This window comes from Acidimicrobiales bacterium (genome assembly GCA_036378675.1).
Taxonomy (GTDB): Bacteria; Actinomycetota; Acidimicrobiia; order Acidimicrobiales; family Palsa-688; genus DASUWA01.
Genome location: DASUWA010000043.1, coordinates 55,599 through 111,296 on the forward strand (window position 1 = coordinate 55,599; position 55,698 = coordinate 111,296).

At 65.1% G+C, this 55,698-nt stretch carries 61 protein-coding genes (2 of these 61 running past the window's edge); 32 read left to right on the forward strand and 29 right to left on the reverse strand.

Features of this window, described 5'->3' with window-relative positions; translation table 11 throughout:
* The 3 genes in view from VFZ97_14055 to VFZ97_14065 are tightly spaced (at most 51 nt apart) and all read left to right on the forward strand, a layout consistent with a single transcriptional unit that may run on beyond the window.
* Positions 1-502 carry the end of a HipA domain-containing protein gene (locus tag VFZ97_14055; GenBank protein HEX6394556.1) on the forward strand. It extends 737 nt beyond the left edge of the window, so the window shows 502 of its 1,239 coding nt (coding positions 738-1,239); the start codon falls outside the window, past its left edge; it ends in the stop codon at positions 500-502.
* Between the two features lie 51 nt (positions 503-553).
* Positions 554-1,702 (forward strand): CapA family protein, encoded by a 1,149-nt coding sequence (locus tag VFZ97_14060; GenBank protein HEX6394557.1) that lies wholly within the window; start codon positions 554-556, stop codon positions 1,700-1,702.
* A 10-nt stretch (positions 1,703-1,712) separates the two neighbouring features.
* Positions 1,713-2,123, forward strand: coding sequence for a nuclear transport factor 2 family protein (locus tag VFZ97_14065; protein ID HEX6394558.1), 411 nt, complete (start codon positions 1,713-1,715; stop codon positions 2,121-2,123).
* A gap of 27 nt (positions 2,124-2,150) precedes the next feature.
* Here the strand turns inward: VFZ97_14065 and VFZ97_14070 are convergent, their stop codons facing one another.
* The 3 genes from VFZ97_14070 to VFZ97_14080 form a co-directional block, all read right to left on the reverse strand.
* Positions 2,151-3,128: a hypothetical protein gene (locus VFZ97_14070; protein HEX6394559.1), complete on the reverse strand. Its 978-nt coding sequence runs from the start codon at positions 3,126-3,128 to the stop codon at positions 2,151-2,153.
* A gap of 71 nt (positions 3,129-3,199) precedes the next feature.
* Complete coding sequence (locus VFZ97_14075) at positions 3,200-4,327, reverse strand: uroporphyrinogen-III synthase (GenBank protein ID HEX6394560.1); 1,128 nt, start codon at positions 4,325-4,327, stop codon at positions 3,200-3,202.
* Positions 4,328-4,442: 115 nt separating this feature from the next.
* Complete coding sequence (locus tag VFZ97_14080) at positions 4,443-4,685, reverse strand: hypothetical protein (protein HEX6394561.1); 243 nt, start codon at positions 4,683-4,685, stop codon at positions 4,443-4,445.
* Between the two features lie 433 nt (positions 4,686-5,118).
* Here VFZ97_14080 and VFZ97_14085 point away from each other — a divergent pair, with 433 nt between their 5' ends.
* The 8 genes from VFZ97_14085 (at position 5,119) to VFZ97_14120 (ending at position 12,888) form a co-directional block, all read left to right on the forward strand.
* Positions 5,119-6,174 carry an NlpC/P60 family protein gene (locus tag VFZ97_14085; protein ID HEX6394562.1) on the forward strand — a complete coding sequence of 352 codons (1,056 nt, stop codon included), beginning with the start codon at positions 5,119-5,121 and terminating at the stop codon, positions 6,172-6,174.
* A 75-nt stretch (positions 6,175-6,249) separates the two neighbouring features.
* Positions 6,250-6,546 (forward strand): DUF6112 family protein, encoded by a 297-nt coding sequence (locus VFZ97_14090; GenBank protein ID HEX6394563.1) that lies wholly within the window; start codon positions 6,250-6,252, stop codon positions 6,544-6,546.
* A 113-nt stretch (positions 6,547-6,659) separates the two neighbouring features.
* Positions 6,660-7,469, forward strand: a complete 810-nt coding sequence (locus VFZ97_14095; protein ID HEX6394564.1) for a hypothetical protein — start codon at positions 6,660-6,662, stop codon at positions 7,467-7,469.
* A 4-nt stretch (positions 7,470-7,473) separates the two neighbouring features.
* Entirely contained in the window at positions 7,474-8,670 is a 1,197-nt protein-coding gene (locus tag VFZ97_14100; protein HEX6394565.1) for a hypothetical protein, read from the forward strand.
* The gene (locus tag VFZ97_14105) at positions 8,667-10,112 is read left to right on the forward strand and encodes an SCO6880 family protein (GenBank protein HEX6394566.1); all 1,446 of its coding nucleotides are present in this window, start codon (positions 8,667-8,669) and stop codon (positions 10,110-10,112) included. Before VFZ97_14100 ends, VFZ97_14105 begins: the two co-directional genes overlap by 4 nt.
* Complete coding sequence (locus VFZ97_14110) at positions 10,112-11,668, forward strand: hypothetical protein (GenBank protein HEX6394567.1); 1,557 nt, start codon at positions 10,112-10,114, stop codon at positions 11,666-11,668. The genes VFZ97_14105 and VFZ97_14110 overlap by 1 nt, the downstream gene beginning before the upstream one ends.
* A gap of 46 nt (positions 11,669-11,714) precedes the next feature.
* Positions 11,715-12,305: a hypothetical protein gene (locus tag VFZ97_14115; GenBank protein ID HEX6394568.1), complete on the forward strand. Its 591-nt coding sequence runs from the start codon at positions 11,715-11,717 to the stop codon at positions 12,303-12,305.
* 49 nt (positions 12,306-12,354) lie between these two features.
* The gene (locus VFZ97_14120) at positions 12,355-12,888 is read left to right on the forward strand and encodes a VOC family protein (GenBank protein ID HEX6394569.1); all 534 of its coding nucleotides are present in this window, start codon (positions 12,355-12,357) and stop codon (positions 12,886-12,888) included.
* Between the two features lie 11 nt (positions 12,889-12,899).
* On the opposite strand, the gene VFZ97_14125 is transcribed toward VFZ97_14120, so the two are convergent.
* Both VFZ97_14125 and VFZ97_14130 read right to left on the reverse strand, forming a co-directional pair.
* Positions 12,900-15,080 carry a hypothetical protein gene (locus VFZ97_14125; protein ID HEX6394570.1) on the reverse strand — a complete coding sequence of 727 codons (2,181 nt, stop codon included), beginning with the start codon at positions 15,078-15,080 and terminating at the stop codon, positions 12,900-12,902.
* Between the two features lie 48 nt (positions 15,081-15,128).
* Positions 15,129-15,773, reverse strand: coding sequence for a helix-turn-helix domain-containing protein (locus VFZ97_14130; GenBank protein ID HEX6394571.1), 645 nt, complete (start codon positions 15,771-15,773; stop codon positions 15,129-15,131).
* Positions 15,774-15,891: 118 nt separating this feature from the next.
* Between VFZ97_14130 and VFZ97_14135 the strand changes: the two genes are divergently transcribed.
* On the forward strand, positions 15,892-16,299 hold the full coding sequence (locus VFZ97_14135; GenBank protein HEX6394572.1) for a DUF1801 domain-containing protein: 408 nt from the start codon (positions 15,892-15,894) through the stop codon (positions 16,297-16,299).
* Between the two features lie 19 nt (positions 16,300-16,318).
* On the opposite strand, the gene VFZ97_14140 is transcribed toward VFZ97_14135, so the two are convergent.
* From VFZ97_14140 to VFZ97_14155, 4 genes are all read right to left on the reverse strand, one after another.
* The gene (locus VFZ97_14140; GenBank protein HEX6394573.1) at positions 16,319-16,801 is read right to left on the reverse strand and encodes a universal stress protein; all 483 of its coding nucleotides are present in this window, start codon (positions 16,799-16,801) and stop codon (positions 16,319-16,321) included.
* Positions 16,798-17,511, reverse strand: a complete 714-nt coding sequence (locus VFZ97_14145; protein HEX6394574.1) for a rhomboid family intramembrane serine protease — start codon at positions 17,509-17,511, stop codon at positions 16,798-16,800. Before VFZ97_14145 ends, VFZ97_14140 begins: the two co-directional genes overlap by 4 nt.
* A gap of 1 nt (position 17,512) precedes the next feature.
* Positions 17,513-18,886, reverse strand: coding sequence for a DUF2252 domain-containing protein (locus VFZ97_14150; GenBank protein HEX6394575.1), 1,374 nt, complete (start codon positions 18,884-18,886; stop codon positions 17,513-17,515).
* Between the two features lie 70 nt (positions 18,887-18,956).
* Complete coding sequence (locus VFZ97_14155) at positions 18,957-21,089, reverse strand: MMPL family transporter (protein HEX6394576.1); 2,133 nt, start codon at positions 21,087-21,089, stop codon at positions 18,957-18,959.
* 71 nt (positions 21,090-21,160) lie between these two features.
* Between VFZ97_14155 and VFZ97_14160 the strand changes: the two genes are divergently transcribed.
* A complete protein-coding gene (locus VFZ97_14160; protein ID HEX6394577.1) occupies positions 21,161-21,904 on the forward strand; it encodes a TetR/AcrR family transcriptional regulator in 744 nt (247 codons plus the stop codon).
* 4 nt (positions 21,905-21,908) lie between these two features.
* Here the strand turns inward: VFZ97_14160 and VFZ97_14165 are convergent, their stop codons facing one another.
* From VFZ97_14165 to VFZ97_14190, 6 genes are read right to left on the reverse strand one after another with little or no spacing between them, the layout of a single operon-like run.
* A complete protein-coding gene (locus VFZ97_14165; protein HEX6394578.1) occupies positions 21,909-22,781 on the reverse strand; it encodes a glycoside hydrolase family 43 protein in 873 nt (290 codons plus the stop codon).
* A 44-nt stretch (positions 22,782-22,825) separates the two neighbouring features.
* Positions 22,826-23,017, reverse strand: a complete 192-nt coding sequence (locus VFZ97_14170; GenBank protein HEX6394579.1) for a hypothetical protein — start codon at positions 23,015-23,017, stop codon at positions 22,826-22,828.
* Entirely contained in the window at positions 23,014-23,277 is a 264-nt protein-coding gene (locus tag VFZ97_14175) for a hypothetical protein (protein ID HEX6394580.1), read from the reverse strand. The genes VFZ97_14170 and VFZ97_14175 overlap by 4 nt, the downstream gene beginning before the upstream one ends.
* A gap of 11 nt (positions 23,278-23,288) precedes the next feature.
* A complete protein-coding gene (locus VFZ97_14180; GenBank protein HEX6394581.1) occupies positions 23,289-24,137 on the reverse strand; it encodes an SDR family oxidoreductase in 849 nt (282 codons plus the stop codon).
* A 28-nt stretch (positions 24,138-24,165) separates the two neighbouring features.
* Positions 24,166-24,801 carry a helix-turn-helix domain-containing protein gene (locus VFZ97_14185; protein HEX6394582.1) on the reverse strand — a complete coding sequence of 212 codons (636 nt, stop codon included), beginning with the start codon at positions 24,799-24,801 and terminating at the stop codon, positions 24,166-24,168.
* The gene (locus VFZ97_14190) at positions 24,798-26,030 is read right to left on the reverse strand and encodes a cytochrome P450 (GenBank protein HEX6394583.1); all 1,233 of its coding nucleotides are present in this window, start codon (positions 26,028-26,030) and stop codon (positions 24,798-24,800) included. Before VFZ97_14190 ends, VFZ97_14185 begins: the two co-directional genes overlap by 4 nt.
* A gap of 106 nt (positions 26,031-26,136) precedes the next feature.
* On the opposite strand from VFZ97_14190, the gene VFZ97_14195 reads away from it, so the two are divergent.
* The 9 genes from VFZ97_14195 to VFZ97_14235 all read left to right on the forward strand — a co-directional run bounded on the left by VFZ97_14195 (position 26,137) and on the right by VFZ97_14235 (position 33,210).
* Positions 26,137-27,204, forward strand: a complete 1,068-nt coding sequence (locus tag VFZ97_14195) for a TIGR03617 family F420-dependent LLM class oxidoreductase (protein ID HEX6394584.1) — start codon at positions 26,137-26,139, stop codon at positions 27,202-27,204.
* Positions 27,201-28,214, forward strand: a complete 1,014-nt coding sequence (locus VFZ97_14200) for a 2-dehydropantoate 2-reductase N-terminal domain-containing protein (GenBank protein HEX6394585.1) — start codon at positions 27,201-27,203, stop codon at positions 28,212-28,214. Before VFZ97_14195 ends, VFZ97_14200 begins: the two co-directional genes overlap by 4 nt.
* Positions 28,196-29,095, forward strand: a complete 900-nt coding sequence (locus VFZ97_14205; GenBank protein HEX6394586.1) for a hypothetical protein — start codon at positions 28,196-28,198, stop codon at positions 29,093-29,095. The genes VFZ97_14200 and VFZ97_14205 overlap by 19 nt, the downstream gene beginning before the upstream one ends.
* A gap of 84 nt (positions 29,096-29,179) precedes the next feature.
* A complete protein-coding gene (locus VFZ97_14210; GenBank protein ID HEX6394587.1) occupies positions 29,180-30,163 on the forward strand; it encodes a zinc ABC transporter substrate-binding protein in 984 nt (327 codons plus the stop codon).
* A 51-nt stretch (positions 30,164-30,214) separates the two neighbouring features.
* Positions 30,215-31,054 (forward strand): ATP-binding cassette domain-containing protein, encoded by an 840-nt coding sequence (locus VFZ97_14215; protein ID HEX6394588.1) that lies wholly within the window; start codon positions 30,215-30,217, stop codon positions 31,052-31,054.
* Entirely contained in the window at positions 31,048-32,010 is a 963-nt protein-coding gene (locus VFZ97_14220; protein ID HEX6394589.1) for a metal ABC transporter permease, read from the forward strand. Before VFZ97_14215 ends, VFZ97_14220 begins: the two co-directional genes overlap by 7 nt.
* 75 nt (positions 32,011-32,085) lie before the next feature.
* Positions 32,086-32,454 (forward strand): metalloregulator ArsR/SmtB family transcription factor, encoded by a 369-nt coding sequence (locus tag VFZ97_14225; protein HEX6394590.1) that lies wholly within the window; start codon positions 32,086-32,088, stop codon positions 32,452-32,454.
* Positions 32,451-32,750, forward strand: coding sequence for a hypothetical protein (locus tag VFZ97_14230; protein ID HEX6394591.1), 300 nt, complete (start codon positions 32,451-32,453; stop codon positions 32,748-32,750). Before VFZ97_14225 ends, VFZ97_14230 begins: the two co-directional genes overlap by 4 nt.
* Positions 32,751-32,763: 13 nt before the next feature.
* Complete coding sequence (locus VFZ97_14235) at positions 32,764-33,210, forward strand: Fur family transcriptional regulator (protein ID HEX6394592.1); 447 nt, start codon at positions 32,764-32,766, stop codon at positions 33,208-33,210.
* 10 nt (positions 33,211-33,220) lie between these two features.
* Here the strand turns inward: VFZ97_14235 and VFZ97_14240 are convergent, their stop codons facing one another.
* Positions 33,221-34,612, reverse strand: coding sequence for an aldehyde dehydrogenase family protein (locus VFZ97_14240; protein HEX6394593.1), 1,392 nt, complete (start codon positions 34,610-34,612; stop codon positions 33,221-33,223).
* A gap of 69 nt (positions 34,613-34,681) precedes the next feature.
* On the opposite strand from VFZ97_14240, the gene VFZ97_14245 reads away from it, so the two are divergent.
* On the forward strand, positions 34,682-35,041 hold the full coding sequence (locus tag VFZ97_14245) for a VOC family protein (GenBank protein ID HEX6394594.1): 360 nt from the start codon (positions 34,682-34,684) through the stop codon (positions 35,039-35,041).
* Positions 35,042-35,047: 6 nt separating this feature from the next.
* On the opposite strand, the gene VFZ97_14250 is transcribed toward VFZ97_14245, so the two are convergent.
* Genes VFZ97_14250 through fabI form a run of 6 tightly spaced genes read right to left on the reverse strand, consistent with a single transcriptional unit; the run spans position 35,048 to position 40,205 of the window.
* Positions 35,048-35,338, reverse strand: a complete 291-nt coding sequence (locus VFZ97_14250; GenBank protein HEX6394595.1) for an antibiotic biosynthesis monooxygenase — start codon at positions 35,336-35,338, stop codon at positions 35,048-35,050.
* Positions 35,335-35,913, reverse strand: a complete 579-nt coding sequence (locus VFZ97_14255) for a pyridoxamine 5'-phosphate oxidase family protein (protein HEX6394596.1) — start codon at positions 35,911-35,913, stop codon at positions 35,335-35,337. The genes VFZ97_14250 and VFZ97_14255 overlap by 4 nt, the downstream gene beginning before the upstream one ends.
* Positions 35,885-38,284 carry an amino acid permease gene (locus VFZ97_14260; GenBank protein ID HEX6394597.1) on the reverse strand — a complete coding sequence of 800 codons (2,400 nt, stop codon included), beginning with the start codon at positions 38,282-38,284 and terminating at the stop codon, positions 35,885-35,887. Before VFZ97_14260 ends, VFZ97_14255 begins: the two co-directional genes overlap by 29 nt.
* Positions 38,281-38,721, reverse strand: coding sequence for a 3-hydroxyacyl-ACP dehydratase FabZ (gene fabZ / locus VFZ97_14265; GenBank protein ID HEX6394598.1), 441 nt, complete (start codon positions 38,719-38,721; stop codon positions 38,281-38,283). The genes VFZ97_14260 and fabZ overlap by 4 nt, the downstream gene beginning before the upstream one ends.
* A complete protein-coding gene (fabG, locus tag VFZ97_14270) occupies positions 38,721-39,425 on the reverse strand; it encodes a 3-oxoacyl-[acyl-carrier-protein] reductase (GenBank protein HEX6394599.1) in 705 nt (234 codons plus the stop codon). The genes fabZ and fabG overlap by 1 nt, the downstream gene beginning before the upstream one ends.
* Positions 39,426-39,428: 3 nt before the next feature.
* Positions 39,429-40,205, reverse strand: a complete 777-nt coding sequence (gene fabI, locus VFZ97_14275) for an enoyl-ACP reductase FabI (protein ID HEX6394600.1) — start codon at positions 40,203-40,205, stop codon at positions 39,429-39,431.
* A gap of 77 nt (positions 40,206-40,282) precedes the next feature.
* On the opposite strand from fabI, the gene VFZ97_14280 reads away from it, so the two are divergent.
* Positions 40,283-41,683: a wax ester/triacylglycerol synthase domain-containing protein gene (locus tag VFZ97_14280; GenBank protein ID HEX6394601.1), complete on the forward strand. Its 1,401-nt coding sequence runs from the start codon at positions 40,283-40,285 to the stop codon at positions 41,681-41,683.
* A gap of 3 nt (positions 41,684-41,686) precedes the next feature.
* Here VFZ97_14280 and VFZ97_14285 read toward each other — a convergent pair whose 3' ends face one another.
* Positions 41,687-42,181, reverse strand: coding sequence for an inorganic diphosphatase (locus VFZ97_14285; GenBank protein HEX6394602.1), 495 nt, complete (start codon positions 42,179-42,181; stop codon positions 41,687-41,689).
* Between the two features lie 183 nt (positions 42,182-42,364).
* Here VFZ97_14285 and VFZ97_14290 point away from each other — a divergent pair, with 183 nt between their 5' ends.
* The 3 genes from VFZ97_14290 (at position 42,365) to VFZ97_14300 (ending at position 44,217) form a co-directional block, all read left to right on the forward strand.
* The gene (locus tag VFZ97_14290) at positions 42,365-42,964 is read left to right on the forward strand and encodes a LuxR C-terminal-related transcriptional regulator (GenBank protein ID HEX6394603.1); all 600 of its coding nucleotides are present in this window, start codon (positions 42,365-42,367) and stop codon (positions 42,962-42,964) included.
* Between the two features lie 127 nt (positions 42,965-43,091).
* Positions 43,092-43,772: a phosphoribosyltransferase family protein gene (locus tag VFZ97_14295; GenBank protein ID HEX6394604.1), complete on the forward strand. Its 681-nt coding sequence runs from the start codon at positions 43,092-43,094 to the stop codon at positions 43,770-43,772.
* A 10-nt stretch (positions 43,773-43,782) separates the two neighbouring features.
* Entirely contained in the window at positions 43,783-44,217 is a 435-nt protein-coding gene (locus VFZ97_14300) for a bifunctional nuclease family protein (GenBank protein HEX6394605.1), read from the forward strand.
* Between the two features lie 193 nt (positions 44,218-44,410).
* Here VFZ97_14300 and VFZ97_14305 read toward each other — a convergent pair whose 3' ends face one another.
* Positions 44,411-45,262 (reverse strand): MaoC/PaaZ C-terminal domain-containing protein, encoded by an 852-nt coding sequence (locus VFZ97_14305; protein ID HEX6394606.1) that lies wholly within the window; start codon positions 45,260-45,262, stop codon positions 44,411-44,413.
* 34 nt (positions 45,263-45,296) lie between these two features.
* Positions 45,297-47,849 carry a valine--tRNA ligase gene (gene valS / locus VFZ97_14310; GenBank protein ID HEX6394607.1) on the reverse strand — a complete coding sequence of 851 codons (2,553 nt, stop codon included), beginning with the start codon at positions 47,847-47,849 and terminating at the stop codon, positions 45,297-45,299.
* Between the two features lie 20 nt (positions 47,850-47,869).
* On the opposite strand from valS, the gene cysS reads away from it, so the two are divergent.
* The 4 genes from cysS to VFZ97_14330 all read left to right on the forward strand — a co-directional run bounded on the left by cysS (position 47,870) and on the right by VFZ97_14330 (position 52,784).
* Positions 47,870-49,219, forward strand: a complete 1,350-nt coding sequence (cysS, locus tag VFZ97_14315) for a cysteine--tRNA ligase (protein HEX6394608.1) — start codon at positions 47,870-47,872, stop codon at positions 49,217-49,219.
* A complete protein-coding gene (locus VFZ97_14320; protein ID HEX6394609.1) occupies positions 49,216-50,022 on the forward strand; it encodes a thioesterase family protein in 807 nt (268 codons plus the stop codon). Before cysS ends, VFZ97_14320 begins: the two co-directional genes overlap by 4 nt.
* Before the next feature lie 159 nt (positions 50,023-50,181).
* Positions 50,182-51,378 (forward strand): MFS transporter, encoded by a 1,197-nt coding sequence (locus VFZ97_14325; protein ID HEX6394610.1) that lies wholly within the window; start codon positions 50,182-50,184, stop codon positions 51,376-51,378.
* A 188-nt stretch (positions 51,379-51,566) separates the two neighbouring features.
* The gene (locus VFZ97_14330) at positions 51,567-52,784 is read left to right on the forward strand and encodes an acyl-CoA dehydrogenase family protein (protein ID HEX6394611.1); all 1,218 of its coding nucleotides are present in this window, start codon (positions 51,567-51,569) and stop codon (positions 52,782-52,784) included.
* Between the two features lie 185 nt (positions 52,785-52,969).
* On the opposite strand, the gene rpiA is transcribed toward VFZ97_14330, so the two are convergent.
* Entirely contained in the window at positions 52,970-53,650 is a 681-nt protein-coding gene (rpiA, locus tag VFZ97_14335; GenBank protein HEX6394612.1) for a ribose-5-phosphate isomerase RpiA, read from the reverse strand.
* A 47-nt stretch (positions 53,651-53,697) separates the two neighbouring features.
* Entirely contained in the window at positions 53,698-54,276 is a 579-nt protein-coding gene (locus VFZ97_14340; protein HEX6394613.1) for a VOC family protein, read from the reverse strand.
* A 101-nt stretch (positions 54,277-54,377) separates the two neighbouring features.
* On the opposite strand from VFZ97_14340, the gene VFZ97_14345 reads away from it, so the two are divergent.
* Positions 54,378-54,860, forward strand: coding sequence for a peroxiredoxin (locus tag VFZ97_14345; protein HEX6394614.1), 483 nt, complete (start codon positions 54,378-54,380; stop codon positions 54,858-54,860).
* A 5-nt stretch (positions 54,861-54,865) separates the two neighbouring features.
* On the opposite strand, the gene VFZ97_14350 is transcribed toward VFZ97_14345, so the two are convergent.
* Positions 54,866-55,285, reverse strand: a complete 420-nt coding sequence (locus VFZ97_14350) for a PaaI family thioesterase (GenBank protein ID HEX6394615.1) — start codon at positions 55,283-55,285, stop codon at positions 54,866-54,868.
* Positions 55,282-55,698, reverse strand: the 3' portion of a protein-coding gene (locus VFZ97_14355; GenBank protein HEX6394616.1) for a TetR/AcrR family transcriptional regulator. Its footprint extends 258 nt past the window's final position; 417 of the gene's 675 nt are visible here — the last part of the coding sequence; its start codon lies off the right edge, out of view; its stop codon occupies positions 55,282-55,284. Before VFZ97_14355 ends, VFZ97_14350 begins: the two co-directional genes overlap by 4 nt.

Consider the following 55,698-nt stretch of genomic DNA (forward strand, 5'->3'; position numbering starts at 1 on the left):
TCCAGAAGCGGCCGGGGGCCGTGGCAAGTACGAGAGATACGGCGGACCCAGTCTCGCCCAGGTCGCCGAACTGCTTGAGACCTGGGGTGCTGACCCCCTCGCCGAGTTGCGGCAGCTGTTGAGGGCCACATCCTTCAATGTCGTCATCGGCAATGCAGATGCCCACGGCAAGAACCTTGCGCTCCTACGTCCGGATTACCGATCCGTGACGCTTTCACCCCTCTACGACACGATCCCGACCGTCTTGTGGCCAAAGCTGCGCCCCACTACCGCCATGACGATTGGTGCGAAAGACAAGATCAACACGATTAAGGCCAAGGATCTTCTGGCTGAGGCGCGGCGTTGGCGTGTCCCGGACGATCAAGCCGAACAAGTCGTTCGCGAGACCTTCGACCAAATCAGGGCAGTCGTGTCCGACATCGAAGTACTGCCCGAGGTTCAGAGGTTGGTGGTCCAACGAATCGACCAGATCCGCGACACATCGCATTCTGGCTCTCTTTGAGCGAGGCTCCGATGCTCATTGGTCAGGTCGGGAGCTAAAGTCGGACTTGAGGTGACACCACGCGAGTTCACTCGTCGGGAGATACTGCGGGTGGGGCTGGGCATTCCGGTTGTTGGCTTGTCATTAGAGGCTGGTTGCACGAGTGAGGGCAGGCCGGCCCGCCAGTCTGGTACTTCGTCAACTGCTTCCATCCGAAGGTCGTCGTCCTCGACCACGGCCGAGGGGACACGAGGCCGTTCAGTTACGTTCGCGTTCGCGGGTGACACCCACTTCGTCGACCAGTGGGATACCGAGGGCGGGGCGTCATACATGGGGGTGCCGACCCTGGCCGCGCAGTTGCGTTCCGATCCGCAGCATCTCCTGTCCCCGGTTGCGCCGGTGTTCGCTCGAGCCGATCTCACCATGGTCAACCTGGAGACAGCCATTACCGACCGGGGCGAGGCGGTCAAGGGCAAGGCTTACCACTTCCGCTCGACGGCGTTATCCTTTGGGGCTCTAAAGGCGGCTGGCGTAGATGTGATCGGCATGGCTAACAACCACGCCCTCGATTACGGCCCTGTCGGTATGGCCGATACCTTTGACGCCATAGCGGATTCCGGCATGCCGGTACTGGGCATCGGCCATAACGCGGCCGAGGCCTTCAGGCCGTACGTAACGACGATCAATGACCAGCGGGTTGCGGTCTTTGCCGCCACGGATTGGCTGGAGCCGGCACTGGTGGGTCAGTGGACTGCGACCGACACCCAACCGGGCCTGGCCTTCTGCATAGACCCCACCCGGCTGCTCGCAGCGGTCAGCTCCGTACGACCGGATGTGGACACACTCGTGGTCTTCCTACACTGGGGCATCGAAACGACCCACTGCGCATCGCCCGAGCAACACGGTCTGGCCCAAGCTCTGATCGACGCCGGCGCAGACATCATCGTCGGTAGTCATGCCCACCGGGTCTTCGGCGCCGGCCATGTCGGCAACGCACTGATTGCCTACGGCTTGGGCAACTTCGTCTACTTCAGAGAGGACGGCGAATCCGGGAGCAGTGGGATACTGCTCGTAACCGCCACCGGACGACAAGTGGATACCTACGAATGGATACCCGCCCGGATCGTGCACGGTATCCCCAAGCCTGAAACCGGATCTGCGGAGGCCTCCGACGAGGCGGTGTGGGCCGATCGGCGAGCATGCAGCGGCCTGACCTCGTGAGTTAGACACCGTGGACCGGCTCGTCACACTCCAAGGAATCGACGCCCAAGAGAAGCGATTTGCTGACGCATTTGCTTCGCTCGACATCCGCCTCGCTAGCGACCTGTATCACCCCGAGGTCGTCTACCTCAGCCCTACGACTCGGCTGTTCGGCGAGCCGCGGGCCATCGAAGGAGTCGAAGCGACACTCGACTTCATCCAGATGATAATTGCCGGCTGCCGAAACATCGAATACCGGCTCGACGAACGTGCCGTTATTCCGGGGGCAACCGCGGCGTACACGAGGATCATGTTCGATTGGGATGCCGACAAGGGCCCCCGGCTGCGGTCCGAGTATGTCGTCGTGTACCGCTACCGGGATGGTCTGATTGCTCGGCAAGAGCTCTATTACGACCCTAGCGCTCCTCCGGGCCGGGTCTGAATCTCCCTGGGAGCGCTGCCTAGAGCTTCAGTCGCGGGCGGTCACGCCCGGTCCCAGTCGACGTCGTAGGTCGGCCTCGAACTCGCGCACCAGCGGGCCGGCGTGCTGCTCCTTGAGGCGGGTCAGGTTCGGGTAGCCCGCGTCGCGCTCGGCGTCCCACTCGTCGGCGAACCGCCCGCTCTCGATGTCTTCGACGAGCTCGCGCATGGGAGTCATGATGTCGATGTGGTCGTACCGACCTCGCCGGGTCAGCTGGCCGTACTGGCTCGTCGGAGAGTGGAACTCCGACTGCACTGCGTATCCGACCTCTCGCAGCAGCCGGTAGGTGCGCTCCACCTCGCCGGACAGGACCAGCTCGGTCATGACCGCCTCAATTGGAATGCCCCGTTCCACCATGGTCTGGACGAACGCCGTGTTGACCGCGGTGAGTGCGGGAGAAAGGGCCTGCTCCACCGCAAGGTCGAGCAGGGCCTCTTGTTCGGCAGTCAGCTCGATGGCTCCCTGTCTTAAGCCGCCGATGGCCAGGGCGATCGCCAACACCCGGTCCCGTGCGCTGCCAGTCACGTCGCGATGCACGCCGACAGCGGTGATGAATCCGACTCCTTCCTCGTAGCAGCTGCGCACCTCCGGTCCGAGCATGCGGGGCGCGACCAGGCCGGCGTCTCCAGGTGGAGCCAGGCGGCCAAACGCCAGGGTGTAGCCGCTCGCCACGATCACGCACGACGACGGGCCCGGCTCGAGGCCCAGCTGAGGGATCACGTCGTCGGGAACCAAAACGCAGATCACGTCGGCGTCGTTGGCCGCTTCGACATCGCGTGCCGCGAAACCGTCCGCCTCGGCCTGGTCGCGGGTTGCGTCACGGCGGACGCAGACGGTCGGGGTGAGCCCGCTATCACGCAGGTTGAGGGCCCAGGACCTCCCTTGGTTGCCGTAGCCGACCACTGCCACTTCTGCCCCGTCGAGGGCGGCAACGTCGGCATCGCGCTCGTAGTAGATCGTTGTCATGGGCCCATGATTGCCGAACAGCTACGTAGGGGGTATCTGGTATGTCATCAGCACCAGCGGATCGCCGATGATCAGATAGTCCTCTTGGTGTGAGAAGCGGTCGACGTTCGCAGTGCGTACCCGCGGCGATGGACTGAGTGGATGGACTCGCCGTGGGCCCCGAGGCGCTTACGAAGTCTTGCGATTCCAACTTCGACGGTATGAGCGTCGGCGGCGGTGCCGGACCAAACGGTTTGCAGTAGGCGTTCCTTGGTAAAGACCGTGTTCGGATGCCTGGCCAGGGTTGATAACAGCCGGGCCTCGGTGTCGGTCAAGGAGATGCATTGGCCGGCGATGATCACCGTATTGCCGCTGAGCACCATCGAGCTCGGAGCAATCTGCAGGGTGACGCGACGCTCGGTGAGCCGGTCGGTCACCGCTCGCACCATGGGCCCGAGGCGGAAGGTGTCCGGTTGGATCAGGTGCGGTGACAGTAGCCCTTCGGCGGCAGCTGCTTCGGCGCAGACGGGACCGACACATCCTACGACTGACCGCCCGTCGGTCAGCCCGCGGCGCAGTTCCGTTTCGATTCCCGCGTCGGCCGCGATGGTTAGCCAGTTACGGATGGCCGGCCCGGCAGTAAATGTCACTGCATGCAATCGACCGTCGATTACCGACTCGGCCAGTCGTATGGCCGGACCGGTGTCATCGGGGAGGGTCCATCGGTAGATCGGTAGCGTGACAACCTTGGCGCCCGCTCGGCGTAGGCGCTCGACCTCGACAGTCTCCGAGCTCCCGTCCAGTTGCAGCACCACTCGCTCCCCGGGTGCCAGGCTCTCTAGGACCAGGTCAACTACTTCGCTGAGCCGTTCCGTTCGAGCGCGGGCTACCACGGCCAGGCCGGCGGAATGGATCGCCCCTGACGCCTTGGGTCCGCGGGCGAAGATGCGTGTCCGCGCGAGGGCGGTTTCAAGAGCCCGCCCGATCCCCCAAGTATCGGCGTTCGCAAACCACGAGCGAACGCCCAGTCCGGTGTTGGCAATGAGCACCGCCGGCGGCCGGGCGATCACACCCTCGGTCGCGCGGCGAAGAGGGGTCTCCGCCCCGAGGGGCTGGGTGCGGATGGTCGGACCGTGCACCACCCTGGCGCCGCTCCTCTCGAACAGGAGGGCTTGTTCGTCCCACCTGCGGTCGGCCGTGATGCCCACGGTGAAACCCACGAGGGATCCCGGAGCCTTCGTCGTACCATCAGCCGCTTTGCCGATCTGCTCATACGAGCAGCGCCACTTTTCGCCCTCGTTTCTTCAATGTTACGGGTGTGCTTCGGCGGGCTTGTTAACCGCGCGTTTCGACCAGGATCCAGTAAGTCACATGCCCGAATTCAAGGTCTGCGCCGTCCGGATCCGACCGAGGCGCCGTTTTCTCCGCTAGACGCGAATGCACCCGCTTCATCGCAGCGTCTACGTGCTTGATCAGCTCCTCGGCGTTCGACCGAAGTTCCACGCTGTACTTCCGTAACTGGGTGGACTGGTCACGGAGATCCCGATCACGAAGATCGTGTGTACTGGCACGATCCATGTCCGAATTCTTCCCCGCCGGTCGTCGCGCTATGCACAAGGCCAGCTGCCGGGACAGCCCGCGGGGGACTGCCCCGGCGCGCGGGCTGTCGTTTTCCGTTTGCCGGTGCCGCCAGCCGCGGCTGTCACAGCGCTTCGATCCAAGCAGAGACCGGCCTCTGATACCAGAGGACAACATGTGGAAAAGCCCGCGCCGAGCAAATAACAACGACGAGAGCGTCCACCCACCGATTCGGCATGCATGATGCAGGTTGCGTTTTGGTAACGGTTGGATGAACTTCAACGTCGCAGTCGGTCGTTTCGGTGACCGTGAGCGGTTCACGTGGGTAACCACTAGTAGTGATCACCCAACCACTTGACGTGGCAGACCATAATCGGCTTGTCTGAAACCAACTACGGCGGAGCAGGAGGCTCCAAATGCAACTGCACGGGCGATGAGTTCGCTGCCCGCGCGCGCACTCGCGGTCCTGGTCCTCTTGGGATTTGCCGCGTTCGCGACGGCCGTGGCGGTGGTGGGAGGAGCTTTGACATCTTCTGCCACAAGCGGGGCGGTGACCGGTTTGGAACAGGCGGCTCAGGCGTGTGCCGTGTTCGGAGGCGTTGGTGTGTTGTCAAGCGAGCAGGCGCAGAACGCGGAGGTGGTCGTTGCCACAGCTCTAGCCAACTCGGCGGAGAACTTGTTGACGGCTCAAATCGCAGTGATGGCGGCTTATACCGAGTCGGGATTGAGGAACTTGGGTCCGGACGCCGGTCGCGCGGACAGCTTGGGTCTTTTTCAACAGCGGATGTCGCAGGGTTGGGGATCGGCCAGTCAGGAGATGGATCCGGCGCAAGCGACGGTGATGTTCGTGCGCCGCCTGGTCGCGGTCCCGGGATTCAGCTCGATTGCTCCCTGGGATGCAGCCGAGCGGGTTCAGCGTTCGGTCTTCCAGGACGCGAGCAACTACGAGGCGAACTGGTCGAAGGCAGTGGCAGTCGTTTCGGTGGTCGAGTCGAATGGGAGTTCGGAGGGCGGTTGCGGCCAGGGTGTGCCTGGTGGTTTGGCCGGGCCGGCGCCGTCCCATGGCTTGCCGCCGGGATATGCCATCCCTGCCGGCACTCCTCCGGCGCACGCCGCCGCGGTGGCTTTCGCGCTCGGGCAGCTCGGCAAGCCCTATGTGTGGGGTTCTGCGGGACCCGGATCGTTCGATTGCTCCGGGTTGACGGCCGCGGCGTGGGCTGCGGCAGGGGTCGGTTTGCTGCATTACACGGTGGATCAGCTTCATGAGGGTCAGATGGTCGTGCCTGGATTGGCCACGCCGGGGGATCTGGTGCTGATCCCGGGGTCCGACCCGCCGGGACCGGGCCTTCCCGGGCACGTGGGTCTGTATTTGGGCGACGGTCTGGTTCTATCGGCGGTCGACGCAGTCACAGGCGTGGCGGTGCAGTCCTGGGCGACGTTTGTTTCAGGGGGTCTGGAGGGGGTCGTCGATCCGGCGCCGGGCCGATGAGCCCAGGCTCCGGATGCAGGTCGCCAGCGTGGCGAAGGCCCTTACGGGCCGACTCAACAGAGGAGGGCATCGTCCATGACAGCAATCGCAATGTTCGCCGGCGGTGTGAACGTGTCGCCCAACAGCTCGGGTCTTCCTGGGATCAGTGAGTTACAGAACATCGTTGGTGCGTTGCTCACGCTTGGCTTGCTCGCGGCTCTGGCCGGGTTGGCGATCGCGTCGGCGGCTTGGGCTGTCGGAAGTCATTCGGCAAATCCGATCCTCGCCGGTCGAGGCAAGACAGGCGTGATCGTCTCGTTTGTATCGGCGGGTCTCACAGGTGGTGCTGTTGCACTGATCGACTTCTTCTCCTCGGCAGGCGCGCATTTGTGATCGGTTCGATCCTTGATCTACCTCGCGCCGGCCGCGTGGGCCGGCACGGAGGGACGCACTGGGATGAAGGCTCTGCTCACCGCAGCAGATGGCGACGGGTTGGAACTGTCGGATTGCTGCTGTTCGCGGGTCTCGTCGTTTTGAGCATCGTTGTGGTTCTGGTCGCGGGCCGGAAGCCTCGGGTTACCCCCACGTCTGCCGCTCGTCTTGCCCCGCCGACTCTAGGCGAGCCGTTGTCGCCCGCGGTTCCGGCGGCAGGAACCGGGCTGGCGTGGCATACCCCCGCGACGGTGGTCCGTTCGGGGACGCCGGTTCAAGAACAGTATGACCAGGCTCTGAGCCAGGGTCTGGGAAGTCTTCCTGGAATCGCGACAGCCGCCACACTCGCGGCGCCTCAGCCTGTGGTGGAGGGCGGATGGCCGACTCTTGCTGTGGCCACCACTCCGGAGCAGTGGGCGTCCGAGTTCACCTCCGCGCTGCTTGATGTCGACTATGCCCGCCAGTCGCGTTCTTCGCTCGGTGAGTGGCTGCAGGCGCAGGAAGCGCCTGAAGTGATCCCCGGCATTCCCGACAGCGTCGCAGACAAAGTCCTCTACATATCCCTTCTCGATCCGGGCCTCTTCGGCGGGCAACCTTCACCGGTTCCGACCGACGCTGGATGGGCGGCCAGCGCCGCAGCCGGCGCCAGACAAACAGTCAGCGGCCTGCTTGTTCAGGCAGACCCCGGCTGGGCACAGATGGTCGCGGCAGGCTGGCAGCCCCCCGATGCCCGGATGACCGAACTGGACGTGTCAGGCGTCCTGAACCTTCGTAGCGGACCGGCCACGTCGACGCAGAAGTTCAGCGTTCAACTGATTGTCGGTAGCAGCAGGTGGCACGACGGGTACGGCACGGTGGCGGTCGGCGGATGGAAGGAGAGCTGAGACGATGAGTTGCGCTCCGTGGGATCCCGCAGGCTGCGCGTCGGACATCGCCAAGTCCGCCGCGGGAGACGCGTTCGGTTCCATCGCCAAAGACTTCGCGAAGGCTGCGGGCTCGGCGGTGGACTGGCTGTGGGGCCAAACCTCTAGCGCGACAGTCGTGCACCTGGGCGGCGCTTCGTTCAGCGTCGACGCCGCGATCGTCGGGGCGATAGCTGTAACCGTCGCCGTGGGACTCTTCGTACTGCAGGTAGCCGCGTCGGCGTTGCGAAGAGACCCGGGAGGGTTGGGCAGAGCGGTCAAGGGCCTCTTCGCGGCGTTCATAGGTGGTGGGCTTGCGATCGCGGCCACCGATGTCCTGCTGTCAGCGGTCGACTCACTCTCGAACGGTGTGGTGCAGGCCGCGACGGGTGACTCGATGGACAAGCTCGGTCACTCGATTGTCTCGAGCGGCGGGATTCAAAGCGCCACGGCTAACCCCGCGGCGTTGATGCTTCTGTCGCTGGCGGTTCTCGCGGCGGTGATCATCGTTTGGGCCGCGCTCATGATCCGAAAACTGTTGATCGTGGTGTCGGCGGTCTTTGCGCCTCTCGCGTTCGCCGGGTCGCTTTCGGACGTCACGTCCTCATGGGTTCGCCGCTGGATTGAAGTGATGGCGGCCCTGATTATCTCGAAGCTCGTCTTGGTTTTGATCTTCGTGATCGGCGCCGGAATGCTCGTGCATGGCGAGGGCCAATCCGGCAACGGCACGGTCCAGACGTCGACCCAAGCCGTGACCGGGGTGCTGGTGCTGGCGATGGCCGGCTTCGCCCCGTGGATCGCGTTGCGATTGGTGCACTGGTCGGGTGATCAGTTCCATCACCTGCACTCGATGGCAGCGGCCTCCTCCGCAGGGGCGCAAAAGGCGGTCATGGTCCCTCAAAAGGCCGCGGCCTGGTCGAGCAGCGGGTTCGGCACCGGCGCAGCCGCCGGCGCGTTCACCGGGCGAGCCGCCGCGAGCGGGGGAGCGGCGCATCTGGCGCGCGCACCAGCCGGCCCAGGTCCGAACGGAGCTGCGACTCCCGCGGCGCAAACGGCGGCGAACCGTCCGACGACAGCAGGTTCGGTTCCGAACCGCCCTCAGCCTCCGCCACCGGTGGCAAATCGGACCCTGGCCGATTCGTGGTCGGGCCAGCCGGCACGGCGACAAGGAGATGACACGTGAGTTCAGCCAATCAGCCCGTAACCGTCAGGTTCGGGCGCCGATCCAGGCGCGGGTTGCTGCTCGGGTTCTCCACGCCTCGGGTAGTCGTCATCGCCGCTGCCGCAGCAATGGCGGTAGCCGGCCTGATGGTCGCGAACGCGCTGGGCCTGCTGATGTCGGCGGTGGTGTGGGCGCCGCTCGGCGCAACGGCGTTCGTGCGACTAGGCGGCCGGCCGCTCGTCGAATGGGCCCCGACGGTAACCCAGTGGTGGGGGCGGCGCGCCACAGGCCAAGACCACTACCGGGCTCCGGTCCACCGGACAAGACCCGCCGGATCGCTGGGGCTCGGCGGCGACGGAGCGTGCCTGCGGTTCCACATCGATCCCGTCACCGGTGCGGCGATGGTTCATGATCCGCACCGACGCACCCTGACGGCTGTTCTTTCTCTGTCGCACCCGGCCTTCGGGCTGCTCGACAGGGACGACCGCGAGCAGCGGATCTCGCGCTGGGGGAGGGTGCTCGCAGGACTCGCTCAGTCGGGGAGCCTCGCAGCCTTGCAGGTTCTGGAAGCCACCGTCCCCGATCCTGGCGACGGGCTCTTCGAATGGTTCCAGTCGAACGGATCGCCGGGTCATCCCTGGGCGGCCGAGCAGTACGCCCAACTTCTCGACCAGGCGAGGCTCGGGTCGTCGACACACCGCACGACAGTGTCGATCGCCCTTGACACGCGCGCCGCGGGTCGGGCGATCAAAGTCGCCGGAGGCGGAATCACCGGCGCCGCGGAAGTCCTGCGGCAAGACATGCACGGCCTCGCCGACGCGCTTCGCCAAGCGGGGCTCACCGTCGGCGACTGGCTGGGCGAAGCCGAGCTGGCGTCGATCGTCCGGTCTGCCTACGAGCCAGACGTTGTGCTGGATCCGAGGCACGACGCCGGGTCAAACCTGAGCCGTTCAGGGCCGCTTGCCATCTCCGAGCATTGGGACTGCCTGCGTCACGATTCCGCCTGGTCGTCGGTGCTCTGGATATCCGAGTGGCCACGCATCGACGTCCCGCCGGACTTCTTGCACGCTCTCGTCTTCGTACCGGGGGTTCGTCGCACTTTGAGCCTGATCGCCCGTCCACTCCCGACCGACGATGCGTTGCGTCAGATACGTAAGGAAAAAACGGAGGCCGTGGCGGATCAGGCCCAGAAGGCCCGCATCGGCCAGATCGCCGACCTGTCCGACGCCGAGGAGTACCAGGACCTCCTCAACCGGGAACGGTCGATCATCTCCGGGCACACCGACGTCGAGTTCACAGGGTTCATAACCGTCACCGCAGACACCAAAGACTCGATGGAAGCGGCGCGGGCTGCGGTCGTACGCGCGGCAGGGCAATCAGCGTGCGAAGCGAGACCTCTCTTCGGCCGTCAAGCCCAAGGTTTCATCCTCGCTTCGCTGCCTCTCGCTCGGGCCGCCTTCTGATGAGGTCGGCCAGGCGCGCGCGACAAGAACCTGCGGACTTCCCGACGGAGTCGAACGAGGGCTCGCGGTGGGCCGGGGACGACGGATCGGTCCACAGCTACGCGGGATACGTTCCGATTAGCACCCCGAAACATCTCAAGGCCCAAAGGCGAGCCGCCCGGCGGATCGAAACCCAGCATCGGCGGCGCCTGCTGGCCGAGCGCCAGGCCCAACTTGACGAGGAGCGCCGAGCGTCGACGTCCGCCGCACTCGTTCCGGCGAGCGGATTCGCGGGCCCGTACGCCGGAAGAGCGTGGTGGCGTCTACGTGTAGCGGGGCACCGTGCCACAACGGAAATGCTCTCCGGCGCGTACCCGTTCCTCGCGGAACAAGGTCTCGGATCCGCCGGCATACTCATCGGCCAGGACGCCTGGTCGGGCACCGCGTTCTGCTACGACCCGTGGGTCCTGTACAGCCAAGGGGTTCTCACCAACCCGAACATTTTCCTCGCCGGGCAGATCGGCCGGGGCAAGTCGACGCTCGCCAAATCCCTCGCCCTGCGCTGCATCGCGTTCGGGCGTCGCGTCTACGTACCGGGCGACCCAAAAGGCGAGTGGAGCGCCGTAACGACGGCACTCGGCGGCCAGGTAATCGAGCTCGGCATCGGAAGGCCCGCACGGCTCAACCCCCTCGATGAAGGGCCGCGGCCAAGCAGGAGTGACAACACCACCTGGCGAGCCCAAGTCGGCCAACGAAGGATGAGCCTCCTCGCCGCGCTCGGAGAGGCGACGCTCGGCAGATCTCTGCGGTCCACCGAGCGCTCAGCCCTCGACGCCGGCCTCGCCCACGCCAGCGCCGCATCGATCACTCCTGTCCTGCCTGCGGTGGTCGAATCGCTCTTCGAACCAGATCAACCTTGGCGTGGCTCGACCATCAACCAGCTCCGAGACGATGGGCGCGAGGTGGCGCACGCGCTCGCTCGCCTCGTCCACGGCGACCTCGCCGGCCTGTTCGACGGACCCTCCACTATCAGGCTGGACCCGTCACTTCCGATCGTCAGCCTCGATCTGTCGCATGTATCGGGGTCGGACACCCTCCTGGGGCTGGTCATGACGTGCGCCTCGACCTGGATGGAGGCAGTTCTGCAGGACCCCGCCGGCGGGCAACGACTGGTCGTATACGACGAGGCGTGGCGGCTCATGGCCCAACCTGCACTGCTCGCCCGAATGCAAGCCCAGTGGAAGCTGTCACGAGCCTGGGGACTCGCCAACCTGATGATCGTCCACCGGCTCTCCGACCTCGATGCCGTCGGCGACATCGGATCCCAGTCCCGAGGCCTCGCCCAAGGCCTGCTTGGCGACACCGCCACCCGAATCCTTTACGCGGAACCCTACGACGAAGCGACCGCGGCCAGGCGAATACTCGGCCTCGCGTCCGTTGAGGCAGAGCAGCTCCCCGAGCTCGCCCAAGGTGAAGGGCTTTGGCGCATCGGCCAGCGCGCATTCGTGGTCCGCCACGTGTGCACACCGGGCGAACTCGAGCTCTTCGACACAAACGCCCGGATGCTTCACCGTTAAGCATCGGAAGCCCGCCGTCGGAGGAGCGCTCGCGTAGGGTTCAGGCGTGTTGCAGCGCTGGGAAGCTGGAGTTGCGACGGCCACCGTTACTGCGGTTGCGGTCGTTCTGGTAATCCTCGACGTCGTGAACCACAGCGTGCGCCGGTTCTGGCAGACGCACGCCCTGACCGCCGACACGGTTGGAGGTCTGATGGTTCTGGCGCTTACGGTCCTTGTCGTCAACCAGGTCCTTAGCCGACGTCAGATCTCTTCACGCTCTCGAGTGATCGCTGCCCAAGCCGGGTTCGTGCTTGGACAAGCAAGGCGCTGCGTCCAGGCGGTGCGTTCCCTGCAAGGCGAAGAGGGTGACCGCGACGTCGCCATCAACGAGGCTCGCTCCTACTCGCTTATGCTCATGGTCGCCGCCCCTGTGCTGATCGACTCGTCGGTAGCTCGCGCCTTCCTCGACCAAGCGCAGCGCCTGGCAGGAGAGATCGCACGGATCCTCACTCAGCCGGAACTCGCCACCTCCAGCTTGAGCGACGATGCAGGTCGGTTGGACGAAGCGGTCGACCACCTCCGAGCAGCCGCCGGCCCCCTGATGAGCGTCCTCACGTCTGGCGAGCGCTCGATCGTGCAAGGCCCGTCCTCTTCCTGATGTCGTCCGAATTGCGCGCCCGCCTCGTGACTGGGATCCTCATCGACTCGTGAACGCCAATCAACGACCCGGCAATGATGAGCCGGCCGTCTTGCGGTCCGTGGGCGCCGTATTCGACCACGCCGCCCACGCGGTCCCGTCCATCCGTTCGGCCCTGTCGCTGTATCGGGATCTGCTCGGGGGGACCGTCGTCGTCGGCGGGATCAATCCCTGGGGCGGGCACCTTGCGATACAGCTGGAGTACCCGCACGGCGGGCGGATCGAGCTGCTCGAGCCGGTTCAACGTGACTCGTCATCCGTCGGACGTTTCCTCGAGCGTTCCCCACGGGGAGGTCTCCATCACCTCACCTTCAAGGTCGATGACCTCGCAGCAGCTCTAGACGTGCTGACGGGCGCAGGTCTTACGCCGTTCGGGACCATGCTGGACCAGCCTCACTGGAAAGAGACCTATCTTCATCCTCGAGAGACCGGAGGGGTGCTTATTCAGTTGGCCCAGGCGCAGTTCGGGTTCCCTGGTATGGAGCAGCCACTCGAAGATTTGCTCGACCAAGCCGAGGCGATGCGCCAGGCGGCCGGGATCTGAGTGATGTCCGCCTATCGACCCCCGTCGATGCAGATGCTGGATAGGTAGAAAAGGGCGCTCTCCCAGACGTGCGGCATGTCGTTGAGCGGCACGACCGGACCTCCTGGTGTGTACCTTTGCCAGAACTCGCCGAACAGACCGGTGCTGGTCGTGAACCCCGTGGCCATGGTATGCAGCACGTTTTGGAGCGCCTGATGCTGCGCCGGAGATGCCGGTGCCCAGGTCTCGCAAACGCCCAGGAGCGCCTTGCCCTCGTAGCCGCCAGACGACGAAGCGAGTGACGACAGCACGGCCTTCCACACTCCCTGTGCTTCGCCCTGGATGCGCGGGTCAGCAGCTTGATGGAGCTGCACAGGCCAGAGGAGCCATCCACCGTCGGTATAGAGGACGGGCTGGGCGGAGGAGTTTCCCGGCTGCTCCCTGTACGCCCGCTGTGTGTGGTCGTAAAGCGCGTCGATCGCGGCCTCGAGGGCCAGCGCACGGCTCTTCCAAACGGCGACTTGGGCCGAGCCGTCACCGAGGTCAGAAGCCGCAGCCACCGCCGATCGCAACCCCAGCAAGACCGGTCCGGCTCCGTGAAGAGTTTGCGATGGGGTGAAGCTATCGTCCTCGTTGGCCTGACATTGCAGTCCGTTGGTCGGATCCGCGCAGGCGGATAACCAGTCCGCCGCCCTCGCGATCGCGGGGTAGACCAACGCGAGGTACGTGTGCACGGAGCCGGCCGGTAAATAATGCGCGTGGTCGACGAGGGTCCAGATTCCGAAGCCCGTCTCATCGATCTCGTAGGGGATCGGACCAGCGGGCTGACCGTCACCATAAACCATCATCGGCCAGTTGCCAGGAGGCCGAAGGAGGTCGGGATTCTGCGCGGCCGTCTGGGCATCCGCTTCGAACAGTTCGTGCCGGGTAACCGTGCTGTGATACCCGGCGACGTCGAGAGCGTGATCGATGAAGGCGCCGTCTCGAATCCAATCCTCTCCGTATGGTGCCTGTGTGTCCGCGGAAGCGACGATGGCGCCGGTCTCGGGATCGATGGCAAGTCGCATGGTGATCAGAGCCCGCAGCGCGTCATCGCGGACGGCCTGGTCATCCGTCACCGGTAGGACGGCGCCCGAGAGCCAGTGGGTCCAGTCGGCGTTGACCGCGGACAGTTCCGAGCTGAACGGCCTGTCTCTCTCCGACTGAAGGACTTGCAACGCCTCCTGCGGCGTCGGTCCCGGCGCGATGATCATCCGCTCGTTCGCCGTCCCCGAAGGACGGAAGTCCAACCGGGTCGCCAAAGCGCCGGTTGCCTGTCCAGCTTCGAAGGTCGCTCCCCCAAGGGAGGGGTGCGACGCGTCGAGTTCGTTGTAAGCGTCAGCGGGTCCGATCGGGGGCGCCAGCGGGTCCAACCCGTCTCGGCCAACTTCGAAACCGTTGGCCGGAGTATCCCACCCGAAGGCGATCCCAACCGATGACGGGCGGCCCGTACTCGCGTCGATTCCGGACCACGAATGGACGATCGCCTGGGTTTGCGAGTCGTAGCGCGCGAGCTGTTGGTCGTTGAGTTGGTTCAGGCAATTGTCCTGACCAGGCGCGTACCGAACCTTCGACGCGATCGGATCGAACTTCTCGTAGTAGACGAGGCTTGCGTCGGTTACCGGTGATCCCGGGTCACGCGTTACAGCGAAGTTGCGTACGAACGCGTTGGCCGGAGCCGCGGTGGCGAGATCGGTATCACTGACCGTTAGACCCAGGACCGGCTGGCGGAAGACCGTAACGACCACGGGCGTGTCGGGAGAGGCGTAACGCTGCGTGTGGGTCCACGTTCTCAGCCAGGCGAATCTCGTCTTCTCGCCGATCACGTAAAGAATGCCGGCAAAGCTTCCTTCATTGGGGAGAGCCCCTACAGGGTTCCCGCCAGCGTCGCGCCCGCTCGCGTAGTACTTGACCTGGTTGAAGTAGCTGGGATTCGGATAGCGGAACACCGTGACCGTAGCCGCCTGATTCAGGCCGGCGGTGATGGTGCCGTTTCCGGCTTGGGCGTTGACGTCGGATACCGGGCCGGTGACGCCCTGCACGGCACACTGGCCCGCGATGAACGGGGGCCGGTTTGACGAGTTAGTCGCGGACGGGCCGGACAACGCACTCGCCGATGCGCACTGAACGGCGAGAACGAGCGCGACGATCATGGCGCGGCGTCGCCTCCCCACTTATCAAGCTTCGGCGCCGAGTGGAGGTAATCCTGCTCGGATGAACACCTACGCGAGAAGCTGGTCGATGAGGATTGCCTTCAGCCAGGTTTCGTACCGCTCGCCGCTCCATCCTCGGTCGAAGACGAGCAACCCGTAAACCTCGGGAGAAGCAAGTGCATGGATCACGTCCGCTGCGTCGCGCTCTCGCATGCCCGGCCGCAAGGCTTTCGAACGAGCGAGCGACCGTGCGATTCGCTCCTGGCCGTCGTGACGTTGCCGCGCGATTTCGGCGAGCAAGTAAGCTGCGGCCTCGTCGGATCTGGCTGCGTCCGCAAGGATGCGATGAACCGGTGCGGCTCGGGCCATCAGATCGCGGAGCATCGCCGCGAACCCTGTCAACTGGATCTTCGGGTCTCTGTCGGAGAGGAGAGCTCGGATGTGGGGGCGGTCCAACATCGGGACCGCTTGGTCGTCGCCGACGATAGAAACGTCGAGCACGGCTTTGAGGATCCCGAGCTTCGAGGAGAACAGCCGGTACACGGTCGCCTGCGGCGTATCCGAGTGGTCGCTGATTGCCTCGATGGTCGTCGCTGCGTATCCGCGCTCGAGGAAAAGGGTCCGGGCGGCGTCGACCACCGCGGCCCGTGTACGGCGGGTGCGCGCCTGAGACGGTCTCTGGTTGGAATTCCGGGTCTTGACATCTCCATCCACAGCTGTGAGAGTAACACTATCGAAACGAGAGTCAAGATCTCGAATCAGGGATCATCGTCTCGGAGCGGTGCCGGGACGTTCAGCGACCCGGACGGGTTCACATGGGAGGCCGATCAGCATGGATAGCGACAAACCGAACGGTTCACAACTGATAGACGAGAGGATCAAGGAGCTCGGCGACTGGCGGGGAAAGGTCCTCAGCACGGTGCGAGGGATCATCAAGGAAGCGGACCCCCAAGTCGTCGAGGAGTGGAAGTGGGTGAAATCCACGAATCCCGGGACACCCGTCTGGTCGCACAACGGGGGCATATGCACTGGTGAGACCTACAAGAACGTGGTCAAGCTCACATTCTTCAAGGGCGCGGCTTTGGACGACCCTTCAGGTCTGTTCAACTCCAGCCTCGAAGGGAATGTCAGGCGTGCCATCGACATAAGAGAAGACGAGAAGATCGATGAAGCGGCGCTGATGGACCTGATCCGTGAAGCCGTGGCAATGAATCTGAAGGGTCAGAAACGCTCCGGCTGACGTCTTCCGGACACATTCGTCATCTTGCCTCAGGGCGGTGTTTCACCAAAACAACCGGACCTAAAGATCGGTGGACACAACCTTCGCTGACCGATCCAAGTCGGCCAGCCGGTCCGCGGCGGTGCCCGCCGACTACGAGCATCGCGGCACCGGCGGAAACTTCGACGAGGGACTCCGCGGGAGGACCGTCGAGCAGCGCCTCCGAGTGAGACACCGCGAGACGGTCACATTTCTCGCCGGCCCGGCTCAGGACCGCCTCCCCGTAGCTGTCTGGGTCGGAAATGCCCATGGGTACCAGCGGTGCGGCCACCATCTCGTTCACCACGGACACCACGTGCACGATGAGCAGTCGTCGGTCGCTGCAGCGAGCTTCGTCGATCGCCCAGTCCAAGGCACGATCGCTGCCGTCAGACCCGTCCACGCCTATGACGATGGTCTTCGAATCGACCTCTGGGCCCACTGTGGATCCAGCCGCCGACTGCTGCTCTCTCGAGATGTTCATGTCGTCCCTCCCGAGTACTGGTAGGTGGCTCCGGCCGGTGAGACTCGTTTAGAACGGACCAGTAGCAGTGTCATCAACGCGCCGAAGATGAATCCACCGACGTGCGCGAAGAAAGCGACGCCTCCGCCGTTGGCTTGGGCGTTGAAGAGGCCGAAGTTCGCCTCAACCAACTGGTAGAGGAACCAGAGCCCCAGGAAGACCCACGCCGGGATCCTGATGAGGAATATGGGGAAGATGAACGTGCGGACCCGTGAGCGTGGGTACAGCACCGCGTATGCGCCCAGCACCGCGGCAATGGCGCCGCTGGCTCCGAGTTCGGGCACCCGGGCGTTCTGCACGGTGCCAAACAGCAGGGTCATCGCCGTCTGGGTGATGAAAGCGACAAACCCGCCTGCGAAGTAGAAGACAAGGTAACGGACCGGACCGAACGCGTCCTCGACGTTCTTCCCGAAGATCGCCAGAAACAACATGTTGCCGAGGATGTGGTCCCAGCTCCCGTGCAAGAACATCGCAGTGATCCAGCTGATCCCCCAAGGCTCCGGTGCGTGACAGGAGCTGTCGACGGAGCACGGGTAGAAAGACGCGTGGTAGACGGACGAGCTGAGGTGCGGCAGTTCGTAAAAGATCCATACCGCGAAGTTGGCCACGATCAACGAGACGTTGACAAAGGGGAACCGCCGGGCAGAGAGGCCGTCGGAGAGCGGGATCATTTCATGAGCCCTCTAGCGTTTCGATGCGACCAGTCCGGACGGCATTCGTGAAGGCTTCGTAGTCTTGTTCGACCTGATCGGCGTAAGCCCGTGCGAAAGCGGCGAGGGCCTCGTCGAAAGCTTGACTGTTCCCTAGATAGCCGGCCAGAAGGGCGGGTTGACCGGCGCGGGCGTGGGCTCGCGCGAGGGTCGCGCCGCACAAGCGCCCGTATGCGACGATGTCGGCGGGTCGAGCGGTTTCCACCGGGAAAGCGCCCTTCATGTCGCGCAACTGGCGGACATAGGTGTCGAAGCCGTCGGCATGTGCCCAGCCCAGGAACGTGTCGCTGGCGGCCTGCATGATTCGCTGGCCCACCGCGACCCGTTGACCCTGATTGCGGAAGCGGGAACGACCCACGTAGGGGGCGAGTATCGATGCTTGTGCTTCTTTGACCTGGAGGAAGAGGGGATCGAGATCGGACTTCGCGGCTAGCAAAACGATGAAGCACCGGGTACCGACGCTTCCGACGCCCACGACCTTGAGAGCGGCGTCGACGAACTCGTACCGGTCGAGGAGCAGACGTCGGTCGGCCTCGAGGGTTGCCAGGTAGGCCTTGACGAACCCGCGTGCCTGTTCGAGCTGTGCGTCGTTGAGACGAACGACCACCGGCGGATCCTCGACTATCACCCGTTGCCCGTCGCGCACCGCGGTGAGTTTGGAAAGAGCCTGGAGACTGGTGGACTGGCGGGCCTTGCTCACTGTTTGCTTTGCGACCGTTCGGCTTTGCCGGTCGGGTATCGCGGCGACGATCGCTTCGACGTCGAGGCTCGAGTGCCACACTTCGAAGGGAGAGAGCTCTGACATCGCGGCCATCTGCGAGCGATATTCCGCCGAGCAGTCGCGCACGGCTGCCTCGCCGTCCGTGTCGGTGAGGCCAGCCGTCCTGGCGGCGACCAGCAGGCTCGCGGCGAGGCGTTTGACGTCCCATTCCCACGGCCCGGGTTGTGTCTCGTCGAAGTCGTTGACATCGAACACCCGATTCCTCTCCGGAGTGGCGTAGGTCCCGAAGTTGAGAAGATGGGCATCCCCGCAGATCTGGAGAGTTATCCCAGTTGATGGCGAACGGCTCAAATCGGCGGCCATGACCGCGGGTGCGCCGCGGTAATAGGTAAACGGCGATCGCATCATGCGGGCGTTGCGGACCGGTACCAGTTCGGGCAAACGGCCCGAGTTCGACGCCGCAAGCACGTCCAATGGGTCGGGTCGGTCCTCGGACGGCCGCCAGGACCCGTGGCTGCGCCGAGGCACTCGGTCACGCAGCGCGCGACCGGCGGCTATCAGCTCCGGACGCGTCCTTGGCGCAGGAACAGAGGGAGTCGCACCGGGGCTGGTCATCGTCTAGGTCATTGTCCAATTCTCTGGCTCGGTGTCCAGATGTATCAGACCGCAGCCCGCAACGAGACCCTCAAGCCAGGTGCGGTGCGGGCGTCTCCGTGGCTCCGATCCGCCTGTGCAGGCGCCGCAGCCGGGGAGGTGCCCACCAGTTGGCGTCTCCGGCAAGGCGCATGAACGACGGCACCACCACCCCGCGGATGAGCGTGGCGTCGACCACGATCGCGATTGCAGTCCCGATGCCGAACATTTGGATGAAGCTGACCTTCGAGAGCCCGAACGCAAAGAATGTGATTGCGAGCAGTGCGGCTGCGGTTGTGACGATGCGACCAGAACGAGCGAGCCCGCCCACAACCGCCTCCTCGTTGGTCGCACCTGCGTCGTGGAATTCCTTGATGCGGGAAAGCACGATGACTTCGTAGTCCATGGAAAGTCCGAACGCGATGCAGAAAAGGAGCAGCGGCATCGTCGTGCTGATCGGTGTGGGCGTGAAGCCGAGCAAACCGGAGAGGTGTCCATCCTGGAAGATCCACACCAACGCGCCGAACACGGCGGTGAGGCTCAGTGCGTTCAGGACCAGTGCCTTGGCGGGAAGTACCACGCTTCCCGTGAACAAGAACAAGACGATGAATGTGGTGAGGACAATAAGCGCTATCGCGATCGGGAGCCGGCTGCCGAGGTCGTGCTTCTGGTCGACGAGCGCTGCTGCAGGTCCACCGACGTAAGCGGTCGCTCCGCCGGGCACCGGCAAAGCACGGACCTCCGAGACCAGATGTTGCGCGGCCGCGGAGCCGGAAGTCGGGGCAATCGTCGCGTGGAGCCACGTAGCCTGAGGTCGTTCGAAGCTTGAGACGCTGACGATCCCGGGTACCGACGAAAGTTCGCGCCCGTACGAAGCTGTAGCCTGCGCCGGTAGAGCTGGAGTGGTCACGATCTCCAGGGTGTCGGTCACGTCGGCGTGAAAATTGCTACGGAGGGCATCTCCTACCTGGCGGGCGGGTGAACTGGTTGGAAGCACTCGCTCGTCGGGAGTTCCGAAGTGGACGTGCAAGAAGGGGATCCCCAGCACGATAAGCAGCGCGACGATTGGTAGACCAGCCGCCACGGGGCGGCGCATCACATTTCTGGTGGTGCGGTTCCAGAACGGCGATTCGGCGCGCCCGAGACGGTCTCTGCTCCGCACGGCCAGGGCGTTCACCCGAGGCCCGAGCACTACGAGCAGCGCGGGCAGCACCAGAAGCGCCGACGAAGTCGCCACGGCGACAACGCTTATTCCGGCGTACGCGAAAGACCGAAGGAAGTAGACCGGGAAGATGAGAAGCGCCGCGAGCGCGGCAGCAACCGTTCCAGCGGAAAAGACGATGGTTCGCCCAGCCGTCGCCACGGCTCGCTGAACTGCCGCACTCGGATCCTTGCCCGAAGCGAGTTCTTCCCGGTAGCGAGTCACGATCAGCAGGGCGTAGTCGATGGCCAGGCCGAGACCCATGCCGGTGGTCAGGTTGAGCGCGTAAATGCTGACGTCGGTGACACTGCCCAGGAGGAAGAGAACCGCGAGAGTTGCGACGATCGCCATCAATCCGAGCGCGACGGGCAGGGCAGCGGCGACGACGCTGCCGAAGGCGATGATCAGCAACACGAACGTCACCGGGATGGCGACGCCCTCGGCGAGCTTGAGATCCTTGCCGATCTGGTTACTGATCGCGTCATCGGTCCCTGCGTACCCGCCCGCCCGCACCGTTACGGGGCCAGGACGTGAGGAACCGACCGACAGTTCCTTCACCAGGACCTTGGCTCGATTGCTCACAGTGGTGTCGCTGCCTGCAATGGTGCCCACCACGAGCCCCGCGGTGCCGTCTCCGCTGCGCAGCTCCGAGCTGCGAGCGGTCCAGTACGAGCTGACCCGGCCGACACCCCGAGAGCTCGCCAGCCGCTCTGTAATTGCTCGCCCTGCAGCGGCGACCGAGGGGTCGTCGACGTTCCCGTTGCGCGCAGTAACCAGAAGGAGAAAGTTGGGCTGGCCTCCGAAATAGGCGTCTAGGCGGTTCTGGGCCACCTGGGATGGCGAGTTCGGCGCGGTGAAGCCGCCTGGCTTCAGGGCGTTGCTTGCGTGTATTCCGAGCGCGGCGGCGAGGATCACGGCCAGCACCGCGCCCGCAAGGATCTGCTTGGGCCGGCGGGTTACCAAGGCTCCGATTTGCGAGAACATGATCCGGAGCGTGCCAGTGATATATGCTCTTTGTCAAGATCATTTCCAACGAGCGAGAGCAGTTGTAACGAATGTCACAGGCGGTGGAGCAAGAAGGCGGTCGGGCGGTGACAACCCGCCGGGAGCGCCTTCGGGCGGCGACCATTTCGGAGATCAAGGGACTTGCCTGGCGGCAGCTGGCCGAAGTTGGAGCGGCTGCGCTGTCGCTGCGAGCGATCGCCGGCGAGATGGGCATGACTTCGTCGGCTCTTTACCGCTATTTCGCGAGCCGCGACGATCTGTTGAACGCCCTGGTTGTCGACGGGTTCTCTTCCCTCGCGGACGCTCTCGAAGCGGCGGAGTCCGAACTGGACGCTGATATGGGCTCCGACGAGAGCTGGCTTCGCCTCGCTGCGGCCCACCGGCGCTGGGCGCTTGAACACCCGACTGAGTACGCCCTGGTTTACGGGACTCCGGTTCCCGGTCTCGAGTCGGGGAGCGATGAACGCCGTGAACAGATGAAGCGCGGGGTCAACGTCCTGTTTCGGTGCATGATGGCCGGGCTTGGTCGCGGCGAGTTCAACGCGGGGGCGATCGAGGCAACGATGAACCCCGCGTTGAAGGCCAAGCTGTCGGCGTGGCGAGCCGAACTCGGGTTCGATCTGCCCGAAGCCGCGCTTGCGGGGTGTCTGTTCGCGTGGACCCACCTGCACGGTGCTGTCTCGCTCGAGCTGTTCGGACACCTCCCCATGCAGCTCCAGCCTGCGGATGAACTCTTCAACCAGCAGATGACTCAGGTCATGGCGATGCTCGGGTCGCCGCCAGACAGAACCTAGGGATTCACAAAAGTGCGGGCGCGCCGGCGATGGACACCCTTGCAATGTGAAGGCTGCGGGCTCCGTTCGGGTAGCCGACACGTCCGGGGGTCCAGGCGTGGTAGGCCATGCACAGCTCTTCAGACCGATCGAGAAACCATTCCTGGCCCCCCGGACCGGCGACGTTGGTATCCGACCCGAACCACGGGCGTCTCTTCGTCACCTTCTTGTACGGGCCCGTCACACTCGTCGCTGTTGCGTAGCCGATCGCGTAGCGGTCGGTGTTCCACCAGTTGGCTGAATAGAAGAGGTAGTAGATGCCGCCGCTGAGAACGAGGGACGGAGCTTCGATGAGCGGGGTTTCCCAGGATGCGTCATGGTCGAGCAGCCGGATGGCGGGTCCCACTAGAGAAGTTCCCTCTACAGTCAGTTTCTGGATCCAGAGGCTGGAGCGCCGGTCTATCGCGTTGGAATCGGCCTTCCACAGGAGATAGGGCGTACCGTCCAGGTCGACGAAGGGACTCGGATCGATCGAGCCTCCGAGTTCCAACTGGTATATGAACGGACCGTCGCTCCGGTCGACGTACGGCCCGACCGGTTCGCGGGAAGTGGCGACCGAAATGGCTTGGCGTTGACCGGTGGGCTCGCGGACCGTATAGAAGAGGATGTAGTTGGACTCGCGGGGCAGAACAGCCGGCGCCCAGGTATTTCCGCCCGCAGCCCACGACGGGAGGCTCGGCAGACCATCGGGTTCGGTGCGCCACTCGACGAGGTCTGGCGATGACATCACCTGGACGTTGACCGAGCCGGAATTGGTTGCCAAGGCGATGTATTCCGACCCGGTGTTGAGCACGAACGGATCGGGGAAGTCACGGGGATCGGCCCGCAGCGCGCTCACGACTCATCATGGCACTGCGGACTACCACCGGCAGCGAGGTGCGCTCAGGTCGCCTTGGCCCTGCGCCTTCGTCGATGTTGAATCTCGAGGGTTAGGACCACTCCGCAGATCAATCCGGCTATAAAGCCGCCGGAGCCCCAAATGAACCGAACCCGGATGCCGTGGCTGAAGATCACGGTCAGGACGATGACGGCCGCGATCACGACAACCAGGACCGCCAGCCGAGGGTGCTTCACGGCGTGATACCTGCGTCGGTCAGCATTCGGCGGACATCCAGCACCTGCTGGTCCGTCAGAACGTCGCCGTGGTGGTGACGGGGTGCTTCAAAAAACTCTGTTCTGTCCCCGAGCGTCACCTTGTACTTTCCGTCGTGCATCTCTTCGACCGCCGCAAGGTTCTCGAACAAGGAGATCACATCGTGCCACTCGATGTTATGGCTGAGGGGATGGGCGAAGATCCTCTCTAGCGTGGTCCGGTGGTGTCCCGACAGACTCATCCAGCGTCACCCTAGTACCGGTCCCCAGAGGTCGCTCCTGAAGATCCGGCGAATCGAAGCGCGGCGACGACACCGCCGTCGACGAGCACATCGGTGCCCGTGATGAAAGTCGATTCTGGGCCCAGCAGGAACGAGGCAACCGAAGCGATATCGTCCGGCGTTCCGAGCCGTCGCGCGGGCGACGAATCGACCATGGAGCGCATCAGGTCGCCAACCGGAGACGACAGTTCTAGGCGCCCCATCGGAGTTGAGACGATTCCCGGACTGATCGAGTTGACACGAGCACCTCGAGCACCCCACCCCAGGCTGGCCGCCTGGACCATGATCTGATTGGCTCGCTTGGCGAGCGCATAAGCGCCTCCGGGATCGTCGCCGCCTCTTTCAAGTAGCAGCGGAAGCTGCAGCAGTTCGCCCGGCGGGGTGTTAGCCAGTGCCTGCTCTTCTTCTGGGCTCAGTGGCGGCGCCAGATGGCCGGCCATGCTCGATATCACCACGCCTGCGCCTCCCGGAGCCACGACCCGGCCGAATTCCTCGAGCACCAGGGCGACGCCGAGCAGGTCGACACTCAGGATCGCGGCCGACGTCGCCTGCGCCGGCGACAGTCCGGCAGTGTGGCCCACCTGGGTCACCCGACCAAGGCTCGCCGCGAGTTGGGCGAGGTCACGAACCGAGTCTGGGGACGAGACGTCAACGCGGTGCGTTGACACCGCATGACCCTGACTCCTGATTGCCTCGGAGGCCCGAGCGAGAACCTCGTCGCTGGAGTCGGCGAGCAAAATCGCTTTACCCGATCCGACTCGGTGGGCGATCGCTTCTCCCATCCCCCCGGCACCTAGCACGACCAGAACCGACTCCCGCATCGTTACCTCCCAAGTAGCGAATCCCCGACTAGGACCGGTGAAGTTTGTTGGCGGGCGTCGGCGGCGTGCCGTTCAAGACGGCTTGCTGCAGAAGACCGATGGTCCAGGTGATGGCGCGAGCAGCCTCGTCGTGATCGAATTGCCAGTCGACCATCAGTCGTTCATAAGAGGCGATGCCCCAGAGGACGTCGAACATGGCGGCAACCAACTTGCGGTCGCTCTCAGGCCACTGTGGGGCTGCCTCACCGACCGCAGCGAGCAGTGCCTGATGCTGGCGCCGGCTCGCGTCCGCGAGGGTTGGGTCAAGGGGTGGTCGCGACTCGGGTGGATACGACGAGACATGACTGAAGATCCGGAGGGCGGCATCAGGGATTCCATCCAGACGAAGGTTGGCCAGATTTACCCCGGCTTGTTCTTCCAGCCGCATCATCACCGCATCGCGGAGCGCTCGTTCGTTCGGGAAGTGCCGGAAAACTGTTCGTTCGTTCACTCCCGCGCGTTCTGCGACACCACGAATCGTGAGCGCCCCCCAATGCCGGATGGAGGACTCGCGAAGCAGTTCGGTTGCTGCGTCGACAATTCGGAAGGCGGTTTGCCCGGCCTTCTCCCGGCGGAGGGTGTTGTCGTAGCGGCGACGAGTTGCCGTCGCCGGGACTCGGGTCACGGCACTGTCACGGGAAGCGTTTCCCAGCCGCGCACGGTCGAGGTCGGTGCTAGTTCGGCACGGCCATAATCCACGTCCCAGACTGGAAATCGGTCGAGAAGCTCGTCCAGAGCTATGCGACCTTCGAGCCTCGCAAGGGCCGCACCGAGGCAGTAGTGAATCCCGTAGCCGAACGTGAGGTGCTGGCCGATGGTGCGATGGATGTCGAATCGATTTGGTTCGACGAAGCGTCGCTCGTCCCGGTTTGCAGCTCCGATCAGAAACAGCATCGCGCTACCTGCGGGAACGGAGCGGCCGTACAGCTCGACATCTTCGGGCATGTAGCGGCCGACTGCGGGACCGGGGGGCTCGTAACGAAGCACTTCCTCGATGACGTTCGGGATGAGCGAGCGGTTCTCGGCGACCTCGCGGCGCTGGTCGGGGTGGTCGCCGAGCAGCTTTGCGGTCCAACCGATCAGACGAGTAGTCGTCTCATTGCCTGCCCCGGCAACGACGGTGGTGTAGAGGAGAGCTTCGTCGCGCGAGAGCCGGCGAGTGGTACCCGTCTCGTCCTCGAACTCTGCCGTGAGCAGTTCAGTCATCAGGTCGTCCGAAGGGTGCTGGATCCGCCAGTCGATGTATTCGGTGAACATCTCGCTTCCGAACGTCGGGTTCCGTGAGATCTGCATCGGTTGACCGGATTCGGTCCGGAGGTTGGCATCGGCCTGTCTCCGGATGGCTTCGTGATCGGTCTCGGGAATGCCGATGAGCATTCCGATTACGCGCATCGGCATCTGCGCTCCGAGATCGGCGATGAGATCGAATCCGCCGGATCCGATTAGTGGGTCCAGGCTGCTAGCGCAGAACTCTCTGATCTTCGGCTCGAGGGCGGCGACCCGGCGCGGGGTGAAGACGCGTGACAGCAGGCTTCTGTGAATCGTGTGAGCTGGAGGATCCTCGAAGATGAGCGTTCCCGATGGCATCTCCACGTCGGCCTTGATGATCTCGAGGATCCCACCGCGACCGGAGATGAATCGCCTCGAATCGACCAGCCCCGCTTGCACGTCGGCGAAGCGGCTGACCGCGTAGAAGTCGTACCTCTCGTTGTAATAGAGAGGGACCTCATCCCGCAGGCGCTTGAAGATCGGGTAGGGATCAGCGTCGACTTCTATGTCGTAGGGGTCGTAATAGACCTCTGACGACGACAGCCAGCCCTCCAACGACCCCATCGCCACACCCCAGTTCCTCACCGCAACAATTTCGTGTCAGGAGTATGGCACCAATATTTGCCTGTCACAAGAGCTTCTAGGACTGTCGTCTCCGGCCTCGTTTCGTGCTTTCAGCTAGACCGGGGCCGTGAAATTCGATCTGATGATGGGGTCGCGGACGTGGGAGCAGACCGCAGCGTGGGCTCGACGACTGGAACCCGCCGGCTTCTCGGGGATGCTGTTCACCGAACAGACCCAGGCCCCTTGGATGGCGATCGCAGCCGCCTCGATAGCAGCGCCTTCGCTGGAATTCTCGACGGGGATCGCCGTCGCGTTCCCTCGCAGCCCGATCGTTGCTGCCGGGCTGGCATGGGAGCTGGCCGAGAACACCAAAGGCCGCTTCAGGCTGGGGCTCGGGAGCCAGGTGCGGGCTCACATCGAGCGGCGCTATGCGGCCGAGTTCGATCCTCCGGGCCCCCGGCTTCGAGACTATGTGCTCGCGGTGAAGGCCTGCTTTAGGGCGTTCCGCGGGGAGGAGCCTCTCTCCTACGACGGGACCTACTACAAGATGTCCCTCCTGCCACCGATGTGGGCTCCTCGCCGGCACCCGTTCGGCGATGTCAAAGTAGACGTGTCGGCGGTGGGGCCGTGGATGTGCCGCATGGCAGGCGAGGTTGCCGACGGCGTTCACGTCCATCCGTTCCATTCGCTTCCATACATCCACAACAGGCTGCTGCCGGCGGTAGCCGAGGGAACAGAACGGTCGGGGCGGTCGCCCGCCGATTTGGATCTCATCGTTCCTGTGTTCGCGATTCCCGGCGATACGCCGGAGGAGCGCTTCGAATTAGTGGAGAAGGCCAGGGCCAGGATCGCGTTCTACGGTTCGACGAAGAATTACGCGTTCCAATTCGACGACCTCGGCTTCGACGGCACGTCAGCGAGGCTGAACGATCTCCTGAAGCGACGTGATGTCGCCGGCATGGCCGCCGCGATCACGGACGAGATGATGGAGCATTTCGCGGTCGTCGAGACGTGGGACGGTATGGCCGACGCGCTGATCAAGCGGTATGACGGCCTGGCCAGCCGTTTGGTGATGTACATGGGTGAGGACTCGATCGACGCCGCTCCCCAGAACCTCGGCAAATGGGCCGAGATCGCACGCGCCGTCACCGCTCATGGCCGCGATCAGCGAGCATCTGCCAGGCTGGACGGATGAGGTTCGTCGTCTTCGGCGCCGGCGCGATCGGGGGAGTGGTCGGCGGGCGGCTCCTGCAGCACGGCCATGAGGTCGCTTTCATAGCAAGGGGTGCTCATGGCGAAGCGATTGCCAACAGCGGTCTGCGGGTTTTGGACCCAGGCGGCACGGTCACCGTGCACCCCTCCCGAGTCGCTGATCATCCCAGAGGCATTGACTGGCGCGCCGACGACGTGGTTCTTCTCAGCGTCAAGAGCCAGGACACGGTGACTGCCGTTGCGGATCTGTTCGGCGAGGCGCCCGGCACCATCTCGGTCGCCTGCTTGCAGAACGGGGTCGACAACGAGCGGACTGTCCTCAGGTGGTTCTCGCGCGTCTATGGCGTCACCGTCATGTGCCCCGCCGCTTACCTCGAACCCGGATACGTCATCGCGTACTCTTCACCGACGACGGCTCTTCTCGACATTGGGCGCTACCCCGAAGGCGATGACGCGAGAGCAACCGCTATCGCTGGATGCTTCAACGACGCGGCGATGGATTCGATCGTCCGCAAGGACATCATGCGCTGGAAATACTCAAAGCTCGTCCTGATGAACCTCGCCAACGCGGTCGACGCGCTCTGCGGGCCCGCGGCGCGTGGCGGGGAGCTTGCCAAGCTGATCGATCGGGAGGGCATTGCCGTCTTGCAGGAGGCCGGAATCGACTTCGCATCGAAAGAGGAAGACCGCGACCGTCGGGGGAACCTTCTCAGACTCCACGAGGTCCCCGGCCAGTCCTGGAGCGGCAGCTCGTCTTGGCAGAGCCTTGCGCGTTCCACGGGAACGATCGAGACCGACTACCTCAACGGCGAGATCGTCATGATCGGGAGGCTGCACGGCATTCCGACCCCGGCGAACGAAGCGGTTCAACGTCTGGCGAACCAGGCCGCGCGGGAGGGTTGGAAACCCGGCAGTCTCGATGAGCGGCAAGTCCTCGATCTGATAAGCAAGCCGAACCACCAGGGGGGACCGAAGTGGACGTCCACGAACTGAGCGAGCGCGCACGAGCGTTAGGCGGCCTGATCGAGCCATTCGCCGGTCAGGTCTATTTCTCGCCGGAGTGCCACGGGCGATACCAGGCACTGGGGTTCAATGGCAGCCCGGGAGAGTTTTCCGGGGTCGCGATGCCCGACGGTCCCGCCTACTTCTGCAGCCGCGGCTCGCTCATGGGCCAAGTCCCAGGCCAGGTTGTCTCCGCCGCGTTTGCCGTCTTCAACCCCGCCGTTGTCATTCCCTCGGTGGACCAGGGCTGGTCGCTAACCCGAGCACAGCTCCTCGAGAAGGAGCGTACGGACGGGTCCGTCGAGCAACTCACTCGGATACTTGGTGAACGTCCTGAAGGCATAGATCAAACAAAAGAATTGCTGGAGAGGGCCGGCGCATCGTTGCGGGTCGAGGGCAAGCCGCTTTACGCCGGCGTGGCGTCACAAGCGATCCCGGACTGCGAGCTCGGCGCAGCATGGAGGTACGCCGATTGCCTTCGTGAATACCGGGGCGACGCCCACATCGCCTCGTGGACGAGCGCCGGGTTCGACGCCGTCGAGATCGGTTTGCTCACCGAGCTCTACTGGGGACTCCCGCTGAAGACGTACATCCGAACCCGGGCGTGGTCAGACCAAGAACTCGATGACGCGATCGAGCGTCTCGAGCGCCGCGGCTTGGTCTCGGAGGGTGCCTTCACAGAGAAGGGTCGTGAGCAACGCGAAGCCGTCGAGCTGGCGACCGACCTTCAATGCCGGCCGATCGTCGAGTCGCTGGGGGCTCGATTCGACGAGCTGGCCGCGCTGCTCGCCCCCATGGGGCAGGCCATCAGGAGGGCCTCGGGTTACCCGTCGTCGGGACCGCACGAGCTCGCCGCGGCCGCTCAGCGCTAACCGCGGGGCCCGACCGCAGAGGCAAGGCCACCGCCGTCCATCTTTTTTTGCGAATGAGAATGATTCCTAAGTATGATGACGGCCATGTCGTCCTGGCCTCCCCTCAACTCTTGTGGAACCAAGTCCCTTCTGACCGGAGTTGCGGTCCTGAGCGCGGCTGTCGCGCTCCTGGGAGCTTGCTCGAGTACCAAGGGCCCGTCTTCGTCGTCAGCCGGCGTGTCCCAGGCGGCTGCGGTCCGGCCCACCAAGACCCTGAACATCATCGCCGGCGAGAACTTCTGGGGGAGCATCGTCTCCCAGCTGGCCGGGAAGGCCGGAAACGTGACCAGCATCGTGACCGACCCGAACGCCGACCCGCACGACTACGAGACAAGCTCGAGCGACGCCCGGGCGTTCGCGACCGCGGACTATGTGGTGCTGAACGGCGCCGGCTACGACACCTGGGCTGGCAAGCTGCTGTCGGGCAACCCGAACTCGAAGCGCAAGGTCTTCACCGTTGCGGACCTGCTCGGCAAGAAGGAGGGGGACAACCCCCACTTTTGGTACGACCCCAACTACGTCACCCAGATGATCAACCAGGTCGAGGCGGACCTCAAGGCTCTCGATCCCGCCGACTCGGCCTACTTCGATGCCCAGCGCGCATCTCTCGACACTGCGATGCAGCCTTTCCGGAGCCGCCTGGGTGAGATAAAGGCCAAGTTCGCCGGCACACCGGTGGCGTCGACCGAATCGATATTCGTCTACCTCGGCACTTACCTGGGTTTGAACATCATTTCGCCCCCGGAGTTCATGCAGGCCGTGGCCGAAGGGAACGACCCGCCGGCGGCCAGCGTCGCCCAGTTCCAGTCTCAAGTTACCGGTAAGCAGGCAAAGGTTCTGGTCTACAACGAGCAGACGTCCACCGCGGTCACCACCAACATCAAGAAGCTGGCCACGAACGCGGAGATCCCTGTGGTCGGGGTAACAGAAACCGTGCAGCCTTCCGACGCGACCTACGAACAGTGGTTCGAGGCCGAGTTGGAGCAGCTCCAGAACGCACTCAACGCCAACGCTTTGGCCGGTGGATGATTGGGGGAGCGAATGTTGACCCAGCCAGTAGGCCGCGTTGACTCACCGAGCGTGAACAATGCCGTCTCCCCGGTCGTGGCGGCGTCCGATCTGGCCGTGGCTTACGGCCGCACCGACGTGTGGTCGGGAGCGAACTTCGACGTGTCTCCCGGAGAGTTCATGGCGGTTCTCGGGCCTAACGGGGCGGGCAAGTCGACCATGATGCGACTGGTTCTCGGGTTGCTTCGCCCTTCGAAAGGGTCGCTCAGGGTATTCGGAGATGCACCCCGGCGCGGAAACCCGGCAATTGGTTACGTTCCCCAACGGCGACCGATCGATCCTGATCTACGGCTCGCGGGGGTTGAGTTCGTCAAGCTTGGCATCACCGGCCATCGCTGGGGCACGGGCCTTCCCCGCCGCCACGCGGAGACCGAGCGGATTGTCGCCGACGCGGTAGCCGCGGTCGGTGCCGACGCGTACGCCGATCAACCTGCGGGAACCCTTTCAGGGGGGGAACTGCAGCGTTTGATGCTCGCTCAGGCGATCGTCAGCAAGCCTCGCCTGCTGCTCCTGGACGAGCCTCTCGCCAGCCTTGACGTACGCAACCAAGTCGCGATGGCCAGCTTGGTGGCAACACTGGCCAGGTCTCGAGAGATCGCGGTGATGCTCATCGCTCACGACGTCAATCCACTGCTGCCGGTCTTGGATCGAGTGATGTACGTGGCCCGGGGAAAGGTCACCGTCGGCCGGCCGGACGAGGTCATCACCGCAGGGCGACTCTCCATGCTCTATGAAGCAAACGTCGAGGTGCTTCGCGACAGCAAAGGGAGGCTGTTCGTGGTCGGCCTCGACGACGAGGCCACCCACCCGCACGACAGGGATCCGGCGCGCACCGGATCGGACCCATGCTGATCATGCATTCCCTCCTCGCGACCGCCGCGACGCCCTCACCGTCGTGGAATGTGATTCACGACGTCCATGAGTTGTTTCGCTATCCGTTCATGCGCCACGCGTTCGTCGCCGGCACCATCGTTGCCTTGCTCGCTGGTGTCGTCGGGTACTTCGTAGTCCTCCGCCAGTCTGCATTTGCTGCCCACTCGATGTCCGAGATCGGCTTCGCCGGAGCCAGCGGCGGCGTCGCCCTCGGATTCGGCGCGATCTGGGGGCTGCTCGGCATGAGCCTCCTAGGCGCAGTCGCCATCGGGCTTCTCGGCAAGCGCCTTCGCGGCCGGGACGCGGCAATCGGAACGGTCCTCGCGCTATCGCTTGGGCTCGGGTCCTATTTCATCACCCAATACAAGGGCGAAAGCGCGAGCGGTCCGTTCGGCCTCTTATTCGGCGAGATTCTCGGGATCAGCGTTCACGATGTCTGGTTCATAGCTATAGCCGCCGCAATTACCCTCGCTGTTGTGGTCGTCCTATACAGGCCTCTGCTCTTCGCGTCCCTCGACGAGGACGTCGCAGAAGCCCGTGGAGTTCCGGTCCGAGGATTGTCGGTCGCATTCCTGATGGTCCTCGCAGTGGCGGTGACCGCCGCTGTCCAGGTCGTCGGAGTCCTGCTGATCTTCGCCCTCCTGGTAACCCCCGGGGCAATTGCCGACCGCGTCTGCCGGACCCCCGGCCGAGGAATCGCGTTGTGCGTGACCCTGTCGCTCGTATTCGTGTGGGCGGGCCTGTGCGTCACGTACTACAGCAGCTACCCGGTGGGATTCCTGATCACCGCGTTCGCGTTCGTCGGCTACCTGATCGCCCGGATCGTCACGGCCGTCCGGCGGGGCGGTTCCACGGCGAGGCCAGACCGGCCGGCCCGCTCACCCCTTCTCGATTCGATCGGGGTCGGTCTCGCCAGGGGAATCGGGGGCCGCTGAGCGCTCGCAGACCTTCCGAGGTGCCGGAACATATTAGGTAGTGCTAATCCGTTCATGTGCTAATCTGTTCATGTGATGGTGCGTAGTGCGTCCGGTGCGACCAGGGAGGTCGACGTAAGCCAGCTGGCCGAGGCGGCCGAGCTGTTGAGGGCGCTCGGCACCCCCCACCGCCTGGCGATCGTGCTGGAGCTGGCGGAGTCCCAGCGCTGCGTCCACGAGCTGGTCGAGCTTCTCGGCATATCGCAGTCGCTAGCGTCGCAGCACCTCCGGGTTCTCCGCACCACCGGACTGGTCACCGGCACCCGCCGCGGCAAGGAAACGGTCTACGCCCTCGCCGACGAGCACATCGCCCACATCGCCCGCGACGCGTTCGCCCACGGCGCCGAGCCGATCAGCCGCAGCCCATCGATACCCGAACCAACCACCGAGGAGCATCATTCATGAGCACCCAGACCCACGAAACCCACACCGAGCATCCCCACGATCACGGGGACGACTGCGGTCACGTCGCTGTCAGCCACGACGACCACGTCGATTACCTCCACGACGGGCACGCCCACCACGGACACGAAGGGCACTGGGACGAGTGCCAGCCGGAGGCGCACGTGGCCCACGCCGACCATCCGCACAGCCACGGAGACTCGTGCGGCCACGAGGCCGTTTACCACGGGGATCACACCGACTATCTGCATGACGGCCACCGCCATGCTGCCCACGAAGGCCACTGGGACGAGCACTGATACAAGCCAGATCGTGGCGGTGACCACCGGATCCGACATGCACGAGCAGGTAGAGCTGCGTTTGGCGCGCTCCGACCAGCGGTATACGAGGCAGCGACGTGCGATCGTGGAGACCCTCGTGGCCGCCGGGAGGCCGTTGACCATCCCTGAGATCCTGCAGACCAACCCCGGTCTGACCCAGTCGAGCGCTTACCGGAACGTGACCGTGCTCATCGACGCCGGAGCGGCTCGGCGGGTCAACGGAGCAGATGACCTCGGCCGGTTCGAACTAGCCGAGCATCTTTCCGGCCATCACCATCATCTTGTGTGCGCGAATTGCGGGAAGGTGTCCGACATCGATCCGTCCCCGAGGCTCGAGCGCGCTTTGGCCGAGGCGGCGCAGATTGCCGCCGAGCAGGATGACTTCGACGTCACCGATCACCGGTTCGATTTCTTGGGCGTTTGCGGGGACTGCCGCTAGCCGGCCGGTTTTACGCGAGGCGGCGGAGCAGCTTTTTCACCCGTTCCGAGTAGGGCGGGTAGATGAACTTCAGATCTGGCCGCGAGCGCATCAGCAGCGTGGACTTCCGGTGGCTGAAGGTCTCGTAACCCCATCTGCCGTGGTAGGCACCGATCCCGCTGTTGCCGACGCCGCCGAAGGGAAGCTGCGGCGCCATGACGTGCATGAGGGTGTGATTTCCGGTGGCGCCCCCCGACGGGACCTGTGAGAACACCCGCTCGAGGTCTTCCTTCCGCTCGGAAAACACGTACGCTGCCAACGGTTTCTCCCTCGCATTTACGAACGCGATCGCCTCGTCCAGAGACTCCACGCCGAGCACGGGGAGAATCGGACCGAATATCTCCGACCTCATCAGCTCCGAGTTGGGGTCCGGGTCCACCACGATCGTGGGTTCCATGGAGGTCGCGGAGGACTCGCCTCCGCTGACCACCTTTCCGGGTCGCTCGTCGAGGAGGCGGCGGAGCCGGTTCGCCTGCCGGTCGTTGACGATTCGCTGTTCCGACGGTTCGCCGGCACGCATCGCGGACATGCTCTGCGCGAGGTGATCGACCAGCTTGTCTTTCACCGAGTCGTCAACCAACACGTAATCCGGTGCGATGCACGTCTGACCCGAGTTGAGGAGTTTTCCGAAAGCGATCCTGCGCGCGGCGACCTCGATGTCTGCGTCCTTCGTGACGATCGCCGGGCTCTTACCGCCGAGTTCGAGTGTCACGGGTGTGAGATGCGCTGCGGCGGCCTGCATCACCTTCCGTCCGATCTCGGTCCCACCGGTGAAGAAGACGTGATCGAATCTGGCGTCGATCAGGCCCTGGGTGGTCGCGGCGTCGCCTTCGACCACCTTGACCGCCTCGGGATCCAGGTAACGGGGGATGAGGTCGGCCATCGCGGCCGACGAGGCCGGGGCGTGTTCGGAGGGCTTCACGACCGCGCAGTTTCCGGCGGCCAGGGCGCCAACCAGCGGGGCGAGGCACAGATAGAAGGGATAGTTCCAAGGGCCGATGATGAGGACCACGCCTAGAGGCTCGTAGCGGTAGAACGCGCGGCCCGGCGTGACAGCCATCGGGACCGGAACCCGCCTCGGCCGGGTCCACCTTCTAAGGTGCCTGACCGCGTATCGGACCTCGCCTTGGGTGGGAGCGACGTCGCCGAACCACGCCTCGTGGGCGCTCCTGCCAAGGTCGGATTCGAGCGCCGCGGCTATCGCGTTCTCGCGTTCTTCCAGCAGCCGCGATATCCCGGCCAGCTGCCGGAGCCTCCAGTCGACGGGACGAGTGGTCCCGCCTGCGAACGTCGAACGCAGCGCCGCAACTGTGGCCTCCGCTGACTGACTTGAGGTAGCTGGACTGGCGACGTCTACGGCCATCGGGTGCCTCCTGAGCTCTCTGGTCAGATCTGTCCGGCCAACCTACCCGGCGACGCCTAGTCTTCCACCGTGAGCGCTGGCAGTGACTGGGCGAGACCGGTCGTCCACTGGGAGATCGTCGCCCGGGATCCCGACGCGCAGGCCCAGTTCTACGGGTCGCTTTTCCGTTGGGACATAGGCGAAGGGCCGATCATGAACATCACGCCCGGGCTCGGAGGGCCCGAACCCGGACCCGCAGGGCACATCAGGCAGGGCGACAGTCCTGCGGTGAGCCTCTACGTCCAGGTCCGGGACCTTCGGAAGTCCCTGGCCGACGCCGAAACTCTCGGCGGCACCGTCGTCGTCGAGCCATTCGACGTCCCGGGCGGACCGACCATCGCCGCCATCCAGGACCCCGAGGGCAACGGTCTGTTCCTCGTGCAGCAGTAGTACTACTCAATCAAGCGTTTCAAAACGCTCGGTGGAGATCGAGCTCTGATCCACGAACTTCATGAACGTCTCGGCGATTGGATTCGCGCTCCAAAGCTCGTCGCAGCGTTCGGCGTCGGCCCTGCTGTTCCAAAAGTCGATGACCGTCCAAGCGCCGTCGTCTCCCCTTGCTGTCGTACGGCGGATCATCCCCGGCTGCTGATAGGCGAATTCGGTCTGCAGCCGTTTGTCGGCTTCGAGAAACGCGGCCTCGTCGGAGCCGGGTGCCAGCTTGAAGCGGAGGATCTCGACGATCATCCCGGTTCAACCGCTCCGCCGGAATGTGGCAGGCCGGGCGCACCGTCGATGCTCTCCGAATTCTTCTCGGCCCAGTACGCGTAGACGCCTGCTCGGCCTTTCCGGTCGGCCCATTCGTCGAGTGTAGGCCGGTGCGACTTGAAGCTCATCAAAGGCACGGCATAGCCGCACGAGTCCGAAACTCGGGTTACGTCGACCGTCACGATCGACCTCACTCCCACATCGGACGACCTCGGGAATCTCTGGCCGATCTCGGCGAACTCGGCGTCATTGCCGGTCACGACACGACCACGCCCGTGCAACCGAACGATACGAGGCGGGCCATCGAACGCGCAGAACATCAACACGATGCGCGCGTTCTCCTGCACGTGCGCGACCGTCTCTATCCCGCTTCCGGTTTGATCGAGGTACGCGACCCGGTCCGGCCCGAGGACCGCGAACTCGTCACGGTTGCCTTTCGGGGAGCAGTTGACGTGCCCCTCGGGATCCATGGGGGCTGACGCGACGAAGAAAACCGGCTGGCTTTCCAGCCAGCCCGCCAGACGATCATCGATTGCTTCGTGAACTCTTCCGATCCGGAAACTCTAGTTCTGGCTCTCCGGTGACGAACTCGTAGTCCGGGTTGATCATGGTCATCTGACCGCGCACGTCGGCGACCGTTCCCTCCACTACGAGCCGGCTCCCCGGCGCGATGCCGGCGATCTGGCGCCGTCCGAGGAACGCCACGTTGATCTTGCCCTGGTCGTCGGTGAGGGTGACCTGGAGGCTCGGCACGTCACCCCACGGCTGGACCGTCATCGACTTCACCCTGCCCGCCACCCTCGCACGCTGCCGTGGTTGCAGTGCGGGGATCGGCGTGGTGCCGGGGACGTGGATCGCCTTTTCGTCGATCTCTGCTTCAACCTTGTCGGCATGGGAGGGACCAGCCCGAGCCGGGACCGGCTCGCCTCGTTCACGTTCCCTCAGTTCACCGTCGACGTCGAAAGGAACGATGGTCGCGTTGACGTGGGGGAGCCGGCTGACGGCAGTCGACAGACGCTCGGCGGTGTTGTCGTGAAGTAGCCGGCTCCAGACGCGCCCGTAGCTTCGACGCGGCAGGAGCAGGCTCACCTCGGTTTGCCCGTCTTGCGCGGCTTCCGAGGCGAGCTCGAGGCAGCAGCGGACAAGACGCCGGTCCGGGCATTCCACCAATTCCAGGGGAAGGTTTCTCATCCCGAGCCGGACCCACCGGTCGGACAACGAGTTGGCTCGCTGGCTGTCGATGACGAAGTGAACGGCACGAACATCGTCCACCGAAAGCGTCTTCGCGTACTGAACCGCCCTAGCCGTCGCGAGATCCAACCGGTCCACCAGCACGAAGACCACGTGGCGCTTCAACGGTCGAGCCTCCACCGCCCGTTCGGCTGCACCCTCGCCGAGTATCGCCGCTTCTGCCTCGTAGCGGCGGCGGGTCCGGATCAGAACGGCCATCAGGATCGGGAAGAGCACCACGACCGCCCACGCCCCTTCGGTGAACTTGGTCACGGCGAAGATCAGCACGACCGCAGCCGAAACAACCGCCGCGGTTCCGTTGATCCACGCTTTGCGGCGCCAACCGGGCTCTTTGTAGGTGAAGTGGTGCTTGACCATGCCGGAGCCGGCAACGGTGAACCCGGTGAACACTCCAATCGCGTAAAGGCTCACCAGCTTGTCCACCTTGCCGCGGGTGATGATCAACAGGGCAATGCCAACTGCTCCGAGGATGAGGATCCCGTTCGAGAAGGTCAGACGGTGACCGCGCTTGGCCAGCGCGTGCGGCAGGTAACGATCCTCGGCTACGAAGCTGGCCAGGAAGGGAAAGCCGTTGAAGCTCGTGTTGCCGCCCGTGTAGAGGATGAGCAATGTCGCCAGCTGAACCAGATAGAACCCGGCGTTGCCGACTACGCCGTGCCCGAACGCTGTTTTGGCGACCTGGGATATGACCGTCGGATAGCCGTTTGCGTAGGGGATCGCATGCGTGAAGTGGGCGAGGAGCGAAACGCCCAAAACCAGAATGCCGAGCGTCGCGCTCATCACCAGGAGCACCCGCCGGGCCCGAATTCCCTCCGGGGGCCGAAACGCGGACACGCTGTTCGAGATCGCTTCGAGACCGGTGAGCGACGAGCCGCCGTTGGCGAGCGCGCGGAGCAGGATGAACACCGAAGCACCCTGAAGCAGGCCTGATCCGGGGTGGCCGATCGGGACGGTGCCGTGCAACGAGTGGATGTTGATGGTCGGCAGGTCGCCGGCGGCGGCCTTGACGAGGCCGGCGATCACGACCAGGCCCAACATCACGATGAAGAAGTAAGTGGGGAAGGCGAACGTACGCCCGGCTTCGCGAATCCCGCGGAGGTTCCCCCAAATCAGGAGGCAAACCACGGCGACGGATATCGGAACCGTCCCGGGGCCGAGGGAGGGGAACGCCGATGTCAGCGCCGCGGTACCGGCAGCGGTCTGCACCGCGACGGTCAGGGTGTAGTCGATCAGCAGGGCGACCGCGGCGAACTGGGCGACGTTGGGACCGAAGTTCTCGCGCGCGACAACGTACGAACCGCCGGCCTTCGTGTACACCATCACCACCTCGCGGTAGGAGAGGGTGACGACGATCAGGATTGCCAGGATGACGAACGTGACCGGCAGCACCAGACTGAACGCGGCGACTCCGACCGCGGGCACCAGCACGGTCAGCATTTCCTCGGTGCCATACGCGGAGGAGGAGATCATGTCGCACGACAGGACGCCCATCGCGATCGGAGAGCTGAGGCGCTCGCCGGCGAGTTGTTCGGTGACGAGCGGCTCGCCCAACAGGCGGCGTTTCAGCCGGTAACCACGCGACTCCGGAAGGTCCGGCGCGACTCGTGGTGGCCCTGCCTCGGTGGGGACGGCTGCCGCTTCCGGGGTGGCTTCGGTTTCTTCTAGAGCACTCATACCGAGACGATGACGAAGAGCATCGAGGCTTCGCAGGCTACGTCGCCTTTCACCCGTGCGGTTCCCTGGCCCCGACCGGCGGACCCGCCGAGCCGGTCGAGCCGTACTTCCAGCTCCAAGGTTTCGCCGGGTAGAACCTGCCGCCGGAACCGAGCCTTGTCTATCCCGCCGAACAGCGGCAGCTTGCCCGAATAGCGGTCGTCCGAGAGGAGGGCAATCCCCCCGAGCTGAGCCAGCGCTTCGACCATGAGGACTCCCGGAAGTGTCGGTCTTCCTGGAAAATGTCCAGCAAAGAAGGATTCGTCACCTGTCAGCTTCCAAACGCCCCGTGCAGATTCTGCGGGCACCAGCTCGGTGACCTCGTCGACGAACAGGAAGGGGGCCCGGTGGGGAAGGACGTCGACTGGTCTGGGCAGTTTCTTTCCCGGTGATGCCATCAATGACCCATACCCAGGCCGCCATCAACGGGGATGAGCGCGCCGGTCACGTAGCCCGCCTGGTCCGAGGCCAGAAACAGCACGGTCGCGGCGATCTCCTCCGGGCTGGCCATTCTCTTGAGCGGGACCTGCTCGAGGATCTCGGCCTGCCGTTCCTCGGGTAGAGCCGCGGTCATGTCGGTGGTGACGAAGCCGGGAGCCACCACGTTGACGGTCACGCCACGCCCGCCTATCTCACGCGCGAGGGATCGGGCCAGCCCGACCAGTCCCGCTTTGGAAGCCGCGTAGTTGGTTTGGCCTGGCGAACCGAGCAGGCCGACGACCGAGGAGATGAAGATGATGCGACCCTTGCGAGCTCGGATCATCTTGGAGGTCGCCCTTCGCGCGACCCGGTAGGCGCCGTTCAAGTTCGCGTCGATCACCGACAGCCACGCATCTTCCTTCATCGACAACAGAAGCTGGTCCGCGTTGATCCCCGCGTTCGATACCAGGACCTCAACCGGTCCGAGCTCCTTCTCGATCTCGGCGAACGCGGCATCGACCTGCTCCGCAGATGTGACGTCGCAACGAACGCCGAGGAAGTCCTCGGCGGGCTTTTCCCTGTAGGTGATCGCCACCCGATCGCCGTTATCGGCGAACGCCTGGGCGATGGAGCGGCCTATGCCGCGGTTGCCGCCGGTGACCAACACGACTCTTCCCGTCACTGATCAGACTCCCATGGCGTGGTAGCCGCCGTCGACGTGGACCATCTCGCCTGTAGTAGCCGGGAACCAGTCCGACAGCAAAGCGACGCATGCTCGGGCGACGGGTTCCGAGTTGGTTACGCTCCAGCCGAGCGGAGCCCGCTCGTCCCAGACTTCCTCGAACCGAGAGAAGCCCGGGATGGACTTCGCGGCCATCGTCTTGATCGGGCCGGCGGCAACCAGGTTCACCCGGATCCTGTCCGGTCCAAGATCGCGGGCGAGGTACCTAGACGTCGACTCGAGAGCGGCCTTCGCGACTCCCATCCAGTCGTAGCCCGGCCACGCAACGTTGGCATCGAAGTCCAGCCCGACGACCGACGCGCCGCCCGCCTTGCGCATCAGATCCCGGAATCCGGAAGCGAGCAGCTTCAACGAGTACGCGGAGATCTCCAACGCCACCTTGACGTCGTCCCAGCCGGCGTCCATGAAGCCTCCACCGAGGCAGCTCTCGGGGGCGAAACCGATCGAGTGCAGGAACCCGTCCAACCTTCCCCATCGCGAACCAAGCTCGGTCGCGACGGCTTCGACGTGATCGGCAACAGTGACATCGAGTTCCAGAACGTCGGGGGGGTCGGGAAGCTTTCGTGCGATCCGCTTGGTGAGTGACAGCCCCCGGCCGGCGCCGGTGAGGACCACCTCGGCTCCTTGTTCCTGGGCAAGCCTCGCCACGCCGAAGGCGAGCGAATCGTCGGTGAGCACCCCGGTGACGAGGATGCGTTTGCCCTCCAGAAGTCCCGGCATGGTCCGCCACGATAGGCGGCGACGGCGAGAGTGGATCATTGTCCGGGATGGTGTTCAGGCGTGGGTATCTTGGACGGATGGCGTCGCTCGACGAGGAAGCCCTCCGCTTCGAAGAGCGGATGTCCGACCTCGAGTCCCTCATGTGGCGGCTGGAGCAGGTCGATGCTTCACTCCTGTCCACCATGACCCTTGTCGCGGTCTTGGACGGGCCGCTCGACAGGGACCGGCTCGACGAGAAGTTCGAGGTGGTGACCCGGAAGATCCCCCGCCTCCGCGACCACGTCGACGCCAGCAGGCTCCCCATGGCCCAGCCGACCTGGGACCCCGACCCCGACTTTGCGGTGGAGAACCACGTGAGCTGGAGCACGGCCGCTCAGCCGGGCGACTTCGACGCTCTACTTGGGGTCGCCGAGGACCAGGTCCGGAAGGGATTCGACCCTGAACACCCACCCTGGCATCTCGGGTTCGTCGATGGGCTTGACGGCGGCAAGACGGCCATGATCGCCCGCCTCCATCACAGCTACACCGACGGTCAGGGGGCGATCCGGATCGCGATGGAGCTTTTCGACCTGCGCCAGGAACCTGAACCTCTTTCGGCACTGCCGGAGCTCCCGCCTCCGCCGATGCTCCCGTTGCTCGGCCGAACCGTCGCCGACGTCATGCACGAGGCTTCGCGCACGGCGTCGGTCCTCCGTGGCGCCGCCCCTTGGCTGAGCCACTCTCTCCGCTCCGCGGTCACCGATCCTGAGAGGATCGCAGGTCCCGCGCGGGCGCTGATTCGTTCGGTCGGTGAGCTCGCCCGTGAGGCACTACGTCCGGGTAGCGAGCTGCTCGCCCCACGCGGCTTCGATACCCGGCTCTCCGCCATGAACCTCGATCTCGAGCACATGCGAAGAGCCGCCCGGACCGGAGGCGGGACGATCAACGACGTGTTCCTTGCCGGCCTCCTAGGCGGGCTCGCCGGTTACCACGACAAGCACGGTGACAAGTCCTCGTCGGTTCGGCTCGGCATCCCGGTGAGCACCAAGACCGACGGAACCTTGATGCGGAACCAGCTTCAGGGGATCCTGATGCACGGACCGCTCGATCTCGTTGACCCGCTCGAACGGGTCAAGGTCCTCCACGACACCGTTCTCCACACGAGATCCCAGCCGTGGCTGGACCTCGTGGACACGGCGGCCGCCGCGGCGCTCCGGTTGCCGCGCTCGAGCCAGATTCTCGCCGGCCTGGTCAAGGCGACCGATGCCTTGGCGTCGAATCTTCCCGGTCCTCCGGTGCCGCTGTTCCTGGCCGGCGCGTCCGTGGAGCGATTGATCCCGTTCGGACCTCGGGTCGGTTCCGCCCTGAACCTGACGTTGCTCAGCTACGAGGGGAGCGCATCGATCGGCGTCAACAGCGATCCCGACTCGGTACCCGATCTCAAGGTGCTTCTCGACTGCCTGGGTGCCGGCTTCGACGAGGTGCTGGCCCTCGCTTAGCGGCTACGCCGAGCCGGCCCGGCTCTCCAGATACCGCTGTTTCCCCCGGTCCACGACCACCTCGGCGTCCTCGCGACCTGACCAACCCTTCGCTTCGGTTCTTTTTCCCGGCTCGAGGTCCTTGTAGATGTCGAAAAAATGGGCAATTTCGCGCAGCTCGTACTCCGGCAGGTCCGTGACATCGGCGACGTGGTTCCATCGGGGGTCACTCGAAGGAACGCACAGCACCTTCTCATCGGCCCCCTGTTCGTCCCGCATCCGGAAAACACCGACCGGGCGGGCGTGGATGTGGCACCCCGGAAACGTGGGCTCCTCCAGAACAACGAGCGCATCGACGGGGTCCCCGTCGTCAGCGAGCGTTTCGGGGACGTACCCGTAGTCCTCGGGGTACCGGGTCGACGTGAAAAGCAACCGATCCAGCCAGATCGCGCCGGTTTCGTCCGCTTCGTACTTGTTGCGGGTGCCCTTCGGTATCTCGACGACTACTTCGATTTCCATAGGCGATTTAGTATCACGGAGTGGCGGCTAGGCGCGCTCCGCCACTTACCGCGCAAATTACGTAGTCATTACGGATGCCGTCGTCGGATTACGGACCTAAGGTGCGCCAATGTGAGGGGCAAGACACCGGTATTTGTGTATGCGGTTGACCCAGTGTCGGCCGCAGGGGCCAAAGCGCAGCTTATGAACGAGCCGAGCGTCCAGCTGGTCGGTCCTATGGACATCGACATGGCGAGGGTCGCGTTGCTCGTGGCCGACTCGGCCGACGTGTCGGTCGTCCGGATCGTGAAAGCGATTCAGCGAGACGGGATACCACGCGTGCTCCTGGTCGCCGGGCGGTTCGAGGAGCAGGGCGTGATCGCAGCCACGGCCGCGGGGGTGACAGCGTTCCTTCGCAAGTCCGAGGCGACGACGGCGCGGCTCACCGCAGCCATCCACGACGCCGACGAATCCGGTTGCCACCTGCCGGACGGGCTGATGAAGAAGGCGGCCGCGATCAGGCTGCGATCTCCCGAGGAGGCGCTGGCAGTCGACGTGTGTGATGCGGCTCTCGACGGTGCTTCGGCCATCTCGGGCCTGTCCACCATGACTAGCAACCTCACCGTGCGCGAGGCCGAGGTTTTGAGGTTGGTCGCCGACGGGCACGACACCGCCGACGTGGCCGAGAAGCTCGGGTTCTCGGAAAGCACGGTCAAGGGCATCATGGCGAAGATCATGAGCCGCATAGACGCCCGCAACCGCTGCCATGCGGTCGCGATCGCGGTCCGTAACGGCCTGATCTGAACCGGACGGGCGGGACCCGCCCAACCGGCACACCCAGAAGTCAGAATGGAGGCCGGCTCGCCCGGCGCCCAGCCGAGCTCACAGGGATCGAACCCGACGAGTTCGACGACCCGGCGCGGGAGGAGCATTGAGCACAAAGCGGTACAACCCGGTCAGGGCCTGCCCCGTGTGCGGCCTCGCCTTGTCGTGGCCGGGCGCGGATGGTGTCTGCCCGAACAGGTGGTGCAGGCGCGCCGACCGCTCTTTTTCCGTCGTCTTCTCGATCGGCGTCCATACGGGTGCCCTCAGGCACGCTCTTCTCCGTTACAAGTACCAGGAGGAGCGCTGGTGGGCGCCGCACTTCGCACGCATGGTCGGCGGGTACCTCCATGCGAACGGCACATGGTTCGAGGAGTTCGATCTGCTCGCCGCCGTACCCGGCTATGTCGGGGCCGGCGCCCGCCGGCGATGGGATCCGGTCAGGCAGATTCTCGTGGAGGTCGCCAGCCTGCCCCGCCTGTCGTGGCGGGTCGAGCCCGACCTCATCCTCAAGCGCGCCGAGACCCCTGCGATGCAGGGTCTCGACTGGGCGGCCCGGCAGGCTGTCGCCTCGGGCCGGTTGCGCGACGCTCTCGCAGTTCCCGTCCCAGGCCTGGTCAAGGGTTGCCGGGTTCTGGTGTTCGACGATGTGATGACCGAGGGCAGCACCCTGAGAGAGGTGGCGCGAGCCCTGCGTCTCGCCGGCGCGGCCGAAGTCGCCGGCCTGGTTCTGGCCCGGCCCACCTGGTCGGAGCGGCGCGAGGCCCGTGGGAGGGGCGGGGGGTCGTAAGTTTTCTGGGGTGGAGGGAGCCCTGGCGAAGGTTTCGGTGTCCGACGTCAGGGTCGCCGTCGCCGCCGGGCCCGGCGTCGAGGCCGGGATGGTCACCCTCCGCGAGGAGGATCCTCCGCACCGGTCGGTCCCGATCGTCATCGGCCAGCCGGAAGCCCGTGCCATCCAGTCGGCCTGGACCGGGGCGGTGCAGAGCCGCCCCTCGACCTGGGACTTGTTCGTCGCGGCGATCTCGGTCCTCGGCTCCCGCCTCGCCCGGGTCGTGATCACCGACGTGGAGGAGCACCGTCATTTCTTCGCATCGATCGAGCTGGAGCGCGACGGGGAACTGCGCGTTCTGCCCGCACGGCCGTCCGACGCGATCGCGCTTGCGTTACGCGCCTACGGGTGCGAGATCTTCGTAGCGGAGCAGGTCATGTCGGCGCTGGGCATGCCGGCGGCCTGAACGTCCGCGTTTGGCGATCGCGTGGGATACGCGTCCGGGTGGGCGTGGTCATCAGACTTCGGGTGTGGAAACGAGCACTGCATGGCACGTTTTCACACCCAAAGCCGATTTCTACGCCCAGTCGGGCTGTCGCCCAGTCGGGCTGTCGCCTAGTCGGGCGCCCGCCGAAGAATGCGTGTACGACGGGGTCGGCTTAGTTGAAGGCGAAGCGGCCGGCGTCGATGACGACACCCTGAGGGGTGGAGGTCCTGAACACTGCTGAACCCTCGCCGGTCACCCACATCGACACTGTGAGGTCCTCGCCGGGGAACACCGGCTTCGAGAACCTCGCGCCCATCGACACGAAGCGCTCCGGATCCGAGCCGCAAAACGTGTGAAGTAGCGCCCGGCCGGTGAACCCGAAGCTGCAAAGGCCGTGCAGGATCGGCTTGGGGAACCCGCCCATCGCCGCGAAGGAAGGATCGCTGTGGAGAGGGTTGCGGTCGCCCGACAGCCGGTACGTCAGCGCCTGGTCCGGCCTGGTCGCGTAGGTCACCTCGTGGTCGGGTGCCTTCTCGGGGAAGTCGACCTTGTTCGATGGGCCGCGATCCCCGCCGAAGCCGCCTTCGCCTCGGATGAAGGCGGAGCTGGTGGTTGTCCAAAGCGGTTTGCCGGTCGACTTGTCCGTAGCGACGGTTTCCATTGCGAGGACCGCGCCGGATCCCTTGTCGTAGATGCCGGTGATCGTGGTGACCGAGGACACCGTTCCCTCCACCGGGATCGGGCCGTGAAGCTCGACTGACTGCTCGCCGTGGACGAGCATCGCCGGGTTGAAGTCGCCGACCTTGGCCATGCCACCTGACCCCCCCGGCACGACTACGGGGAAGGTGGGGAGCACCTTCTGCTCGATCCCGTTGCTGTTCTCGGTCGTGAACTCGAGCTCGAATCCGGTCGGGTCGATCGCGCCCGCGCCCACGCCGACGGCGTAGATGAGGCAGTCCTTGGAGGTCCAGGACGACTCTCTCGGCTGGCTCGTGCTTCCCGCTGCGTCTGGATTGATCGGCATACCCGGACTGTACGCGGGATTTAGTGGACGGCGCCTATGAGGCGAGGGAGACCTCGACCGCCAAGTCCTCGCCGACGGCCTCGATGCGCAGATCCTCGATGACGCCCGCCTGGCGGAGATCATCACTCACCGCCTCCAACAGCGCGACCATCTCCGCCGGCGCACGCAGCAGGGCGGACGCGACCGGCGCCCTGAGGGAAGCCCCGGCCTCGGTCTTGGCCCGCCGAACCTCCGCCAGCACGCGACTGGCCGCATCCATCACCGCCGGATCGCCGGATGACAGCTCACCGCCCGAGGACAGCTCGCCGGCGGACGGCCAAGCCGAAGTATGGATGGAACCGTCCCGCCACCACGACCACACTTCCTCCGTCACGAAAGGAAGGACCGGCGCCAACAACCTCAGCAGGACGGACAAAGACGAGCGGAGCGCGGCACGAGCCGACAACGCCCGGTCGTCGCCAAGCGTGCCGTAAGCCCGGTTCTTCACCAGCTCCAGATAGTCGTCGCAGAACGACCAGAAGAAAGCCTCCGTCCGCTCGAGGGCTCTCGCGTAGTCGTATCCTTCGAACGCGGCGGTCACCTCTTCGATCAATACGACAAGCGAAGCCAGCAACGACCGATCGACCGCCTCGCTCACTGCAGACACATCGGCCGGCGCATCACCCGTCTCCAAGACGAACCGGCTCGCGTTCAGGATCTTGATCGCAAGCTTGCGCCCGATCCGCATCTGCCCTTCGTCGAACGCGGTGTCGGTCCCAGGCCGTCCACTCGCCGCCCAGTAGCGAACCGCGTCCGACCCGTACTGCTCGAGAAGCCCCATCGGTGTCACGACATTGCCTTTGGACTTCGACATCTTCTTGCGATCCGGGTCGAGTATCCATCCCGAAATCGCCGCGTCGCTCCACGGCAAGGAGTCGAACTCAAGATGGCTGCGCACGATCGTCGTAAACAACCACGTCCTGATGATGTCATGCGCCTGCGGCCGAAGATCCATCGGGAAGACCCGCGAGAACAGATCGGGATCGTCCTCCCAACCTCCCGCAATCTGCGGCGTCAACGACGACGTCGCCCACGTGTCCATGACGTCGGGATCTGCGACGAACCCTCCCGGCCGGCCCCGCTGCGACTCCTCGTAGCCGGCGGGAACGTCGGTGCTCGGATCTACCGGCAGTGCGTCTTCCGACGGCACCAGCGGTGACGAGTGATCCGGCGACCCATCGGCACCAACCCCGTACCACACCGGAAAAGGAACACCGAAGAACCGCTGCCGGCTGATCAACCAGTCGCTGTTGAGCCCCTCGACCCAGTTGGCGTAACGGCTTTCCATGTACGCGGGATGCCAGCGAAGCTCCTTACCCCGCGCGAGAAGTTCATCGCGATGCGCCAGCGTCCGGTAGAACCACTGACGGCTGGTGACTATCTCGAGCGGCCGTTCCCCCCGCTCGTAGAACTTGACCGCGTGCTTGATCGGCCGCGGCTCACCGCGAAGGTCGCCCGATTCCTGCAACAGCTCTGCCATTCGCGTCTGCGCCTGGCGCACTGTCTTACCCGCCAGCTCGCGCTCGTAGATCGCCGCCGCGTCGGCCGGCAAACCCGGCGGCGCCGACGCGATCAGGCGCCCGTCACGCCCGACAACAGCCCGCACCGGCAGGCCCAACTCCCTCCACCACACCACGTCGGTGACGTCGCCGAAGGTGCAGATCATCGCGGCGCCGGTTCCTTTGTCCGGCTGGGCCAGTTCATGGGTGACGAACGGAACCGAAACACCGAACACCGGAGTTCGCACCGTCGTGCCCACAAGGTCCGAGTAACGCGTGTCGTCTGGGTGGGCGACGACAGCTACGCACGCCGCGAGCAGCTCGGGGCGGGTCGTGTCGATCAACAGGTCGCTCCCGTCCTCCCGTTGGAACGCGAGCTGGTAGAACGCGCCGGTCAGCTCCCGGTCCTCGAGCTCCGCCTGGGCGACTGCAGTCCGAAAATCGACGTCCCACAACGTCGGAGCCTCCGCCGAGTACGCCTCGCCCCGCGCCAGCAGGCGCAGGAAGCCTCTCTGCGACGCCCGACGCGACCGCGCTCCGATCGTGGTGTAGTGCTGCTCCCAATCGAACGACAGGCCGAGATGCCGGTACAGCGCCTCGAAAGCCTTCTCGTCCTCGACGACCAGCTGCTCGCACAGCTCGACGAAGTTCGGTCGCGACACCGCGACCGGGCTCTCCCCGCTCTTCAAACCGCCACGCGCCGGCGGCTCGAAGCCCGGCACGTAAGGCAACGACGGATCGCACCTCACCCCGAAGTAGTTCTGGACCCTCCGCTCGGTCGCGAGCCCGTTGTCGTCCCAACCGATCGGATAGAAGACCGCGAGCCCGCGCATCCGCTTGTACCGGGCGACGGTGTCGGTGTGCGTATACGAAAACACATGCCCCACGTGCAAAGACCCGCTCACTGTCGGCGGGGGGGTGTCGATCGAGTAGATCCGGTCCCTGGTCGCGCCGCGGTCGAACGCGTACACGCGGTCGGCGTCCCAGCGGGAACCCCACTTGTCTTCGAGCCCGTCGAGGCTCGGTTTATCGGGAACTGCTCGCGGCATGATCCCGCTACGGTACTTGTGTGCTGCGCCTCTACGACACCGCTTTGGGCAAGGTCGCCCAGCTGGAGCTGCGCGAACCGGGCAGGTTGTCGATGTACGTGTGCGGGCCCACCGTCTACGACGAGCCGCACATCGGACACGGGCGGTTCACCATCATTTGGGACGTCCTCCGCCGCTACGCCGCGTTCAGCGGCCTGGACGTCGACTTCGTATCCAACGTCACTGACATCGAGGACAAGATCATCGCCCGCGCGGCCGCCGAAGGCCGCACACCCGAAGAGGTAGCGGACCACTACGAGAAGGTGTGGTGGGACATCCAGGACCGCCTGGGAGTGCAGCGGCCGAGCGAGACCCCCCACGCCACCGGTTATGTCGAGGACATGGTCCAGCTGATCGGGGAGCTCATCGCGTCCGGCCACGCATACGTCGGTGGCGACGGCGTCTACTTCGCTGCCGAATCCATTGACGGGTACGGGCTGCTGGCCCGGCAGCCGATCGACTCCCTTCGTGCCGGCGCCCGGGTCGAAGCCGGGGAGGAGGCCGGGAAGCGATCTCCGATCGACTTTGTCCTGTGGAAGTTCGCCAAGCCAGGAGAGCCGAAGTGGCGTTCGCCGTGGGGTGACGGCCGCCCCGGATGGCACACCGAGTGCGTGGTCATGTCGCTCGACCTTCTCGGCGAGGGCTTCGACCTTCACGGCGGCGGACTCGACCTTGCGTTCCCGCACCACGAGAACGAGCGGGCGCAGGCGGTCGGAGCCGGTCAGAGGTTCGCCCGGAGATGGGTCCACTCGGGGATGGTTACGGCGGAGGGAGGGGAAAAAATGTCGAAGTCGCTCGGTAACACGCTCTCCCTGTCGGAGCTCGTCTCCACCCACGATCCCAGGGCGTTCCGGCTTCAGGTCCTTCAATCCCATTACCGCTCGCCGCTCGAAGTCACCGAGGCTTCGCTGGCCGCGGCTGCCGCCGGCGTCGAGCGACTGGACGCTTTCGCGCGCGAGTTCTCGGGCTCGCGGGGGAGGCCGGCGGATCAGGAGGCGATGGGTCGTTTTCGGGATCGGATGGACGACGATCTCGACACGCCGGGCGCGGTCGCCATCGCATTCGACCTGATACGGGACGCGCGTGCGGCGGACGGGGAGCGGTCGACCGCCAAGGCGGCGGCGGTGTTCGAGATCTTCGAGCAGGCGCTCGGTCTGCCGCTGCGAGATGTAGTCGAGGAGGCGCCGGCCGAAGCGTTGGCGAAGGCGGCGGAGCGCGACCGGGCCAGGGCGGCGAAGGACTGGGCCCGGGCGGACGCCCTCCGGTCCGAGCTGCAGGCAGAAGGGTGGATTGTCGAGGACGGGCCTGACGGGACCACAATTCGCCGGTGAGCGAGTCGCATTTCGAAGCCGATTCCGAAGTTCACCTCGTCGATGGCCTCTGGAAGGCGTCGCTCGACCCCGGCTGGAACGTCGGCAACAACCCGAACGGCGGCTATCTCCTTGCGGTCGCTGTGCGGGCGATGCTCGCCGAGGCGGGCCGTCCCGATCCTCTGACGGTTACGGCGCACTACCTCTCGCCGCCGGCCGCCGGCGAGGTGGAGATCCGGACCGAGGTGTTCAAGCCGGGCAAGTCGATTGTCAACGTGATGGCGTCAGTGATTCAAGGTGACCGTGAACGGGTGCGGGTTCTAGGAGGGTTCGGGGATCTGGACAAGCGGCAAGGACCGAGCCGGATCAGCGCCCGCCCGCCGGACATACCTCCTCCAGACGAGTGCGTCAGTCTGGTGGAGTTGACTCATCAAGCCGGCCGGCAGATACCCGAGGTGATGAATCGTTTCGATCTGAGATTGCCGCCAGACAGCCCCTGGGGCCGGCCGGGGGAGGGCGACCCCTTCGAGATCACCGGTTGGATCCGGTTCAAGGACGGGACCGAACCGACTTCGCTGTCGGTGGTCGCGTTCGCCGACGCGTTTCCCCCCACCCTTCTCGGGGCGATCGAGGCGTCCGGATGGGTGCCAACTATCGAGATGACCGTTCACGTCCGGGGACGGCCGTCGCCGGGCTGGCTCCTAGGGACGTTCCGCACCCGGGTACTGGTCGACGGCCTGATGGAGGAGGACGGCGAGCTGTGGGACAGCGAGGGCTGCCCTGTTGCGCTCTCGAGGCAGCTGGCAACCGTCCTGGTTCGTTGAGTGAGAGCACCGGACGGCCGGGGGCGGGGTAGGGGCCCCGCCCTCCGGAGGAGCCTGGGGTTGGGGCCCCGGGCGGGCCGGTTTCACGGCCGGGGGCGGGGTAGGGGCCCGCTCCTCCGCCGACCAACCGGCTTGCCGCCGGGGTTCGGCAGCATCTGGATGGCGGTCGCGATCGACCTGATCGGGTTCGGGATCGTGTTGCCGATCCTGCCGATCTACGCCAAGCGCTTTCACATCAGCAGCTTCCGCGCGGCATTGCTGGTGGCGGCTTTCTCCGCCGCTAGCTTCGTGTTTTCCCCGGTGTGGGGCCGGGTCTCGGACCGCTTCGGCCGGAAGCCGGTCCTGTTGGTTTCGCTTGCGGGAACGGCGGTCGGCAGCCTTCTGACCGGTGTCGCCACCGGATTCGCGTTGTTGCTCGTCGGGCGGATCGTCGACGGCGCCTCTGGCGCGTCGGTATCGGTGGCGCAGGCCGCAGCGGCCGACCTGGCCACCCCTTCGCAGCGCGCCCGCTTGTTCGGCCTTCTCGGAGCGGCGTTCGGAGTGGGCTTCGTGGCCGGGCCCGCTCTCGGGGCGCTGGCCGCCTTGTGGGGACCGCGCGTGCCGTTTTATGTGGCCGCCGGGCTCGCCGCCCTGAACACTGTCGTCGCCTCCCGGCGGCTGCCGGAAACCCATGTCGTTCCCGCCGAAGAGCCGGCACCCGCGGTTGTCGGGGCTCCGGTGGTGTCGCCTGACAGTGGTGCCGGCCCTGTTGCCGTCGGTGGCGATCAAGGCCGGCGCGGATGGGCGGATCTGCTGGGTGGATCACCGGCGAGGCTCGTGCCGCTGCTCGGCGTCGCATTCGCGGCGGTTGTGGCCTTCTCGGCGTTCGAGGCGACGTTCGCGCTGTTCGGCCAGCGCCGGCTCGGCTTCGGGATAGCAAGCGCTGCGGCCGTGTTCACGGCCGTGGGCGCGGTGATTGTTGCTGTGCAGGTCGGCGCGGTTTCCAAGGTGGTGGCCCGCTTTGGCGAAGGAGGGACCCTCGTCGGGGGTTTGGGACTGAACGTTCTCGGCCTGGCCGTGCTGGCCGCCTCCCGCTCGTGGGCTGCCGCAGCCCCCGCCCTCCTGGCGTTGACGGTCGGGCAGGGCCTGGTTCAGACGACGATGGCCTCGGCTCTCGCCGGCCGGGCCGATCCAGGCGGGCGGGGGCGCGCCCTGGGCGCCCAACAGTCGGCCGGTGGGCTCGCCCGCGTCGTCGGGCCGGCCGCGGGCGGCGCCCTTCTCGGGGCTCACGCTGCCGGCTGGCCATACATCGCTGGCGCCGGGCTGACCCTGATCGCCTCCGCAGTCGCAGCCGTGACGGTGAAAACCGCTACATGAAACGTCGGCCGGCGAAATTTTGTCGGCCGAAACTTTGGCGGACCGAAAGTTGGCCGCCTGACAGCGTCCGACCAGCACTTTTACCTTCTGGGAAGTCGCGTAACGGAGCCTTTGCGCCATAGGTCACGTGACATAGGTGTTGCAGCCATGTTACCGTTGGGTAACTAAAGGCGGTCGGGAGGATTTCGATGGCTGATTTTTCGAATGCGCTGAACGAGGATCAGATTCAGCTTCAGAAGTGGGTCCACGATTTTGCGGAGAACGTGGTGCGCCCGGCCGCACACGAGTGGGACGAGCGGGAGGAAACCCCGTGGCCCATCATCGAGGAAGCCGCGAAGATCGGCCTGTACTCCCTCGACTTCGTCGCCAACATGTTCGGCGACTCGACCGGCATCTCGGTGCCGCTCGTGATGGAGGAGATGGCGTGGGGCGACGCCGGCATCGGCCTGGCGATCTTCGGCACCACCCTCGGCGTCGCTGGCATCTTCGCCAACGGCACCCCCGAGCAGATCGCCGAGTGGGTACCGCAGTGTTTCGGGACCCCCGACAAGATCGCCCTGGCGGCGTTCGCCGTATCGGAGGCAGACGCCGGCTCGGACGTGAGCTCGATGCGGACCCGTGCGGTTTACGACGAGAAGTCCGACGAGTGGGTGCTCAATGGCACCAAGACCTGGATCACCAACGGCGGCATCGCGGACATCCACGTGGTCGTCGCATCGGTCGACGCCGACCTGAAGGCCAGGGGCCAGGCGAGCTTCATCGTCCCGCCCGGAACCAAGGGCCTGTCGATGGGCCAGAAGTTCAAGAAGATGGGCATCCGGGCCTCGCACACCGCCGAGGTGGTCCTCGACGACGTCCGGATTCCCGGGCGGCTGCTGCTCGGCGGCAAGGAGAAGCTGGACGAGCGCCTCGCCCGCGCCCGTGAAGGCCGTACCGGTCAGCGGGGCCAGGCCGCGCTGGCGACCTTCGAGAGCACCCGGCCGGCGGTCGGGGCCCAGGCGGTCGGGATCGCCCGGGCGGCGTACGAGTACGCCCTCGAGTACGCCAAGGACCGCAAGCAGTTCGGCCGGGCCATCATCGAGAACCAGGCGATCGCCTTCAAGCTCGCCCAGATGCGGATGATGACCGATGCAGCGCGGTTGTTGGTCTGGAACGCCTCGTGGCGGGGCTCGAGTGGCACCGGCTTCGAAGCGGCCGAAGGCTCTCAGTCCAAGCTCTTCGCCGGCGAGACTGCCGTGAGCGTCACCAACGAAGCCATCCAGATCCTCGGCGGCGCCGGCTACATCCGGGAGCACCCGGTGGAGCGCTGGCACCGCGACGCGAAGATCTTCACCATCTTCGAGGGCACAAGCGAGATCCAGCACCTGGTGATCGCAAGGGCTATCTCGGGGATCCACATCAACTAGCGACCGGCGCCGGCGCCGTGGGCGTGGGCTTGTGCCTTCTGCCGGCGAAGCACCCGTTTGAGGTGGCGGGGCTGGGCTGTTTGGGCGTGGATTTGGCGTTTGGGTGTGAAATTCGCCCACGGGATGCTCGGATCCACGCCCAAAGCACGCCCGGACTGTCCAGGGTGAACCGTTCAGGTCTTGCTTCAGCGCCGGCCCGGCAGCCGCTCCGCGCTCGGACCGCGCCCCACGATCACGTCCGACACCATCTCGGGCGGGAACAGCCCGTGGCCGACAAGGCCGGCGATTGAATCGAACCACGACGCCAGCTGCGCCGGGTCGCGGATCTCGCCGAACCAGTCGGCGATCAAGCCCCCCTCAGGTGAGAGTGGCGTGGACGGCCTGAGCACGGAGCGTTGCAGCTCCCGCAGCGTCGCCTGGGCTCCGAAGGCGAGGATCTCGACAGGAACGGGGGACTCGAGGCGCTCGACGACCTTCTCGGACGAGACGATGACCACGAACCGAGCAGCCGCCGCGGCCACGACCTTCTCCCGGGTGTGGGCGCCGCCGCCTCCCTTGATCAGCCACCAGTCGGGATCGACCTGGTCGGCTCCATCGATCGCAACATCTAGCTGGGAGATCGCCGGCGCCGATTCGTCGAACGGAACGACGTCGAGGCCGAGGCTTCTCGCGTTCGCTTCCGTCGCCGGCGACGTCGCGACGCAGCGAATGTCGAGACGTCGCTCCGCCAGAGCGGGCAGGAGGAAAGCGACGGTGCTGCCCGTGCCGAGTCCGACGGTCATCCCGGATTCAACGAACTCCGCTGCGGCTTCGGCGGCCGCCCGCTTCTCCTGGTCGGTGCGGCCGTCGGCAGCTTTGGTGGGCATCGGCTGATCTTGTCAGACCAACCGCACTCACAACGGTGAGCCCGCGGTCAAACGAGCTTGGTGTGGGGAACCGAGGACACTCGACCGGTCTCCTGAATCTCCCGCACTGCCGGCACCGGATCGGGGTCGGCGAACAGCTGCGGGTCCCCGTAGTCGGCGTCTCGCCCGGTTGCGTCGACCACCCACCAGGAAGCCTCGAGAGCGATGCCGTTCGGGTCGGTGAAATAGATCGACCGGATCATCGAGTGGTCGACTACGTCGGTTACCTCGCAACCAGCCGCCTTCAGCCTGGACCGGAGCGACAGCAGCGCCTGTTCGTCCGGGAGATTGAACGACACGTGATCGAACTGAACGGCCCGTTTGTCAGGTACACCTGCGGGCTTGGCGAAGGGAGTGAGCTCGACGTTGTTGTACTCGAAGAACGCGATCGTGTTCTGGGTGCCCATCTCGAAGAAGTAGTGACGGAACGCCGGCGTACCTAGATGCGCGACCAGTCTCGCTCCGAGAACTCCGTGGTAGAAGCGGACGGTTGCGTCCATGTCGGTGGTTATGAGGGCCAGATGGTTGATGCCCCTCCAGTGAGGCTGATCGCCCTCTGGTACTGCAGCTGGGTCCTTATCGGCCATGCCAACCAGCCTACGACCGAAAACGTGAAGGCGGAATGGCCCTCCCATCGTCCTGCTCATACTCTGGGCGGGTTCCCCTCGAAGCTGCCCCAGGAGACCAGATGACCATCGCAGTAGGAGACAAGATCCCCGACGTCAAGGTGCAGGTGCCCGGCCTGAACGGACCGGAAGCGGCGCAGACCGGCGACCTTCTCGGAAAGGGGACCGTGGTTCTCTTCGGCCTTCCCGGCGCTTTCACACCGACCTGCAGCGACCATCACCTGCCAGGGTTCGTGCTGCGTGCCGACGATTTGACCGCGAAGGGCGTGGACACCATCGCGTGCGTTTCTGTAAACGACGCCTTCGTGATGAAGGCGTGGGGGGAAGCGAATGACGTCGGCGACAAGGTCGTCCTGATTGCAGACGGCTCAGCGACGTTTACGAAAGAGGTGGGACTCGAAGTCGACCTGACTGCCGGCGGACTCGGGGTCCGCTCGAAGCGCTACGCCATGATCCTCAAGGACGGTGTGGTGACCGACCTTGCCGTCGAGGAGACCCTCGGACTCGACGTCAGCAGCGCCGAAGCAGTCCTCGCACGCCTGTAGGCCGGTCAGTCCCGAGGCGTCAGCAAGTAGGTCGACGACGCTTTCGCCACCAAGCGGCCGGCGTCGTCGGTTATCTCCGCCTCCACGAAGGTCACCCGCTTGCCGCCGCCGATGACCCGCGCGGCGCAGGTGTAGGTCTCACCCACGGGAGCGGCGCGCAGAAAGCTGATCTTCAGCTCTGTGTTGGCGGCGTAGGCCTTCCGGCCTTGCAGGTTGGTCACGGTTGCCGTAGCCATAGCCGAGTCGGCGAACGCGGAGAGAAAGCCTCCCTGGACCACGCCGGTCGGGTTGGCGAACTCGTCTCCTGCCCGCATTCGCCAGACCGTGATTCCCGGCTGCGACTTGTCCACGCAGACCATGCCCAGGGTCAGGTCGCTGCTAGGCGGAACCCGCGGACGGACGCCGTTGGTCTCCGATTGGCTCAATGAGCAGCGCCATCCCTGGAGGCATTGCCGGGAAGGCCGCGCAGACCGGCCCACACCAGGTCCGCCAGCCTGTCGGCCATGCGGTCGCCCTCTGCAGGCTCGAGCGCCTCGGAGCTCTGTGCGACCCACCGCCGGCCGGCGACTTCCGCGAGCCCCACGATGGCGTACCCGAGCAGGTCCCTGTGGGTCTGGTCGATATCGGCGTCGATGAAGGTGCCGATGGTGACAGCTATCGACTCCTCGAGGGTGGCGACCGAGTCAGCGAACTCGTCCGTCCGGCGGGCGCCGCTCCCGAACAGAAGCTGGAACGCGCTGGTGTTCTCCCCGACGAACCGGAAGTAAGCGCGAAAACCGGCCAGAACGCGCTGATATGGCTGTTTCTCCGCTTCAGCACGTCGGATCAGCAGCCCGAG

Bases quoted from the DNA above. Each gene is read 5' to 3' on its own strand.
- VFZ97_14250 (HEX6394595.1), bottom strand. From the start codon at position 35,338: ATGATCGTCGAGATCCTCCGCTTCAAGCTGGCACCCGGCTCCGACGAG.
- VFZ97_14150 (HEX6394575.1), bottom strand. From the start codon at position 18,886: ATGACCAGCCCCGGTGCGACTCCCTCTGTTCCTGCGCCAAGGACGCGT.
- VFZ97_14285 (HEX6394602.1), bottom strand. From the start codon at position 42,181: ATGGAAATCGAAGTAGTCGTCGAGATACCGAAGGGCACCCGCAACAAG.
- VFZ97_14240 (HEX6394593.1), bottom strand. From the start codon at position 34,612: ATGGCCGTAGACGTCGCCAGTCCAGCTACCTCAAGTCAGTCAGCGGAG.
- VFZ97_14260 (HEX6394597.1), bottom strand. From the start codon at position 38,284: ATGAGTGCTCTAGAAGAAACCGAAGCCACCCCGGAAGCGGCAGCCGTC.
- VFZ97_14175 (HEX6394580.1), bottom strand. From the start codon at position 23,277: ATGAGTCTGTCGGGACACCACCGGACCACGCTAGAGAGGATCTTCGCC.
- VFZ97_14340 (HEX6394613.1), bottom strand. From the start codon at position 54,276: ATGGCCGATAAGGACCCAGCTGCAGTACCAGAGGGCGATCAGCCTCAC.
- rpiA (HEX6394612.1), bottom strand. From the start codon at position 53,650: ATGCCCACCAAAGCTGCCGACGGCCGCACCGACCAGGAGAAGCGGGCG.
- VFZ97_14230 (HEX6394591.1), top strand. From the start codon at position 32,451: ATGAGCACCCAGACCCACGAAACCCACACCGAGCATCCCCACGATCAC.
- VFZ97_14140 (HEX6394573.1), bottom strand. From the start codon at position 16,801: ATGAACATCTCGAGAGAGCAGCAGTCGGCGGCTGGATCCACAGTGGGC.
- VFZ97_14090 (HEX6394563.1), top strand. From the start codon at position 6,250: ATGACAGCAATCGCAATGTTCGCCGGCGGTGTGAACGTGTCGCCCAAC.
- VFZ97_14100 (HEX6394565.1), top strand. From the start codon at position 7,474: ATGAGTTGCGCTCCGTGGGATCCCGCAGGCTGCGCGTCGGACATCGCC.
- VFZ97_14110 (HEX6394567.1), top strand. From the start codon at position 10,112: ATGAGGTCGGCCAGGCGCGCGCGACAAGAACCTGCGGACTTCCCGACG.
- VFZ97_14160 (HEX6394577.1), top strand. From the start codon at position 21,161: ATGTCACAGGCGGTGGAGCAAGAAGGCGGTCGGGCGGTGACAACCCGC.
- VFZ97_14200 (HEX6394585.1), top strand. From the start codon at position 27,201: ATGAGGTTCGTCGTCTTCGGCGCCGGCGCGATCGGGGGAGTGGTCGGC.
- VFZ97_14305 (HEX6394606.1), bottom strand. From the start codon at position 45,262: ATGCCGATCAATCCAGACGCAGCGGGAAGCACGAGCCAGCCGAGAGAG.
- fabZ (HEX6394598.1), bottom strand. From the start codon at position 38,721: ATGGCATCACCGGGAAAGAAACTGCCCAGACCAGTCGACGTCCTTCCC.
- VFZ97_14080 (HEX6394561.1), bottom strand. From the start codon at position 4,685: ATGGATCGTGCCAGTACACACGATCTTCGTGATCGGGATCTCCGTGAC.
- VFZ97_14210 (HEX6394587.1), top strand. From the start codon at position 29,180: ATGTCGTCCTGGCCTCCCCTCAACTCTTGTGGAACCAAGTCCCTTCTG.
- VFZ97_14290 (HEX6394603.1), top strand. From the start codon at position 42,365: ATGAACGAGCCGAGCGTCCAGCTGGTCGGTCCTATGGACATCGACATG.
- VFZ97_14325 (HEX6394610.1), top strand. From the start codon at position 50,182: ATGGCGGTCGCGATCGACCTGATCGGGTTCGGGATCGTGTTGCCGATC.
- VFZ97_14070 (HEX6394559.1), bottom strand. From the start codon at position 3,128: ATGACAACGATCTACTACGAGCGCGATGCCGACGTTGCCGCCCTCGAC.
- VFZ97_14330 (HEX6394611.1), top strand. From the start codon at position 51,567: ATGGCTGATTTTTCGAATGCGCTGAACGAGGATCAGATTCAGCTTCAG.
- VFZ97_14155 (HEX6394576.1), bottom strand. From the start codon at position 21,089: ATGTTCTCGCAAATCGGAGCCTTGGTAACCCGCCGGCCCAAGCAGATC.
- VFZ97_14345 (HEX6394614.1), top strand. From the start codon at position 54,378: ATGACCATCGCAGTAGGAGACAAGATCCCCGACGTCAAGGTGCAGGTG.
- VFZ97_14085 (HEX6394562.1), top strand. From the start codon at position 5,119: ATGAGTTCGCTGCCCGCGCGCGCACTCGCGGTCCTGGTCCTCTTGGGA.
- VFZ97_14225 (HEX6394590.1), top strand. From the start codon at position 32,086: ATGGTGCGTAGTGCGTCCGGTGCGACCAGGGAGGTCGACGTAAGCCAG.
- VFZ97_14180 (HEX6394581.1), bottom strand. From the start codon at position 24,137: ATGCGGGAGTCGGTTCTGGTCGTGCTAGGTGCCGGGGGGATGGGAGAA.
- VFZ97_14135 (HEX6394572.1), top strand. From the start codon at position 15,892: ATGGATAGCGACAAACCGAACGGTTCACAACTGATAGACGAGAGGATC.
- VFZ97_14280 (HEX6394601.1), top strand. From the start codon at position 40,283: ATGGCGTCGCTCGACGAGGAAGCCCTCCGCTTCGAAGAGCGGATGTCC.
- fabI (HEX6394600.1), bottom strand. From the start codon at position 40,205: ATGCCGGGACTTCTGGAGGGCAAACGCATCCTCGTCACCGGGGTGCTC.
- VFZ97_14145 (HEX6394574.1), bottom strand. From the start codon at position 17,511: ATGATCCCGCTCTCCGACGGCCTCTCTGCCCGGCGGTTCCCCTTTGTC.
- VFZ97_14220 (HEX6394589.1), top strand. From the start codon at position 31,048: ATGCTGATCATGCATTCCCTCCTCGCGACCGCCGCGACGCCCTCACCG.
- valS (HEX6394607.1), bottom strand. From the start codon at position 47,849: ATGCCGCGAGCAGTTCCCGATAAACCGAGCCTCGACGGGCTCGAAGAC.